This is a genomic window from Alginatibacterium sediminis (genome assembly GCF_003610775.1).
Lineage (GTDB): Bacteria > Pseudomonadota > Gammaproteobacteria > Enterobacterales > Celerinatantimonadaceae > Alginatibacterium > Alginatibacterium sediminis.
Genome location: NZ_RAQO01000007.1, coordinates 115,647 through 173,317 on the forward strand (window position 1 = coordinate 115,647; position 57,671 = coordinate 173,317).

Below are 57,671 nucleotides of genomic sequence, written 5' to 3' on the forward strand. Positions count from 1 at the left end.
CTAGGATTAGCTGTATCAAAGACGTCGCCACAGATAACAAGTACATCAACCAGTTGAGTATCAATTTGCAGCAACAACCAATCCAAAAATTGTTGATGCTCATAATGTCGCGCGTAACCGTGCAACTGATGACCCAAGTGCCAGTCAGCACTATGCAATATTTTCATGTAACGGTCTTTCTCCTAAAACTTAGTCCAAGCATCACAATATGAGCAAACTTGCGATGAATTTCAATGTACACTAGCCACACATTTACCCACCCTAACGACTTTTTGCTATGATGCGCCGTCGTTTTACCAAGAGAACACGGATATGTGGTTTAAAAACTTAATGCTTTTTCGCTTCGTTAAGGATATTTCCTTTGACCAAGAGCAACTTGATGAACAGCTAGAAGGTCTCGCATTTAGCCCTTGTGGTAGCCAAGATCTCAGCAAATTTGGCTGGGTCACTCCTTTAGGTAAAAACGGTAACAGTTTTTTGCATTCAGTGGGCAGTGAAATTCTATTATGCGCCAAAAAGGAAGAAAAAATGCTTCCAGCCGCTGTGATTAAGGACCAACTGCAAGAAAAGATAGACATGCTTGAAGAGCAACAGCAACGCCCGTTAAAAAAAGCTGAAAAGGATGCACTGAAAGAAGAAATCGTGCACACCTTGTTGCCACGTGCATTCAGCCGAAGCAGTCAAACCTTTGCTTGGGTTAGTCCAGAGCATGGTTTTATTGCTGTTGATGCAGGAAGTGCTAAAAAGGCCGAAGAGATAGTTTCCTTATTACGTAAGACTATCGGTAGTTTGCCAGTAGCACCATTTAAGCTAAAAGAACCCGCTGATGTCACCATGACTGAGTGGCTCAATGAGCAAAAAGTTCCGGCGGGATTTGAGCTTGGCGAAGAAGCAGAACTACGTTCGGCACTCGAAGGCGGCGGTATTATCCGTTGTAAAGAACAAGATTTATTTAGCGATGAAATCAAAGCCCACCTTGATGCAGATAAATTTGTCACCAAATTAGAATTGATATGGGCAGAAAGCTTACGTTTTGTTGTCGCCGAAGATTTAAGTATTAAAGGGCTTAAGTTTATGGATACCATTACCGAGCAAAATGACGATATCAATGAAGACCCTGCGGCACGTTTTGACGCAGATTTTGCCTTAATGAGCGGAGAATTAGCGCGCTTTGTACCCGAGCTATTTGAAGCTTTAGGCGGAGAAGACCAAGCCGTTTAATACCGGCTAATGATACTCGGCGTTTACATCCAAGCGCCGAGAATTTAATAAAGAGAGAAACAATGAGTAAATCTAAAACCAAAGCGCAAGTGCATGATTTGCAGCGCGGTGAAATCAAACACAATGCTTTTGCAGCCATGGTCACCTCACCATTATTTAAAGCTAAAGCGTTTAAAAATCATAAAGGCAAAGGTAGTTATCAACGAAATGGGAAGCATAAAGGCCAAGAGCCTTATTCAATTGCAGCGTAAATACGCTTAATTGAATAAGGCTTTTGACTCTAAAGCACACATAATATCTAGACCTAGTTCTCGATCACGTTGAGTTCTGCGCGTCGAACAAAAATATTGTTCTCCTTTCCAGACCCACGACACCTTCTTTTCTTCCAGCGCTCACTATTCTCGTTTGTCTACTCAAAAGACATCAGCTTTAAGTTGTGTTCACCCAAAACGGAACGCTTCTGGGTCGCAGAAACGAATACTTGCTCGTAGTTTTCCTAGCAATAACTAGTAGATTTTCGGGTACTTCCGCACTTATCTCCCCCATATACTAGATTCATCTGGTGACGAGATGTAAAACCGGTAACGAATAAAACACATGGCCTTACCAAAAACCAAAATGCCATTGATAACAAGTACCCAACCTTCTGAGGAATGAACATGAACAAGATGATAGTCGCAGTATTCAAAAACGAAACCAACGTCTTTAACGCCTTAAATGCACTTAAGCAATTACATAAAAATGGCGATATTAGTATCTATTCATCAGCCGTAATCGAAAAGAACCAAGCCAGTGACGTCTCTCTCAAAACGGTAGAGGATGATTCAGCTGAAAACAGCGTTGTGGGTCTGGTCAGTGGCGCACTTGTAGGCATGCTTGCCGGCCCCGCTGGTATGTTAGTTGGAGCAAGTCTTGGTGGATTGACCGGCGCATTTTTTGACCTAGACGATGCTGGTATTAGTGCGGGATTTGCGTCTGAAGTTAGTGAAGCTCTTTTACCAAATCATTTTGCAATCGTTATGGAAGTTGAAGAAAACTGGACAACACCTGTGAATACTGTCATTGCTCAGCATGACGGCATTGTATTTCGTAAACTGCGCGATGAAGTCGCTGAAGCTCAACTCAAGCGTGAAGTCGAAGCCACCGAAGCTGAATTACAAGAATTAGATGAAGAATTCGAACGCGCTAACGAAGAAACGAAAGCCAGTATTAAGAAACAAATTGAATCAAATAAGCAAAAATTATCCGCAACTCAAGAACAAATCGCGAAGCGAGTTAAGAAGATTGAACAAAGCAATCAAGAAAAGCTAGCTACCTTAGAAAGCCAACTTGAAACAGCAAGTGAACGAACCAAACAGAAAATTAATAAAAGAATCGAGAAGGTAAAAGAAAACTATCAAGTTCAGCAAGACATGTTGGACCAAGCCGCTCGAGAAAACTACAAACATTATTATGAGTAAGACGCTCGAATAACCAGAATAATTTGTAACAATAACGCCTCGTATACGAGGCGTTATTGTTACAACTGGCTTAACACGACTAGTTGTGCCCAAGCTTTGACAAGACTTACACCTTAATCGTCTCTTAAAAAGTTCACTAATGCAAATTTAATGACGTTATGAACAATGATTTCAAACTCTGGATAATAATAATTCCTTGTTGGTCGCGCAGGTAGCAGCGCCTAAGTTTTGACAAACTGATACTGAATTTAGTAAATGAGCTCAAGCGTCATAAGCCAGCAATTACGGGGTAAAAAAGATGGGCACAATACCAGAACAACATTTCAATAACGATTTAGATAAAAAAACATACAAGGTGATTACCTTGCTGTTACTTAATAAAAAGTATCACTAATTAATATAAGGACTATTTCAACTCCAAATCTGCAAGAAGCAACGTAGGTTATTGAAATTACTATGAAAGCAATAGATAAGCCGCATTGGTTAAAAACTCAACAAAACTTGCGCCAAATCCCCTACACACGTACAATCGCGCGTCCTTTTAGCCCACATCAATTCGACTAGACCCGGAGCCCTGATGTTTACACCTGAATTATTGTCCCCCGCTGGCACGCTAAAGAATATGCGCTATGCATTCGCCTATGGCGCAGACGCTGTTTATGCAGGCCAGCCTCGTTACTCTCTGCGCGTGCGCAATAACGAGTTCAATCATGAAAACCTTGAACTTGCGATAAACGAGGCCCATAGCTTAGCTAAGAAGCTATACGTGGTAAGCAATATTTCGCCGCACAATGCCAAGCTAAAAACTTACTTAAGAGACATTGAGCCGATTGTCGCCATGAAGCCCGATGCTATGATCATGTCCGACCCTGGGCTGATAATGATGGTACGTGAAGCTTTTCCAGATCAAGTGATCCACCTATCGGTTCAGGCAAACGCTATTAACTGGGCAACGGTTAAGTTTTGGCAACAACAGGGAATTAAACGCGTCATTCTATCGCGTGAGCTATCCCTCGATGAAATCGAAGAGATCCGTTTCCAAGTGCCCGAAATGGAACTAGAAGTTTTTGTTCACGGTGCTTTATGTATGGCCTACTCAGGCCGCTGCTTGTTGTCTGGTTACATTAACAAACGAGATCCAAACCAAGGTACCTGTACCAACTCATGCCGCTGGAAATACAACGCTCATGAAGCCAAAGAAAATGACATTGGCGATATCGTTCCTGTTCAGCAATATCAGCCCGAGCCAACCCTTGGTGCTGGCAAGCCGACCGATGAAGTATTCTTATTACAAGAACAAGGTCGTCCCAACGAGTTTATGCCTGCCTTTGAAGATGAGCACGGCACTTATATTATGAACTCAAAAGATTTGCGCGCTGTTCAGCATGTGGACCGCCTCACCCGCATGGGCATTCATTCGCTTAAAATTGAAGGGCGTACCAAGTCGTTTTACTACTGTGCACGGACCGCGCAAGTTTATCGCCAAGCAATTGCTGATGCCGTTGCAGGTAAAGAATTTGATCCAAATTTAATGCATACCCTCGAGAATTTAGCCCACCGCGGTTATACCGAAGGTTTTCTGCGCCGTCATACCCATGACGAGTATCAAAACTATGATTACGGCTACTCCGTTAGCGATCAACAACAATTTGTTGGGGAAGTTGTTGGGCGCGACGCCAACGGTTTGGCTGAAGTCGAAGTCAAAAACAAATTCCTTGTAGGTGACACGCTCGAACTGATGACGCCCAAAGGCAATCTAAATTTCAGCTTAGAGCATCTGCAAAACCGCAAAGGCGAGCAAATGGAATATGCCCCTGGCAGCGGACACACAGTATTTTTGCCGGTACCAAAAGAAATCGATCTCGACCATGCACTGTTGATGCGAAACCTGAAAAACGAAGAAGACACTCGCAATCCGCACCAAAAAGAAACGTTGGCGTAGTTTTGGCTTTAGTCATCAATAAAAAATGCATCAACTGCGATATGTGCGAACCTGAGTGCCCCAATGAGGCCATCAGTTATGGCAAAGAGATCTATGTCATAGACCCTGCCCGATGTACTGAGTGCAAAGGGCACTATGACAATCCAACCTGCATCGCGGTTTGTCCCATCGACTGCATCACAGTTGATCCAGAGCACCAGGAAACTGACGAGCAGCTCTTTGACAAATTTGTTAAGCTTCATCATCCTGAAGTGCAATAGAACTAAGCGCTTAAAAAAGCAGCTGTTGTAAATGAGAGAATAATAAACAATGATCAATGCCGAAATAACCGGTTGGGGCAAATGCGTTCCACCAGCCGTCCTAAGTAATCACGATTTAGCGACGTTTATTGAAACCAACGATGATTGGATAACCTCTCGTACCGGAATCAAAGAACGCCGAATTTCTCATGTCGACTTAGCCCAACTAGCTTATGTTGCAGCGCAGCATGCTTTGGCGTGCGCCGGACTTGAAGCTAAAGATTTAGATTGCATTATACTAGCCACTTGCAGCCCGGGCACAAGCGTACCAAGCACTTCGAGTCGCGTACAACAGTTGTTAAAAGCTGACAACGCAGCGGTCTTTGATATGAATGCAGCGTGTAGTGGATTCGTATATGGCTTGCAAACCGCAGCTTCGTTAATCCAAAGCGGTGCGATGAAACGGGTACTCGTCATTGGTGGTGAGCGCTTAAGCCAGATATTAAACTGGGCGCAGCGAGAAACCGCTGTGTTGTTTGGCGACGGCGCAGGCGCAGTCATTATTGAAGCAAGTGAAAACGATTGTGGCTTCCAAGGCGCAAAACTTGGTTGTGATAGCGAACGTCGTGAAATTCTATTTATCGATGACTTTGGCACCGACCGTAAACGCTTTGCTGGCGTTGATGGAATGTATACCTTCCATTTTGACGGCCAAGAGATATTCAAACGTGCTGTTAAAGGCATGGGGGGTGCTACTACTACTGTGTTAGAGCAAACCAATATCGACCCGCAAGATATCGATTTTATTATTCCTCACCAAGCAAACTTGCGCATCATTGATGCTTTAGCCAAACGCATTAATGCGCCAAGCGAAAAAATCATGATCAACATCGAAAAATACGGTAATACGAGTTCAGCAACAGTACCTATTGCGTTATGTGAAGCCTTGGAACAAGGCCGAATCAAACCCGGCGATCAGCTTTTACTCGCAGCTTTTGGCGCTGGATTAACGTGGGGGGCTGCGACCTTAAAATGGGGGCAACGGGTAACACCGATCAATCAAAGCACGATTACTCTACCCGCGTTTGAAGGCACCGCACTTACCTTGCTTGAGCCTTTGATAAAAGCTTGCCAAGAAATTGAGGCTGCTAAAGCTTAAAGTCGATATTATGCTGAACGTAATGACTACGTTCAGCTCGTTGCATTTATGTCTTACTGGTAGTTGTTTAGCTGTGATAGCCATTGTTGACTAACTTCAATCTTACAACTTAATTGCTCGGTCCCCGCCCCACTGCCCGAAGCAAACATTGCCGCTTGCCATTCACACCTAAATTGTCGATAAACTTGAAATGACATTTGTGCTCTGACATAACTCTCAAACGTATGGTTATCGCTGTCTGTCTTCTGGTCTAGTTCTTGGGCTTGTATTTTTAACTCTTGATCCGCAGCAGCTATTCGTTGTTCTAATACCATCAACTGTGACGACAGGCATTCATTGACAACTTGCTTGTTAGCAGATTGATCCCAGCATTGTTCTACTATCCCAGCGTGAAGGCTTAAACTGATAAACATAAACACAATACCGATCCAAGACAAAAAACGAATCATTAACTCTCCTAAGATTTTGGGCGAAGGTCTCTGGCTAGCATCATTGCAAGGCCAACGATTTGCAAGAACAACGCTAAATTCTTGGTTTGTGAAATAGCCTTAACTTTGCGCTGAGCTTGCTCCATGAGTTGCAAGTTTTCGATAAACAAATCATTGATGGAATTTCGACTTAGATTTTGCCCACCCTCAATGGCTGACTCAATCACTATTTGATTTAACCCCCCATCATTTGAGATAAAATCGTAGTCAGCCAACCCGAGCTGTTTTGCTAATTGCTTCGCAAACGCTGTGCTTACTGTTTGGGGTGTTTGCGAAGCTTGAGCAAGCAACAGATATAAGGTGTCGCGCTTACGTTCTAATCCTTGAACTTGCTGCCAATTTAAATCAATGGTGCGCAAATTTCGCGACTGCTGCATGGTTAAAGTATCGAGCTCGGCGGTATGTTCACTTTCAATAAAATGCGCGCTCATTGCAGCAATAACATTTAAAGTTAAGCCGGTTGCCACAATCGTCCAAGTCGGTAACACAGCACTCTCCACTCATTAGTCTCTTATATGAGTATGCGAGCTAAAACTAAGCTTCGCCATTAGTTTTGTTTTTTTAGCGAGGACAAGCTTTCAAGTGAAAGGTATGTTCCCGGCTATAGCGCTATTTCTACGCTTAGAGAGATTGGTATTGGTCGACTAAATTGTTACAATCCGCCGCTGTCCTAAACGAATAAACCATAATGCAAAGCCAAACTTGCCCCTGCGGCTCTAAAGAATATTCAAGCTGTTGCCAAGCCCTACATCTAGGTCATGCGCGTGCTGATACTGCAGAACAACTAATGCGTTCACGCTTTAGTGCTTTTACCATGGGTTTAGGACAATACCTTTTCGATACTCACCATCCTGATTTTAGAGCCGATCTAAGTGTTGAATTACTCAGCGACAATAACGGGATCCAGTGGCAATCGCTTCAAATCATTACAGCAAACCGCAATCCGGCCTTAAGTGTCACCAAAGCCTGCGTTGAGTTTAAGGCCACTTACCTAGAAGATGAGAGCTTGCATGTTATGCATGAGCGCTCATTGTTTCTGCGCTATCAAGGCCAGTGGGTATATACCCACGGCGAACAACAGCCATCAAGCATCGGCCGAAACCAAAGCTGCCCGTGCCAAAGTGGAAAAAAATATAAACAATGCTGCGGACGATAATCGTTTAGCGCTATAGAGAACACAACATGCAACGAAAAATTTTATTAACCGATTGTCCTGACGCCAAAGGCCTCATAGCAACAATCACCAATATTTGTGCCAAACACCAACTCAATATTATTAAAAACAATGAGTTTGTTGATAATAATCATGGTCGTTTTTTCATGCGGACAGAGCTTGAAGGCATTTTCAATGACGAAACATTGCTGGCAGACTTGGATAGCGCTTTACCCACGGGCTCTCATCGTCGCTTAGTCGCTGCTGGCCGCAAACGTATAGTGGTAATGGTTACCAAAGAAGCCCATTGTCTCGGCGATTTGCTGATGAAAAGCACATATGGCGATATGAATATCGAGATTTGCGCAGTCATCGGTAACTACGATGTGCTACAAAAACTAACTGAGAAATTTGATATTCCATTCCATTTGGTCAGCCACGAATCGCTTAGCCGTCCAGAGCATGAAGCAAAAATTATCGATACCATTAATCAATACCAGCCAGACTATGTGGTTTTAGCCAAATACATGCGGATTTTGACTCCCGATTTTGTCGCTGAATTCCAGGAACGAATTATCAATATCCATCATTCGTTTCTACCGGCATTTATTGGCGCCCAGCCTTACCGACAAGCATATGAGCGTGGCGTTAAGATCATCGGTGCAACTGCGCATTTTGTCACCAATGATTTAGATGAAGGGCCTATTGTGGAGCAGCACGTGATCAACGTTGACCACACTTATGGTGCTGATGATATGGCGCGAGCTGGCCGAGATGTTGAGAAAACCGTACTCACTCGAGCCTTGCAGCAAGTGATCGACGAAAAAGTATTTGTTTATGGTAATCGAACCGTGGTCTTTCGATAGTTAATAGCCACAACGAAATTTTAGCGAGCCTTTAAGGGCTCGCGCTGCATTCCAGTTACTGCAATGTTGCTTTAGCTGGCAACGAAACAGCGTACGGTCAAATGTGCCACCCAATAAAGTTAGGAACCACCATATGTTCGATGACCTCCCACCACTGAGCCATGCTCAACAACAAGTGGCCGTAGAAAAAATTCAAGAGTTAATGGCACAAGGCATGGGTTCAGCGCAAGCTATCAAAGTTGTAGCCGACCAGATACGAGAGCAAGCGGCAAACAAACCTCAATAAGCCATCTAACTCACAGTTGGCTGCTTCCTTGGCAAGGTAGTGCAAACAACTGTCGACTTGAAGCAGTCATTTGAAAACCTTATGTCAGCTAATAGCATTCGCTATTGAGCTAATTTCAAGCCATAACACCATCGGCATACAATAGCCTTAGGTCTGAATCGATAGCGTGCTGACAGCTAAAGAGCGCCTGTCTTTAATCAATCTTGCTAATCTATATAGCAGGTAGCACAGACCTAAAGCATGAACTCGAAAGTGTTAGCTTCGGATAAGTTGTGTTTGTGGAAATCGATGTAGACGACTCTGTTTCTTTTGAAATACTATTTGATGATTGATGGAAGCCTGCTTGGCAGCGGCACAACTTAGGGAACTAAAGCACTTATGGATTATAAGACCTTTCAACCACACCCAGATCTTGAGTCGCTAATAAGTTGCTACTGGACTTTAGAAATCCCTAAAACGCAGGATACTCAAAGACAACGAATAATTCCAGATGTCACCATCGAAATGGCATTCATTCTTGGAGACGATATAAAAAGATTTACCTCTGAAGATAGCTTCATTATTCAGCCCAGAGCCATGGTGCTGGGTCATACCATCGCCCCTTTCTATATTGAGCCAACCGGTTACGTCTGCACATTCGCCATCCGTTTTTACCCTTATGGCTTTGCCAACTTTGTAACTGTACCTATCAAGACATTGGAAAATACCGAGACCCCCTTAGCGGTGTTGTTCGAGGAAAAAACGGCTAAAAAACTAGAACAAGACATCATTCATGCGGCAAATACCAAACAAAGAATAAAGATAATCGAGTCTTTTCTTCTCAATAAGCTCAATGAACAGGCGACGGTTAATAATATCGTCAAAACAACAATAGATACGCTATTGGCAACAAAGGGAAGCACATCGATTAGCCAGATCCTCAAAGAAGATTTATCCAAAAGAAGGCAACTTGAGAGGATGTTCATTAAACAAATTGGCGTCAGTCCGAAACAGTTAGGTAAATTGATTCGGCTTCAAAGTGCCTTAAAAGCGATGCTTAACGAAGACGAAAGCCTTACCAACATCGCTTATCAGAATGATTACTACGATCAATCGCACTTTATCAAAGATTTCAAAGAATTTACCGGAGTCAGCCCAAAAGAATTTCTAGGGAATGAAAACATGACTCTTTCTTCTCTTTTCTATAAATGAATTTAACCTGTCGCATTTTTACAATTCCTTTTTCCATTGACTATATAACCTTTCCTTAGCATTTCAATCCGTAGAAGTGAGGTTATATGAGTAAAGCCATATTGGGTATTACCGTTGCAATGTTAGCTTTTAGCTACAGTGTTTGTTACAGCGCAGACCCGGTTGAACCAGTACAACAAAAAGGCGATACAACTATGAGTCAAAGTGGAGAAGGTATGAACAGTTATATTTCTATTTTTGAAATTCCAGCATTGGATATTTCAAGAGCAATCAATTTCTATCAGGCCATTTTGGGCATCAATATAGAAAAAATGGAAATTCCGGGTATGGAAATGGGCATACTCCCTTATGAAAATCAGGCAGTTACCGGCGTTATTTTAAAACAAGAAGGTTTCCAGCCTTCGTCAAATGGCGTAACGATATACCTAAACGGGGGAGACAACCTTCAGGTCATTCTTGATGAAGTGGTGAAAAACCACGGCGAAATCATTATTCCTAAAACAGCCCATGCTGACGAAAGTGGATTTTTTGCCATTTTCCTTGATTCAGAAGGAAACCGATTAGGCTTACATTCCCCAAATTGATGCATAGCCACTCTGGAAAACATTTCAGAGAGGCTCGGATAAGGTTGAACGATTCACCGCTCACGTTTCAGAAGCTGGAAGAAGTTTTCACTACAGAATTCTCATCACGCTTTCCTCTACAACTCATACTTGGTTTGAGCAGGGTTACTAGCGTTTTTGCATTGTAGAGCTGCGCAACATTTCCATTCTCAATGCGACAACGCTGCTCTTTGCTCTTTAGAGCTGCGTGCATTTATCACAGACACAATTAACTTCTAATTGTCGGCTTGCAAGCGTAAACCCAGCATCGGTAACATTATGGCTAATGGCTTCGACAACCGCTTTATCAATACTGACTTCGCGCACTTTTGAACACTTAATACAGATTAAAAACTGAGACGTCTCATGACTGTGATCGCAGGCGATATGTTTACAAGCAATATACTTATTAGCCAATTGCAGTTTGTGAACCAATTGCTGCTCTTCAAGAAATTCGAGTATACGATAGGCCGACATTGCTGAGATATTTTCATCATTTTGTTGCTTAAATAGATCGATAATCTCGTAAGCTGACAGCGCATGGTTTGACTTTAAAAGGCAGGCTAATAGCTTTGAACGCTTAGGTGTTAAGCGCGCTCCGTTTTCTGCGCATTTGTTCGCCACTTTATCCATGAGGGGATCGGTTAACGAATGGGTATTTGTGTGAGTGTGTGGCATAGCAATGACTTACAATTCTCAATTTAGCTTGAACTTAGTTTACCAGAAAGACAAGCAATTGAGGGCGCATTAAAAGGCTCATACTATTAAAAGCCTTTGTCTCAAAGGGTTCGCCTAACGGCTCAATACAATCGCAGCCCTATGAGCAAAAAACAGATCCGGTAAACACGCTAGATGCATACACACATGTGGTGTCGATTAGCTCGTTTCGGCTGCAAAACAATCACAGTGTTATGCTCTTCCTCTGGTTTAGCCCCCTACAAAGGGGCAAGCTCACTGGCTAAGGCGCTGTTGTGACCAAGCTTAACTATTAGGCAGCCTCTAATATTTGACAGGTGATTTTCAACCATCTAATCGAGCTCCCTATTCTTTATGGCTACATTTACAAGCACGATAGTTTTGATAATGCCCAAATGCCACCAACACACCTCCAAGCAAGGTCAAACCTTTCTCACCAAGTTCACCAAAGTAGTGTTCTCCAATAGTGACGGCTGCAATCATGAAAAGAACCCCCGTTCCACCGAGCAACAATAGCGAATTCCTTTTATGCTTCTTACAACCAAGTGTCAGGGCATAGGCGCTGATGGGAATCACCGCGACCAGCATCCACAAATGAAAGCTCTCATTGTCTAAATAGAGGGCTAAAGAGTTAGGTACTACGACAATAAATACGGGCAGTGCGAGACAATGAACAACACACAAAATGCTTAAGCCAATAGCCGCTTTATCTGGTAGTGCGCTTGTATAGGTCATGTTGGGTCCTTAACTAAAATTGAATTATTTCCATAATGTTATATTGTAACATAACATACCTTGAAGTTGTCAATGGACAATTACTTTAGGAAATATATGGTAGTAACCTTTTCAATCATCATGGGGTAGCAAGCCTTGTTTGCTGACGATTAGGCCGCGATGTTGTTGAGCTTGATGATAGTGGATGGTGGCGGTCGAATTCTTAACTATTCCAGTTTTGGTGTGTTGTATCACTGCGATAAAGCAAAGATAGCAAGACAGCCATAATAAGTACTAAGTCAAAAACTGGTAGCATGTTTGATGCTCGTAAACATCGCCGTATTTCAAAATCATGTTAGTGCCCCACTCAACATGATTAGGACCATCAGGAAGAAATTGTGGTTCCAGAGCAATCCCATCATAGTTTTGGTATTCTTTTGACGCACCAGGTGTGCCAGCTAGAACATTACCTGAGTAAAACTGAATCGAAGGCATGCTTGTTACAATATGCATTTGTACATCATCTTCAGGTGAGCTCAATGTCGCAGCCACCGCCGGATTAATCTCCGGCTGTCCTGATAAAACAAAAGCATGGTCATAGCCTCCTGCAGTTTTCTGATCATCATCATTAAGGAAATCGGCCGCTATTAATTTTTTAGTATTAAAGTCAAAACTAGTACCGAGGGTAGAGCGTACTTCACCCGTAGGAATGAGGTCATCCCTAGTTGGCAGATAGTGTGAGGCATTTATTTTTAACCTGTGGTTAAGGCTTTTTGCAGTCGAATTTTCACCCGCCAAATTAAAATAAGCATGGTTTGTTAGGCTCAATGGGGTGGATTCATCCGATGTTGCTCTATACTCAATTTTTATCTCATTGCTCTCGGTTAGAGTGTAACAAACCTGTACATTAAGATTACCTGGATATCCCTCGTCACCGGCAACGGAAAGCAAACTAAATAGAATGCTTGAAGCACTATGCGAGTCGATTTCCCACCTCCGTTTGTCGAATCCAATAAATCCTCCATGTAGGGAATTTGCGGATTCGTTCGTACCAACATGATGCATACTCCCATTAAGATAAAACTGGCCTTTATCAATTCGATTGGCGTATCGGCCAATGATAGAACCAAAATATGCGCTTTGTTTTTTATGCTCTTCCATATTCGGAGAGCGTAACAATATTTCTCTAGGAATATTCTCAATCAATAATCGACAGCTCAGCCACGTTGCCCCAATATCCATGAACGAAGCAGTCATACCGTTGCTATTACTGAGGTGGACAATCTTAGCTATTTTCCCATCAATCGCGGGCGTTTTTGTCATTGCCTCTTCTAATATTGAAAGACTATCTAGCATATATATCCTATTTGACCCTCATGGAGTCTTATTGTCTTACTACAAATAGTTGCAGGGCTTCATTGCAAACACACAAAACTATCACTATAGAGTTAATATAAAAAAGTAAGGCCAAGCGTTTCCAATTCATATATCAGTCACATGAATAAATACACTTTTCAAAAGACTACTCGCTTTCTTCGAAATCGTTTTTGGCACTTTTATATTCTGTTGGAGTAAGACTGAACTCTTTCTTGAACAAACTATAGAAATAGTGGGCTGATGGATACCCTGCTTTCCTAGCAATCTCATCAATACTCATTTCATCTTTTTCTAGTAAAAGCTGCACTGCAAAATCTAATTTCAAACGATATATTTCTGTGTGAATCGAGTGCCCTACACTTTCTTTAAACTTTGACTCTAACCGCGTTCTAGAGTATTTTTGAGATTCTACTACTTGTTGAACTTTAATTCCCTTATTGAAGTTTTTACGAATAAAATATAATGCTCGAAGAACCATAGGTTCGACAACTAAATGCAAATCCGTACTAGAGCCTTCAACAATTAACTCTGGACTAGCAAACATCATTTTTTCGGGTTTTTCCCCAGCTACATAGGTTTTTAGTTGACGGCCTACTAGCTGACCTAACTGATAGAAATTAGGATCAACAACTGAAAGCGTAGTTGAATTGAAGTAGTCCGTAGGTCTCATGTCACCGATGCTTACTATGGAGATCTCATCCGGAACAGCTATTTGCTGTTCTTCACATACACTAACAAGTGTTCGAGCTCGAGCATCACTGGTTACAATTATACCGCAAGGCTTAACTAAGCCATGAATCCAATGCGCAAGGTTATGGTACTCCTTTATCCAAGAAGAAAAACTGGCCTGATTACCTTGATATAGAATAGGTAATCTATTCTTTTTAGATTGTAAATCCAAATAAGTTTGGGTTCTTGTTTTTTGCCATGGATTGCTATCATCATCAAATAGGCTATAAAATCCAATTTGTTCTAGTCCCTTTGCATTTAAAAAGTCATGCGCTAAGGTAATCATTTTCTCGTTATCTAAACAAACTATTGGATGCTTATATTCGGCCATTTTTTGATCAGTCCCGCTAAGTATTCCCACTACCGGGATATTCAACGGTTCTAATAGTTTTTTTGTATGCTCATGGCTATAGTCTGCGATAATACCGTCAAACCAGAGTTCGATATCATCTGTTTTTTTATGGCGCAGTTCCTGACTAAGTACTATCGACCAATTTATACCATTGCTTTCAACAAAGTCACTGATACCTCGCATCACTTCTGAATGGGCCGCCAATTTAGGATTTAATAGTATTGCGATTCTCAGCGGTCGGTCTAAAAGCCGCTGAGTATCAATTTCAAAATATCTCGATTTGGGATTCACTAATACCTCGTTGTATCAGCTTTAGTATCGCCTATAACTCTTCCCTTCATATTTTTAAAATAGACCAATATATGACCTGAAGAAATCAACCGTTGCATTGCAATAAAGACAAATAGAAGTAGTCCGATAAATATCTTGGTCCACCAGCTATTCAAGGTCCCATCAAAACTGATAATCGTTTGTATAACTCCCTGTATCAAAACACCAAATACCGTTCCAACAACAAAACCAACACCACCAGTTAGCAACGTTCCTCCGATAACTACAGATGCAATTGCGTCCAGCTCAAGCCCCATCGCAGCCAATGAGTATCCACTAAATGTGTAAAAGGAAAATACAATTCCACTTAGAGCCGCCAAAAAGCTATTAAAAGCATAGGTATTTATGATCGTTCGTGAAACCGGTACACCAAGCAAACGAGCCGAGCTTTCATTACCGCCAACGGCATATACATTCCGGCCAAATCTCGTGTAATGAGCTAAGAAAACAGCAATAATTAGCACAATTAACATGATTACAGTACTAGCGGTTAGATTGCCACCACCAATAACCGGTATAGAGAAGTCGGCTATTTCGTCATAGAACGGGTGTGTTATTGGAATTGACTCAATACTGATAACAAACGATAAGCCTCGTAGGAAAAACATTCCAGCTAATGTAACAATAAATGGAGGTAGCTTGTAACGTTCAATCAATATCCCCATGAATGTGCCAAACATCCAAGCTGAAATCAGAACAATAGTGAAAGCAAGAATCGGATGAAATTGATAATGCTCAATCAGAACAGCAACAGAGACCCCTACACAAGCGATCATCGATCCTACAGATAAATCAATTCCACCGGAAAGTATTACAAATGTCATTCCGATAGCTGTAATAACAAGGAACGCATTATCAGTAAATAGATTTGTAAAAACTCGCATACTGAAGAAGTTGTCAAATTGCAGTGCCCCCCAAAGATAAAGAGAAACAAATACGATAATTGTTGCAATCAACGGTAGATATCTAGTTTTCATTAAATAATCTCCTTCGTCTTATTTGTTCTCAGGCGATTTAACTCACCTCGAAATTGTGGGGACATTATTAGCATCACCAAAATAACCACAGCAGCTTTAACAATGTGTGTAAATTGCACAGGAAGCCCATTTGTTAAAATAGTGGTCGTCATAGTCTGCAGGATAAGTACGCCAATCAAAGTTGGTCCGATGTAGTATCGACCACCAGTTAACGCTGTACCTCCCACGACCACTGCTAAGATTGCATCTAGTTCAGACCATAGCCCTGCATTGTTCGCATCAGCACCTTGAATGTCACTGGTTAGAATCATTCCTGCAAGACCAGCACATAATCCGCTGAACATATAAACCAAAATTTTAATCTGGGGCTCTCGAATGCCAGCAAAATAGCTGGCTGTTGGATTGGCGCCAATAGACGCAATAAATAATCCAAGAGCTGTTTTTCTCAGCACCAAAAACGTTACGCCATAGGTCAGTACTACTAAGACAATAGAAAACGGGATACCAAATAGAGTTCCTCCACCGATAAACTCGAAACCAACATGGTCAAAAGTTAGGATTTGTCCCCCTGTTATTAGTTGAGCAATGCCGCGACCTGCAACCATCAAAATCAAGGTTGCAATAATGGGTTGAATACCCAATATACTAACCAGAATTCCATTCCATAAACCCGCAATTAGGGCAACACCAATACCAGCTAGAATAATTAGTGGTGTAGATGTAACAATTTCATTTTGTATTAGGTATGCGCAGACAGCACCCGAAATCGCTATCACAGCTCCAACAGAAAGATCGATACCTCCTGTAGCGATAACTAGCGTCATACCAAGAGCGAGTAAAGCGATTGGTGCGGCACGATTCAATATGTCAATCACACTCCCGAATAATCGACCTTGTTTAATTTCTATTGCGAAAAACGAAGGATCATTAATCAGATTGAAAGCTAGTAAAAGTAGCAATACAAAGATTGGCCAGAACAAACGGCTTTGCATGATTTCCTTCAACACAATTGTTTTTTCCTTCCTATCACTTATTGTCAGCATTTTAGTCTCGTCCCTCGTGAGCAATAGTCTCCATTAGCTTTTGGGTTGAAATGTCTTTCCCTGTAAGCTCGGCGATCATATTGTGGTCCTTTAGAACAGAAACTCGGTCGCTAAACTCTACAATTTCGTCTAGTTCGGATGATATAACCATTAGCGCCATTCCTTGTTTACACAATCCATCAATGATTTGTAGTATTTCGGATTTTGCTCCGACGTCGATACCACGCGTTGGCTCATCAAGGATTAGCAAAGATGGTCCAGAAGCCAACCATCTCGCAAGAATTACTTTTTGTTGATTACCACCGCTAAGTTCTTTAACGGGTTTATTAATATCTGAAGTTACAATGTTTAGTGAACGTACAAACTTTTTACCAATCTCCTTTTGTTCTTTTGGCCCAATCATTCGAAACCAACCTTGCTTTGCTTGTAGCGCAAGTACCATGTTTTCGAGTACAGATAGCTCTCCGATTATGCCTTCAACTTTCCGGTCTTCTGGACAAAATGCTAAGCCTTCTTGAATCGCATCATGAGGGCTACCAAAGGCTTTGACTTCGCCTTCAATTTGAATCGTCCCTTGCTCTGGCTTAACTATTCCAAAGAGTAATTTTGCCAACTCGGTTCTCCCTGAACCTAACAATCCACCCAACCCAAGTGTCTGACCGCTATATATATTTACATCACAAGGATTGATCATCCCTTTACGACCAATATTGCTAGCGGATAGAAAAGGTTTTGAATTAGAATCAGTGGTATGCCTACTTTTTCCGGAACTGTTCTTATTCGATATTTGTTTCCCAAGCATCAAATTGATAAGTTCAATTTGTGGAAGTTCATCCACACTTGAACTGGCCACAAACTGTCCGTTTCTCAACACAGTTATTTGGTCGCAAACATCGTAAACCTGATCAAGAAAATGAGTCACAAAGACGATTCCAATACCTCGACTTTTTAGCTCCCGCATTAAAGTAAACAATTGTTCAACTTCTTTGTTATCAAGACTTGCTGTAGGCTCGTCAAGTATGAGAACCTTTGCAGACATATCTACGCCTCGAGCAATAGCAATCATTTGTTGAACCGCAATCGAATAGTCATTTAGTGTTGCTGTGACATCAATAAATACCTTCATACTAGAAAGCAGCTCTTCGGCGTTTGTGTTCATTTTCGCCCAGTCAATAAGCCCAAACCTATAAGGTTGACGCCCGAGGTAAATATTCTCAGCAACCGACAACGTGGGAATAAGATTAACTTCTTGGTGTACCGTACTGATCCCCTTTAGGATAATTTCTTCAGCGGATAAACCCCGTATACTTTGACCAGAGAGACTAATTGAGCCTCCGTCTGACGTATATACTCCGGTGATGCATTTTATGAGCGTTGACTTGCCGGCCCCATTCCCCCCCAATAAGGCCATTATCTCGCCTTCTCTAAGTTCTAACTGAACTTGGCTAAGCGCTTTAACCCCAGGAAAAGATTTGTTTAGCTGGCTAACTTTGAGTATCGATTTAGGTTCCATCTAATGACCTGTTAGTATTTTCGAAGAAGTGCCATTTACATGATGAAGTCCCTTCTACACGCTATGTGCAAGAAGGGAATTTATATAAAAGATTTGGTTTAGAACATTCTGCTATCAATCATCTCAGCAGCGTCTTGTTGCACATTAATTTTGTCTTTTTGCACTATCCATTTGTCAACGTCTTTCCCATTAAACGCCATTTCAAGCGCATCGAAAGCAAGTGGGCCTAGTAAAGGGTTGCAATCAACTGTGGCATTTAGCTCTCCATCCACCATCGCTTGAAAGGCGGCTTTTACCCCATCGATAGATACAACCAAAATATCTTTACCGGGCATAAGTCCAAATTCTTTAATTGCCTGAATTGCACCTAGAGCCATATCGTCATTGTGAGCATATACAGCATCAATTTCTTCGCCCTGAGCTTTCAAAAAGGCTTCCATAACTTCTTTACCTTTTGTACGCGTCCATTCTCCTGTCTGGGAAGCAGTTATTTCCATTCCAGGGAATTGCTCAACCATTTGTCCAAAACCAGCTTTTCGATCAATGGCTGGAGCTGCACCAGGGCCACCTTGAAGCTCAACAATATTCGCGTAACCGTTAGTTTCTTGCGCAAGCCAGGCTCCAGCTAGTTTTCCTTCAAATACAAAATCTGAAGCAATCTTTGATAAGTACAGATCGTTATCTTTAACTTTAATTCCTCGGTCAACAAGCACGACAGGTATATCGGCAGCTTTAGCTTCTTTCAAAACGCGGTCCCATCCGGTCTCTACTACTGGAGCTAAGATGATCCCATCTACACCTTGTGCAATAAACGACCGAATCGCTTTAATTTGATTCTCTTGTTTTTGTTGTGCATCAGAGAACTTTAAGGTGTAGCCGCGCTTTTCAGCTTCTGACTTTATAGATTCAGTTTCTGCGCTGCGCCAAGCACTCTCAGCTCCAATTTGTGAAAAACCAATGGTTAGTTCTGCAAACGCTTGTGCGGAAAGTAGCGTGGCACTTAAAGCTAAAGATGTCGCAAGGTTTCTAAATTTCATGTCAAATCCTTTTTTATAGTTTATGGCTTCTTTATTGAGCAATTACAATACTAAGAAAGCATCAGTACCTTTCATACTGCACAATTTTTCAAACTGGGTCCGATATTTTGCAGCTTTTTTTTTCTATGACAGAGCTCACAAATTTAACGAGGATTTAACGATATTTATTAGCAAATCTAATTCTGGTTACATTTAACTCCGATAAAGGACGAAGTAATAATGAAAGTAAATGACCACGCTCCATTTGAGAACTATAAGGCAAAATCTACGCGCTACAATGAGATGCCATACCGTAGATGCGGAAACAGCGGAGTGCAACTTCCTGCATTTTCTTTAGGTCTATGGCATAACTTTGGCGAGTTCGATAGTTTTGGCAATGCCCGAGGTTTGCTCAGGACCGCATTTGATTTAGGTATAAACCACTTTGATCTTGCCAACAACTATGGCCCACCCTATGGCTCAGCAGAAGAAACGCTAGGGCGAGTTATGAATACGGATCTAGCCTTATATCGGGATGAGCTTTTTATCTCAACTAAAGCAGGATACGATATGTGGCCAGGCCCATATGGTAACGGCGGTTCAAGGAAATATATTATATCAAGTTTAGACCGGTCCTTGACTCGATTGGGCTTAGACTATGTTGATCTGTTTTATCACCACAGACCCGACCCTTCAACACCTATCGAAGAAACCGCATACGCATTAGACCAGTTGGTTAAACAAGGTAAAGCACTCTACATTGGCCTATCAAACTATAGTGTCGAGCAAACAAGAAAAGCGAAGTCTGTTTTCGACGATTTAGGCACCCCCTTTATCATTAATCAATCAAGATATTCAATGATCGACCGCTCTGTGGAGGAGGGATTGTTAGATCTACTGAGTGAATTAGAACTTGGGATGATCGCATTCTCTCCACTCGCTCAAGGCATGCTTACCGACAAGTATCTCAATGGAATTCCGAAGAACTCCAGGGCAAGCAATGAGAAATCCTACTTAAACGAAGCCTTGGTGTATGAGCATTTACCAAAAATACTTAGGCTCTCAAAAATTGCGATTTCAAGGGGGCAAACGTTAGCCCAAATGTCCTTAGCATGGCTGCTCAATGATGTCCGCGTAAGTTCCATTCTAATCGGAGCAAGCTCACCAACTCAGTTAAAGGAGAACATGAACACCCTGAAAAAATTAGATTTCACCGAAAACGAAGAACTCCAAATTAGGAAAATATTGGAAGAGTGAACGAATAAGCTCAGTTGACTTTGAGTACGTCAAGAACTTAGTTTTTAGCAAACGATTCGATGCCCCAGGATAATCCTGGAAACTGCGATATTGATTTACTTATGAACTCTAGACCGAAATGCTTATCCCTCTCAAGCAATCGAGTACCTGTAACCTTTGATAAAGTGGCACCACAAACTGTGCCACGACAAATGTAATTTGTATTCGTCTAACTCGTAATGGGGCAAAACCGTATTTGGATTATTTAGCCCACAACTAACGTTAAGCCTACATGGAGTTTTTAAATCCGGTGTTTTTAGAGATCTAAAGTTAAGACCACAAGTATCGTGATTATTAGAAATGAGATATGGACGCATAATAATGCGGGTCCAAGTGAGCATTAGACCTTGGAATCAATAACTAGAATCTAGACGACTAGTTAAAATACTGAACTTGCAATGCTTTATCGTAGTCAAAGTCTTTCAACAAGGCGTGCATTTCGCTTCCATTGACTTCAGAATCAAAAAACTCGGTTTCAGGTAAGGGCTGTTTATTTTGCATCGCCTGATGTTTTAAGCGTGTCAGTAAACTTAAATTATTGGCAACATCTTGTGCTAGGCCATCAATACTATCATCGGTTTTCAATGGGCTTTGATATAGCGCCTGTTGCAGATGAATGTCTGCCATGGCTGAACCATTCCAATTTGCTTCACGCTCAATGTCAGCGGCATCGCTTGTCAGACTTCGAGGCTCAGCTAGTTGGAATTGTTCACGTAGCGATTTCTGAGGGGCTTGAACATCTTGCTTCACTAAATCGAACTGAGCTTGGTCGCGTACATCTTGCCCGAGCATACTAAGCAGCAACCCAAATTGGGCTTTATCGCCACGCACAACTGCGTGGTTCAATTGCTGTTGCAATTGAAGCTCGTCGCATAATACTTGTTGGCGTAGTGAATTGATTAGCATTAAGGTGCTCGATAATTATCTATAGTTTGTTATCGACCAAAAGCCTTATCCCTTTAGATATATCGTAATTTTTCATACAACTGCGCACGGATTGTTCAAACGCTCCCCAAAGGCACTTAAATACCGATTATAGGCTTTACAATCCGATGTGAAATGCTAACATGCGCCAGCACTTTGTGGGGGGGTTCCCGAGTGGCCAAAGGGAGCAGACTGTAAATCTGCCGCGCAAGCTTCGATGGTTCGAATCCGTCCCCCCCCACCACTTCTTTTGCGAATTTTAGTACCACCTTTCAGCTCGACCCAACAATGCCCTAGCGTTTTTACTTTCAATAACTTCACTCCCCATCTGAACTCAACTTAGCGTATAGCCCTAGCCTAAATTTCTATTCACACTGTCCCAACATTCGAATTTTAACGAAAGTTTTTGTTATCTTTAGATTACTTTGATTATAAAAAAACAGATAAGGCAGTGGCTTGTTTAAGAACCAAGGTTTATACCAATCCCATTATATTTTTGGTCTTTTACTTGTTGTACTAAAACGCTTAGCTTTAGGAAGAAGTCGCGGTTATTAGCGGTCTAATGACAAGAGTTATGACGACAAGATTGGTGTTTTAGTCAAACAATAGTGATCAATAAATTACTGTGATTGGTATTAGTTGTGGTGGCACTGACTCGGAGCTACGGAAGGCTTGCTTCATAAACGGCAGATACAAAAACGCCAGACTACGAAGGTCTGGCGGTCGATCCAAAGCGGACAGAAAATAAACGGTAAAAAGACTAATCTGTGAGTGAACGCAAATCACTCAATGCAGTTCAGCCATCTCGCTAGGAGACCTGTAACTTTCCGACCTTGAATCACTTCAAGTTTGGCAAATCACGATTTTCTGTGATAGATAGATAATAGAATGATATTCGTCTAAGCGCAATCTGATTTTTTATTAATCTCTAACTCATATCTTAGCTTTTACTTCATGCTCCTCCGAGAGCTGTGCTAGGATGAAATAATGGTTTAACATATAAAACTAAATGACAGCCAAATACGATTATCGCAACAAAAAAATACTGATTGTTGACGATCAGCGCGCCTTTCAAGTCATGCTTAAAGCTATGTTGCAAAACTTCGGCGCAACCGATGTACATTTTGCGCATACAGGCGAAGCTGCGATACGCAAATGTGTGAAAGTCCCCTTTGATATATTACTTGTTGATTTTAACCTCGGTACTGGCCGTAACGGTGGTCAGCTACTTGAAGAGCTGCGCGTAAAAAAAATAATTGACAATAAAACGCTATTTTTCATCATTAGTGGCGACAATACAAAAGGAATGGTTCTTAGTGCAATTGAGCTTGAACCAGATGAGTTCATCACTAAGCCTTTTTCACAATTCCAATTGCATAGCCGCCTTGCTCGCGCCGAACAAAAACGTCAGGAACTATTACCAGTCCATGAAGCGTTTTCTAATCAAGATTATCCAACTATCGAAAGCTGGTGCAAAGAATACATTGATAATAAAGGTCGCCATAGCAACTACTGTCGAATGCTAATGATTGAAGCGCAGATTTGTCAGGGGAAACTCAAACAAGCCCAACAACTACTTGAAGCACTGTTGGCTCATCGACAAACCAGTTGGGTGAAGGCAACACTAGGACGTGTCCATTATTTAAACAATAAGCTCGAAGAGGCCGTTAAGGTACTCACTCAAACCACCATCGAGTATCCACTGTTAATGATTACTTATGATTGGTTAGCCCGCAGTTATCATAAACAAGGTGAAGTTGATAAAGCTTTAGATACGATACAACGAGGTATAAAGCTTTCGGGGATGTCGATTGAGCGCCATCAACTTCTAGCTGAGCTGGCTATCGAATCCAAGGATCACGCCTTAAGCCGAGAAACCTTTGCAACAATTCTAAAACTAGCGAGGCGCTCGGTCCATCGAGGTCCTCAACATCTAAGTAATTATGTCAGCAGCTTGATCGAAGAGGCCCAACACGAAGATGATCTTTTTCGGAAAAATCGCCTATTGCAAGAAGTCAGCAGCGTAATTTTTAATGCTCGGCGAGAAGAAGGTAGAGACGAAAGCTTTGACTTTGAGCGCTTTGAAGGCTTAAGCGAAGCGCGAGTTCATGCCAGTAAAGGTGAAATGAACAAAGCAAAACGGCTCTTATTCAATGCTCAGAAGCAGTTACTCGGGGAACCTCATAAAACTGAAGATAATTTGCTTCCCGATGCATTCTTAGCTTTAAGTGCTGTCGGTGAATTTGAATACGCCATGCCTTTTGCAAACGAAATGGATACTCGAAAAAATATTGACCCGTTCGCTAAAGATAGCGCTAACCGTGTGCTGAAGGATGAAGGTTTCTCAAATAAAGTTGAGCACTTTAGGGAGCAAAACAAGCTTGGAATTCAAGCCTACGAAAAAGGCTTATTTAGGGAGGCGATTAATCATTTCAATCGCGCCTTAAAAGTTGCACCCGGAAATACTGGTGCAGTGCTCAATCGCATTCAAGCTCAGCTCAAACAACTTGGCGAGAATCGCCAAAATCTAGAATTATTTAATGATTGCAAAGGCTCTATTCGTTCGATAGAAGGATTGCAGCTTAATGAGGGACACAAAGATCGCTTTGTTTTACTACACAAAGAATTCGAAAACTTTGCCCGCCCCCCTAAAGCTGGTAAAAAATAGGCTTTATATCAGATCTAAAGCTTGCTCAAAGTCAGCGATAAGATCGGCACTATCTTCAATACCAATTGAACAGCGAAGCATGCCTTCGCTAATACCCGACTTACGCCGAGCCTCCAAGCCCATCTCAAAGTAGATAGTTGGCGCTACAGGTAATGCTAAGGTACGGTTATCACCGAGGTGCGTTGCATTAATCACAATATTGCACGCGTCTAAAAATGCAATGCCATCCTTTCCATCAACTAAATCGAAACTAACGAGTGCGCCAAAATCCTTGAACCAAGACTTAGCCCGCAGGTGGTGAGGATGAGATGACAGCCCAGGGTAGTAAACTTTTGCCACCTTTGGGTGACTATCAAGAAACAAGGCTAGTGCCATTGCATTTCCACATTGTCGATCCATACGCAGCGCTAAAGTATCACTACCCGCGGACAGTAAATGAGCCTGAGTTGAACTTAAACTACCTCCATAATCTCGTAGTGCTTTCTTCTTAACCTGAGTTAGTCCCCAATTGCGGGGATCGCCACTACGGTATCCTTCATAAATATTTGGATACTCACTCCAGTCATACAAACCAGTGTCCGTCACACTGCCACCGAGGGCATTTCCATGTCCACCAAAGTATTTCGACAATGAGTTAACAACCAGCGATGCACCATGGTTTTTGGCTTGGTATAGATAGCCGGTTGTGAGAGTGTTATCAACGATATACATCAATTTGCGTTGGGCACATATTTCACCAATGCCTTCTAAGTCTACAATTTGAGTTGCTGGATTAGCTATCGTCTCAACAAACACCATTTTGGTATTGGGTTGAAGTGCAGACTCGACCTCATTGATATCGCAGGCATCAATCAAGCTAACGTCTACCCCAAAACCAGACAGAGTTGCAAACACACTGCTGGTATTACCAAATAAGTAACGGCTCGCCACAATGTGATCACCAGATTTCAGCAGGGCAATAAACAAAGCGGTTACCGCGGCCATTCCACTGCCAAATACAAGCGAGTTGTGGCCCGATTCTAATTCGGTAATTTTTTTAGCCAGTAAATCGGTAGTTGGGGTTGATTGACGAGCATAAGCTTGTCCAGCTTGCTTCCCTTGAAAGACATCTACTAAATCTTGGCAATTATCATAGCCATAGGGAACCGAGTTATGGACCGGCGCATGAATCGCGCCGTATTCTAAATTGGTACGTCGATCGGCGTGAACTAAGCGCGTGGTGATTCCTTCTTGCGACATGTATACAACTCCTAATAATGATAGCAGCAGTATATCAAAGCATTCGCACCGGGTCTTTGGGTTGCACTAAATTGAGCCGGTTTGGTCATCAAAGCTCAATCAAGGGATTTGGCGTCGTTGGTATCAATGTTGCTCGCCATATAAGCACGGCTTGAACAAAACGCTGTCATTGGCATTTGCGGTTGCAAATTGGCTTCTTCGTCGACTACCGCCTGCTTAACTTTAACCTTCGCTAACATATAAAAAGCGAGCGCATAAGCGCCGATACCAAAGACAACAGTGCCAATTGCTTGAGCAATAAGAATATCGATAGCCCCGCCAATCTGGCTCGCAAAATAAACGAAGGGCACCGTGCCGATAGTCGCTTTCCCAACATTCATGAGTGTTGAAAGCATCGGATATCCAATGTTATTTAACGCGGCATTAGAGACAAACAATGCGCCATTAAATACAAAGCTAAAGCAAATCCATACGCAGAAAAATAGCACTAACTCTCGCCCTTCTCCGGTAATGCCAAACGCATTCACTAAAGGTTCGCGTAGTAAAAATACCACCACCGATATTAGTGCAACATAGCCAAATGCGAAGCCCATAGCCTGATGCAAAGCTTGCCGCACACGTTCAAATTTGAGGGCGCCAAAGTTTTGTCCGATAATCGGTCCTACTGCGCCAGAGAGCGAGAATATCATGCCAAACGCAACAGGAATTACCCGACCTATAACCGCCCAACCTGCGACATAACTGTCGCCAAACCCGGCAATAGCAGCTGTCACATAAGCGTTGCCAAAAGGAGTTGCTACATTGGTCATCATTGCCGGGACCGCAATTGCAAATATCCGTTTTTGGTGAGCTAGCCAACGACTCATTGAGAAAGGTGCAATAAGCTTGTGAACTCGAATCACTCCCCATAAAGCTATTCCCGCCAGCCCAAAACGTGCCATTACCGATGCAAGAGCTGCCCCTTGAAGATCCCAGCCAAAGCCAAAAATAAATAGTGGGTCTAAGGCTGCGTTTATCGCCCCGCCAATAAGCGTTGACCACATTGCTCGGCGAGCGTCGCCAATCGAGCGAAGTGCAGCTCCGGCACTCATACCTAAGCCTAAAATGGGTAACGATGGTAGTAGAATTCGTAGATAGTCATTTGCTAGGTTTAAGGTTTCCCCTTTAGCACCTAACAGTTCTAATAAAGGCTCTGAGTAGTAAAATGTCAATGCCGCAACCACGGCACTTAACATAAAGCCTGTCACTAAGGTATTGGTAACCAGCTGCCCTGCTTCTAGTCGTTTCTTTTGTCCAATGGCCTTTGCAACTAAAGCGGTCATTGTTATCGACAGACCGATAGAGAGAGAGGTGGTAAAAAACGCGATACTACCTGCGTAGCCAACTGCTGCCGCAAGCTCTGCTTGCCCGAGCAAACTGATGAAGTACAAATCAGCCAGATCAACCAAAAACAGAGCTGTCAATCCAAGGGCATTGGTCGTGGTCATCAAAAAGATATGACTGAGAATAGAACCGCTGACAAACTTAGCTTTTGGCATTTTACGCCCAATTCGATTTGGAGTTAGCTGAGTATAGAGGATTATGCAGAACAAGCGATTTCAAAAAATAGTAATCGCTGTTCGAGTTTTACACTGTGTTGTAACTAGGACTGCAGAGGTCGTAGATGCGCATGCCAACGTTTTTCAAGCGTTTTGAAACCAAATACCAAACAGAACGTTAGGCAAAGATAAATTAAAGCTACGAAAGAGAAAGCTTCAAAAGGAGCATAATATTTGGCGTAAACATCACGAGCCGCGCCGGTTAGATCAACAATGGTAACCACGCTTGCAATCGAGCTTGCGTGCAGCATGAATATAACTTCATTGCTATAAGCTGGCAAAGCCCGCCTAAACGCACTAGGTAAGGTTATACGACGCATACATTGCGAATAAGACATGCCATAGGCTTTTGCCGCTTCAATCTCACCACGTGGTGTTGCCGCAATAGCGCCACGGAATATTTCAGTCGTATAAGCCGCGGTATTTAATACAAAAGCGAATAAGCACGGATAGAAAGCTTCACGTACTATTGGCCAGAACATCGACTCTTGAATGCCTTCAATATAAGCAACACCATAGTAAATAATATAAAGTTGCACTAACAATGGTGTGCCACGGAAAATATAGGTAAACAACCACACACTACGGTTAATTAGCAAATTGCGAGAATTTCGCATAATAGCTAGTGGAACAGCCAAAAAGAAGCCGATTATCAAAGATAAAAAAACCAGCTGCACTGTCATGACCAAGCCGTCCCAATACCCTAACAACGTTGGTAAGGTAAAGATGGCATTACTCGACAGGAATTGTTCAATCGTATCGTACATCGCTATTAGCCTCGAACGGTTCCTGCATTGAAGCGGTTCTCAAGCAGCTTGAGACCAATTTCAGATACACTGGTAATTGCGAGATAAACAATCGCAACCGGAATAAAAAACTTAAACGGTTCATGCACCGCACCGGACGCCTCTTTAGCTAAGCGCACCATATCCGACAAACCTATCACCGATACCAATGCTGTGGTTTTTACTAACACCAACCAATTGTTACCAATACCAGGAATCGCATGCCGCATCATTTGTGGGAAGGTAATTCGGCGAAACACTTGATATTTGTTCATGCCATAGGCTTTACCAGCTTCCATCTGACCGCTGTCAACGGCTAAAAATGCACCGCGAAAGGTCTCTGCCATATAGGCACCAAATATAAAGCCAATGGTGGTCACCCCTGCCACAAACTCATTAATATTGATGTAGTACTCGATGTCGTAGGTATCTAGCACCCAATCAGACACGGCGTTCACCATAATCTGAGCACCAAAAAAGATAAGCAACATCAGTACTAAGTCAGGAACACCACGAATGACCGTCGTGTAAGCCGTCGCAATTGCGTTGCCTACTCGACTACCACTAAGGCGTCCTACGGCGGTTAACATGCCGAGAATGAGCGCGACCAGTAAAGATAGCAGTGCAATTTCGATGGTAACAATAGCGCCGGCAAAAATTGACGGCCCATAACCATGTAAATCAAGCATATTGAACTCTCATAAAAACGGACACTTTAAACAAGTGCCCGTATAAATATCATCGACTATTTTTTGATGCTGTACTCAAAATATTTATCGTTGATTTGGTCATAAACGCCATTGGTTTTAACCGTAGCAAGCGCTGCGTTAAACATCTCAATTAAGTCTTTATCACGTTTACGAGCAGCAACACCAACACCTTCACCAAGTTGAACGTTGTCACCAAGAGCCATATATTTATCGCCACCATCTTGCTCTAGAATTGAGCTAACGCCTACTGGGAAGTCGATAACGACCATATCAAGACGACCACCTTGAAGATCAGTTACAAGATCATCACCAGCCGTGTAACGTTTAATGTCGGCAATGTCTTTGTAGTTTTCTGTTGCGTAGGTATCTTGGATTGTACCGCGTTGAACACCAACAATTTTACCTTTAACTGTTGCTGGATCAGCTGGGTTTATACCTGCATCTTTAGGACCAAAGAATCCAGTTGGAGTATTGTAGTAAGGTTCAGAGAACAATACTTTTTCAGCGCGCTCAGGATTGATAGACATTGAAGAGAAAATTGCATCGTACTTACGTGCGAGCAAACCTGGAATAATTCCATCCCATGCTTGAACGACCCATTCACACTCAACTTTCATCTCAGCACAAACAGCATTACCTAGATCGATTTCAAAACCTGTTAGGGTTCCGTCCGGAGCTTTGTATTCAAAAGGTTCGTATGGCACGTCAACGGCTAGACGAACTTTATCCCACTCTTTTGCTTCGGCGATTGATGTTGTTAGTGCGAGTGCACTTAAGACTGCTACAACAGCTTTTTTCATTGTGATACTCCATGTTGTGTTAAAAGCAGCGAAACGCTGCATCCTTAACTGCTTTTTAGCAGTTTTACCTTCACAAATGCCTAATATTTAGGTGCAAGAAATTGCTGCATTCGTTCTGATTCTGGGTTTAAAAAGACTTTCTTGGGGTCGCCTTGTTCTTCGACGACGCCTTGGTGCAAAAAGATAACTTCATTACTCACATCGCGGGCAAACGCCATTTCGTGAGTCACCACCATCATTGTGCGTCCCTCTTCTGCAAGATCCCGCATTACTTTGAGCACTTCACCTACAAGTTCGGGATCTAGTGCTGAAGTTGGTTCGTCAAAAAGCATAACTTCTGGATTCATCGCCAGTGCACGCGCAATAGCAGCTCGTTGCTGTTGACCTCCGGACATGTGTGCCGGGTAGTAGTCTTTTCGCTCGTAAAGCCCAACACGATTAAGCAAAGCTTCTGCGTTTTCGATGGCTTCAGCGCGACTTTGTTTTAATACGTGAATTGGGGCTTCGATGATGTTTTCCATAACCGTCATATGTGACCAAAGGTTAAAACCTTGGAAAACCATCGACAGTTTTGATCGCATGCGTTCAACTTGTTTGATATCGGCTGGCACGCGGTCGCCAGAGCGCGAGCGCTTATCTTTAAACTGGATTTGTTCGCCATGCAGAAATATCTCACCTTGGGTTGGAACTTCCAACAAGTTCATGCAACGTAAAAACGTACTTTTACCGCTACCTGAAGAACCAATGATAGAGATGACATCGCCTTTATGCGCTTTAAGGTCTATACCTTTTAAAACTTCATTGTGCCCGAAGGTCTTATGGATGTTTTTAACTTCTAGCGCTACGGCTTGATTCATTGAAATACTTACCCTGTCGTTACACCATTTTAGCGGCGTAGTGCTCTTCCCGAGCCCAATAATTAAAATATTGTTAATAGTGTGCGTGGTGAAAAAGTACCATCGAGACCGCCAAAACACAACAATCGCGATGTATATCCTCGTTAATTAGTGAATTATTCACAAAGAAAGCGACTGTTGCAGAATATTAATATTCACTAAGAATGAATTTATTCTCAGTACTGGTCGGATTTCTTGGGTTAAAAGTCACTCTTGCAAATTCAAGTCATTATCTCACTAATTGGCCAATTTAAGAGATGAAGCCTCGCCAGCCCTTGTTGCCAGTTTGTAACACCTATGCATTATCAATCAAACCTCCACAAGTAGAAAAATAATCAGAGCACCACGACTCTATAAGCAGGTCTTTGCCAGTTTCTGCAATTCAGTCCTGGAATAAATATATGCAGTTCTTACATTTTCCGAACAAGGTCTACACTAAATGTATGAAAAAGGATGGGCAGCGGTTGAAGCTGAACCTCAATGCTATATAGTACCCACAATTTTTACCTGTATATAAATTACAGTTAATCGATGATTTCATCGATATTGTTCAATTTTTGACTATAATTCTGGTAATTTAATTACACTAACTATGAGAATCATGACCGGGATCAAATTCCGAATTTGCTAGGCTTTGCTAAAATTTGCTTAAGAGACTATTACCTTGCAGTTTGCCAACGGATCCCAATCGTTGCTTATTATTGAAGCGCTGAAAGTAGCGAAAGCTATAAAGCACGACGATCAAAGCCGAGATGGTTTTAGAGTTTCAAAAGTGCATAGCCTTAAACACCAAATACAATCAAAATCGAATTTAATATTTCTGACTACATAGAGGACCTTATGGCAGAGAGAGCTAATCGCGAATCAAACGAAGCCAACGAAAAGAGCTATTCTGAGCTCCATCGACCCGCTTCAGAATTCGCATCACGTTCCGATTATTTGGATCACGAGCTGCAAATAATGAAACCACGTCGTTGGGCATTAAATTTGCCAGGCCGTGATTTCCGTTTTGAATGGGAAGATCTCGTTCCTGCTATTGCAGGCACCATCGGTATTATCGCGATGTACTCTGCCGTTATGATGTCATGGGCTGATGGTCTAACCGAAGCTTGGGATCACGTGAATTTAGGCAAAGAGTTCGCGATTGAAGTTGCTCGGGTCGAAATGTTAATCCCAGCACTACTCTTTTGTGTATTTGCTTCTGGTTTCATGAATCCTCGTGCCAACCTCGCGGGAAATCACGGACCAATGATCCCGATGATTGCTGGTATCGCTTTGGCGGGCGCACACCCGCTTGCACTAGCAATACTCATCGGCTTTTTCGGTTTGCTGTTAAGTTATTTAAAAGGTGGTTCGCGCTTAGTTAACCTCACCTCTCAGGGGGTTGCGGGTGGCTTACTGGTTTATCTGGGCTTCACAGGTTCTATGAGCCAAATTGGAGAAATCCAACGCTGGGCACTTGGACTCGAAGGCGAGATGGGCTATCTAGGTCTTGTAGTACTGGCGGTCACCGTTATTGTCTACGCTGTACTAGCCAAACTAGGTAAACGCTGGTTAGCGATCCCACTTTGTGCCGTTAGTGGTTTATTAATAGCGCTAGTGTTTGGTGCCGGTTTCGATCTTGTCTTTGAAACCGAGATGGGTATACCAAACCTAAATCCGGTTTATTGGTGGGGCTCTACTACCGAAGGTTGGATGCTAGGTTTACCAAATTTACAACAATTTATTGCTTCACTACCGTTTGCAATATTAGCCGTCGCTATGTGGTCACCTGACTTCCTAGGTCATAAAATTTTCCAAGAGCTCAACTATCCGCGTAAAACCGAGAAAGTACTAATGGATGTTGATGATACGATGACCGTTTGTTCAGTTCGTCAAATGGTTGGGACTGCTGTTGGCGGTGGTAACATCACATCTAGCTGGGGCACCTATATGATCCCTGCTGCAATTGCGAAACGCCCAATTCCTGGCGGCGCAATATTATTAGGTTCGCTATGTATCATTATTGCAATCCTTGGTTTCCCTATGGATGTCGCTGTATGGCCACCAGTAATGCGCGTAGCCTTGTTGGTTGGTGTATCTCTTCCGTTACTGGAAGCCGGTATGCAAATGATTAAAGACTCAAAAGATTCACAGTCTGCAGGTATATGTGTATTTGCGGCAATGGTTACCAACCCTGTTCTTGCATGGGCGTTAACTATGGCACTCGATAACAATGGTCTAATTGGCGACAAAGAACGTCCCAAGACTCTAAGCTTTGCTGACCGTATCGTGGTTCCAATTTCCGTTCTACTCATTTGCTTAGCAGCAATGTTGGCTGTAGGAATGTTGGAAGGTCAATATGGAATTCCAGCGTTATTGTAGTACAATAGACTTTAGCTAGTTTATTACAGATTTTAAAATTGACGTGTTGATACACGCCGCTTAGTTAGACGACAAGGGTCGTCTAATGTCCGTTACCATAAGAAGGTAGGTATAAAATGGCAGAACAAAACGTTACAGCTTGGGAAGGCTTTGCTGATGGCGCCTGGAAAACCGAAGTTAATGTACGAGACTTTATCCAGAGCAACTACACTCCATACGAGGGTGATGAAAGCTTCCTAGCTGGATCAACTGAAGCGACGGATGCGCTTTGGGCTAAAGTGATGGAAGGTATCAAAGAAGAAAACCGTACTCACTCTCCTGTTGATTTCGATACAAGCGTTATTTCAACCATCACTTCACACGAAGCTGGTTACATCAACAAAGATCTAGAAACTGTTGTTGGCCTGCAAACTGAAGCCCCACTTAAACGTGCGTTGATCCCTAACGGCGGCATTCGTATGATTGAAGGCTCATGTGCAGCTTACGATCGCGAACTGGACCCAAGCGTTAAGAAAATCTTTACCGAATACCGCAAAACACATAACCAAGGTGTATTTGACGTTTATACCGGTAGTATCATGAAGTGCCGTAAGTCTGGTGTTTTGACAGGTCTTCCTGATGCATACGGCCGTGGACGTATCATTGGTGATTATCGCCGCGTTGCGCTATATGGTATCGATTACCTAATGGCTGACAAATCGAAGCAGCACCGTTCTTTAGAAAAAGACTTGCTTGCTGGCGATACCCTTAACGACACGATCCAATTGCGCGAAGAAATCTTCGACCAATACCGTGCCTTGCAACAAATCAAAGAAATGGCTGCAACTTACGGCTGTGATATTTCTGTTCCAGCTAAAAATGCTAAAGAAGCCGTCCAATGGACATACTTTGGCTACCTAGCCGCAGTTAAATCGCAAAACGGCGCTGCAATGTCATTTGGTCGTACAACGACTTTCCTTGATGTGTTCATCGAGCGTGACATGAAAGCCGGTATCTTGACTGAGTCAGAGGCTCAAGAGCTAGTTGACCACTTGGTAATGAAACTACGTATGGTTCGCTTCCTACGTACACCTGAATATGATGATTTGTTCTCTGGCGATCCAATTTGGGCTACAGAATCAATTGGTGGTATGGGTGTTGACGGTCGTACTTTAGTAAGCCGTACTGCATTTCGTTTCTTAAACACCTTGTACACTATGGGCCCATCTCCTGAGCCAAACATTACTGTACTTTGGTCAGAGCAACTTCCAATCAACTTCAAAAAGTACTGTGCGAAAGTATCTATCGATACATCATCTATCCAGTACGAAAACGATGATTTGATGCGTGAAGACTTTGGTAACGATGATTACGCAATCGCATGTTGTGTATCGCCAATGGTTGTTGGTAAACACATGCAGTTCTTTGGTGCTCGTGCCAACCTTGCTAAAACCTTGTTGTACGCAGTAAACGGCGGTGTTGATGAGAAGCTTAAGATCCAAATTGGACCTAAAGCTGACAAAATCACTGGTGAATACTTAGATTATGATGAAGTAATGACCAGCCTTGATAGTTTGATGGATTGGTTAGCTGAGCAATATGTGACTGCACTTAACTGTATTCACTATATGCATGACAAATACAGCTATGAAGCCGCTCTAATGGCACTTCATGACCGTGACGTACGCCGTACTATGGCTTGTGGTATTGCTGGTCTGTCGGTTGCTGCTGATTCACTATCTGCAATTAAATTTGCGAAAGTAAAACCAGTACGTGACGAAGACGGTTTGGCGCTAGATTTTGAAATTGAAGGTGATTACCCTAAATTTGGTAACAACGATGATCGTGTAGATGATATCGCATGCTACCTTGTTGAAACCTTCATGAACAAAATCCGTAAGCTTAAAACTTACCGCAACGCTATCCCTACGCAATCGGTTCTCACCATTACGTCTAACGTTGTTTATGGTAAGAAAACAGGTAATACACCTGATGGCCGTCGTGCTGGCGCTCCTTTTGCTCCGGGTGCAAACCCAATGCATGGTCGCGATGAGAAAGGCGCAGTTGCTTCACTAACGTCAGTTGCAAAACTCCCGTTTGCAAACGCTCAAGACGGTATCTCATATACCTTCTCTATCGTTCCAAACGCACTTGGTAAAGATGATGACACTCAGAAAACCAACCTTGCTGGTTTGATGGATGGTTATTTCTACCACACTGAAAACACCGAAGGTGGTCAACACCTGAACGTGAACGTGATGAACCGTGAAATGTTGTTGGATGCAATGGAGCATCCTGAAAACTACCCACAATTAACCATACGTGTTTCTGGTTATGCGGTACGTTTTAACTCTTTAACTAAAGAGCAACAACAAGACGTCATTACCCGTACCTTTACTGCTACTTTGTAAGAGTAATGCCGTGGCCTAAAACCACGGCTTCAGGTAAACTAGAACCTCGCCTTTGGTGAGGTTTTTTTTCGCATATTTTTCATCCGCTTCAATTAGGAGTAGTCTCTTGTCAAAGCTTGGTCGCATACACTCAACAGAATCCTGTGGCACTGTCGATGGCCCAGGCATACGCTTTATCGCGTTCATGCAAGGCTGCCTAATGCGTTGCATGTATTGTCACAATCGTGATACCTGGGATGTTCATGGTGGTAAAGAGGTCAGCGTTGACGATCTCATGAAAGATCTCATTCCCTATCGCCATTTCATGAACGCCAGTGGCGGTGGAGTAACCGCCAGCGGTGGTGAAGCGATACTTCAAGCAGAATTCGTACGTGATTTCTTCCGCGCCTGTAAAGCTGAGGGCATCCACACCTGTCTGGATACCAACGGCTATGTGCGCAAGCATACTGAAGTGATTGACCAACTGCTTGAAGTGAGCGATTTGGTCATGCTTGATATCAAACAGATGAAAGATGATGTACATCAGATTTTGGTTGGCGTAAGTAATAAACGTACTCTTGATTTTGCACGTTATTTGGCGAAAGTTGGTCAAAAAACTTGGATACGCTATGTGGTTGTCCCTGGCTACACCGACGATGACGAGTCAGCACATTTATTAGGTGAAATGCTTAAAGAGATGCCTAATGTTGAAAAAATAGAAATGCTGCCCTATCACGAACTTGGTGCTCATAAATGGACGGCCATGGGCGAAGAGTATCAGCTTAAAGACGTACATCCACCAAGCAAAGAGACCATGGAACGAATCAAAGGTATCTTAAGTCAATACCACGACAATGTGATCTACTAGTTTATGAGCAGTTCTATCTTGCGTTGCCCTCTTTGTGAGCAGCGCCTTAAGCAAAGTCCTGGCGGTATGAAATGTGATGCAGGGCATCAATACGACCGCGCCAAAGAAGGCTACTTAAACCTACTCCCAGTCCAGTTTAAAAACACGCTTAACCCTGGCGATAATCAAGACATGATGTTGTCGCGCCAAACGTTTTTGCAAAGTGGTCAGTTCAATTTCCTTATTGATGCACTAGGCTCTTCAATTTCGGACTTGTTAGAAGGTCAAACTCAGCCTATTGAGTTACTTGATATCGGTTGTGGTGAAGGCTTTTATACCCAACAATTAAGTCAGCAATTGGCCGACAACATCAAGTTTAGCGGTATCGATATTTCGAAATCGGCAATCCGCTTAGCCTCAAAGCATGCAAAACGCCATTCACTTGCCATTGATTACTGGGTTGCAAGCAACAACCGCCTTCCTGTTTTAGATAACAGTGTCGATCTAGCCCTAAAAGTTTTTGCGCCGTGCGACGCAAGCGAAATGCAGCGTTGTTTAAAACCCAAGGCGAGCTTTTTGACGGTAACTCCAGGATCAAAACACTTGTGGCAACTCAAATCAAAAATCTATTCCGCTCCAATAGAACACGACGAAAAGCCTGAGCAGTTCGACGGTTTTACGCACATCAGTTGTGACAAAATAAGCAAAGAGTCTGAAATAGATTTTCCAACGATGAAGGCCTTGGCGATGATGACACCATTTGCATGGAAGATTTCACAAGACGAGTTAGATGCTTTATGCCAATCAATAGATAGCATGCAGTATCAGTTCATAATTAACCGTTATCAGAATTGCTAATTGGCTTGGACTTAGTTCTCTTGGTCTAAAACAAAACCTTTGTCAAAGCGCTCGAAGGCTTGACGAAGCACCGAGGCTAAATCGAAATAACGAGGTCGAGTGCTGACTTTAGGCACCGATTCACCAGCTGCACTTAGTTTTTGGTGCATATCTCGATACCAATTAGCTAAGCTTGGCGGCAAATTTTCATTAGCGCGACTTCCTAACCAATACAATCCTTGGAGCGGCATAAAAAATAGCACTGTCGCCATCATCATAGCTTGCGGAAGAAGTTCATCCTGATGGCCTATAAATGGCAAGGTAACAGTAGCTACAGCTATAGCTGGCATTGTTTTTATCGCAAGCGAAGTTGCAAAAATTACCCGTGACTCAGGAAACATAGACGATAGTACCGCTTCTTTTGGCCAAGCTTTCATGTAGCGCTGACCATCTTTTAAGATCGCTGCAAGTTTTGTCATTTCGTCCCCATAAATTGACCTAAACCAATATTAGCTACTATTTCTTAATAAATTCGCTAAACGGCGGCTTTTGCCACTATACCGAAAAATGTGATTCAGGTATCATTTTGCTGCCTTTGACAACGTTTGCATAAGCAGCTTTATTTACAGTTTAGTTCGCTTCGTGATTTGCGCATAGCGTTATTTATACTAACCCGTAACATTCGTTTCAAATTCGCTGAAGAAAATTTGACGTGATCTACTATACTTCGGGATGTAAACACAGTCGGCACCACAATCCATAGTGCTTGATGATACAAGTACTTTTGAACCACGAATGACAGGTAACTTCAATGAGCAACAAATTGGTATTGGTTTTAAACTGCGGCAGCTCTTCCCTAAAATTTGCGATATTAGACGCAATCTCTGGCGACGAAAAGCTCTCTGGTCTTGCTGAATGTTTTAATTTAGAAGACGCTCGCATTAAGTGGAAAGCCAATGGCGAAAAACATAGCGAAAAACTAGGTGGCTATGCTGCTCACCGTGAGGCTATTGAGTTTATCGTTCAAAAAATTCTAGTGAATCACCCTGAAGTTTTAGAGCAACTTATAGCTGTTGGTCATCGCGTCGTTCACGGTGGTGAAAAATTCACTAAATCAGTTGTGATTTCTCAAGATGTTATTAACGGCATCGAAGCGTGTTCGAACCTTGCACCTTTGCATAACCCAGCAGCCTTAATCGGTATTCGCGCATCACAATCATGTTTCCCTGACTTACCAATGGTTGCAGTATTTGATACTGCATTCCACCAAACCATGCCTGAGCAAAGCTATCTATATGCACTACCTTATAAGCTTTACCGCGAAAAAGGTATTCGTCGCTATGGTATGCATGGAACCAGTCACTTATATGTAGCCAATGAAGCTGCAAAAATGCTAGGCAAAGAGCCAGCGCAAACCAATGTCATAACAGCTCACCTAGGTAATGGCGCCTCGCTTTGCGCGGTAAAAGGTGGCGTTAGTGTTGATACTACGATGGGCCTTACTCCACTAGAAGGCCTAGTAATGGGTACTCGCAGTGGTGATATTGACCCGGCTATTATTTTCCATCTGGTTGACCGTGAAGGTTATACTTTGCAAGAAGTTAACAACATGCTGACCAACCAATCTGGTCTTATGGGCTTAACTGAAACAACCAGCGATTGCCGCTTTGTAGAAGATGGCTTCATTGCCGGAGACGAAGTTGCCACTCGAGCCATGAACGTTTTTTGTTACCGTTTAGCTAAAAGCATTGCGGCCTACGCTGCATCTATGGACGGTCAACTCGATGCACTAGTCTTTACCGGTGGTATCGGTGAAAACTCTGCGCCTGTGCGTGCAGAAACTGTACGTCGTTTGTCATTACTTGGATTCGAGATCGATAACGATGCGAATACAAAAACTTGTTTTGGTGCTGAAGGTGAAATCGGTAGCGCAACAAGTCGTAAAATTTTGGTCATTCCAACCAACGAAGAGCTTGTCATCGCAAGCGATGCAGCTGCTCTTCTCGCGTAACCAACTTGAGCCGGCATAGTCCGGCTCTACTTTGCTCCCCTATTTAATAAAGAGGTAGTTTGTGGCTCGTACAATTATGTTAATCCCAGTAGGTGCTGGTGTCGGTGTAACTTCGGTTAGCCTAGGTATGGTTCGCGCAATGGAACGCAACGGTGTTAGTGTCAATTTCTTTAAACCAATTGCACAACCCAAAGGACGCAACGAAGGTCCTGAGCGTTCAACAGCAATTATTCGCAACGCAACGGATATTATTCCACCAGAACCCTTTAGCCAAAGCCATGCTGAATCTTTGATCGGTTCCAACCGCGAAGATGATTTGCTGGAGGCTATTGTAGAGCGCTTCAACAACGGTACAACTGGTAGCGAAATTGTTGTGGTTGAAGGCTTGGTTCCGACTAGTGAAAGTCCATATGCTAACTCACTAAACTACGGCATTGCTAAAGCTTTAGATGCGGATATGGTGTTTGTAACTAATCCTGCAAACGATACCTCGCAGCAGCTAAAAGAGCGTATGGAGATTGCCTGCAATAACTTTGGTGGTCTTAAGAACAAACGCATTATTGGTTGTATTATTAATAAAGTTGGTGCGCCGATTGACGAAAGTGAAATCACTCGCCCTGACTTAACCGAAATGTTTGATAGCAAAAACGCGAACTACGCTAATCTTGAAGTGCTACAAATGTTCGGCAAAAGCCCGCTACGCATTTTGGGTTGTATCCCATGGAATGCCCCTCTAATTGCGCCTCGTGCTCGTGACCTTGCTACCCACTTAAATGCCACCATCATTAATGAAGGCGACATGAATACCCGTTTGGGCCGTGTCACCTTCTGTGCTCGTAGTATTCCAAACATGATTGAACACTTTGGAGCTGGTAGCCTTTTGGTAACTTCTGGCGATCGTTCCGACGTTATAGTTTCAGCCTGTTTGGCGGCAATGAACGGCGTTAAAGTTGGCGCCTTATTACTAACAGGTGGTTATCAGCCTGAAGAAACAGTTTTAAAATTGTGCGAGCGCGCATTCGAAACTGGTTTGCCGGTGATGCTAATCAAGACTAATACTTGGCAAACATCACTCGCCATGCAGAGCTTCAATACCGAGATCCCTGCAGACGATACCTACCGTATTAACTTGGTACAAGATTACGTAGCTGGTCACATTGATAAACATTGGATTGAGTCACTGACATCAACATCAGCGCGACCACGTCGTTTATCGCCTCCAGCATTCCGCTATAAGCTAACTGAAATGGCTCGCACCGCAAATCGCCGTATTGTACTTCCTGAGGGTGAAGAACCTCGCACCATTGCTGCAGCAGCGGTATGCGCCGAACGTGGTATTGCCCGTCCTGTTTTGTTAGGTGATCCTGAGCAAATTCACCGTATCGCAAAACAACAAGGTGTTGTACTTGGCGATAACGTCGAGATCTTAGATCCACTGCAAACTCGCGATAAATTCGTTGCACCAATGGTAGAATTACGTAAAAACAAAGGTCTAACTGAAGTCGTTGCGCGTGAGCAACTTGAAGACAATGTTGTACTTGGCACCATGATGCTCGCTTGCGACTCGGTTGATGGCTTGGTATCAGGTGCGATAAACACCACTGCCAATACTATTCGCCCTGCCTTACAACTGATTAAAACCGCACCCGGCTATAACCTAGTGAGTTCGATCTTCTTTATGTTATTGCCAGATCAAGTCTTAGTTTATGGTGACTGTGCAATTAACCCAGACCCAACAGCAGACCAGCTAGCGGATATTGCGATTCAGTCTGCTGACAGCGCTACAGCGTTTGGTATTGAGCCTCGTGTTGCGATGATCTCATATTCAACTGGTAGTTCAGGTAAGGGATCTGATGTAGACAAAGTTCGTGAAGCCACCAAACTAGCTCAGGAGCGTCGTCCAGACCTCGTTATTGATGGACCATTGCAATACGATGCAGCCATCATGGAAAATGTTGCCAAGAGCAAAGCTCCAAATAGTCCGGTTGCTGGTAAAGCAACAGTGTTTGTATTCCCAGATCTCAACACTGGTAATACAACCTATAAAGCTGTTCAACGAAGTGCAGACCTTATAAGTATCGGTCCAATGCTACAAGGTATGAACAAACCAGTGAATGACTTAAGCCGAGGCGCTTTGGTTGATGACATTGTTTACACCATTGCATTGACTGCTATTCAATCAGCACAACGTATTGAATAGAGCAAAAGCACCAGTCATTTGAATTAGGCCCCGAAGATCGGGGCTTTTTTATGCGTTTTTTATTTACCAATAAAAACAATGACTTAATACAGTTATCCACAGTTAAAGTGCTTTTAACCCACAGGATTTGTGAGTTAAAACAGACTAATCTTAATATTGCGCACAATTCAAGTGTATTTTATAGAATTTAACCTAAAGTTATCCACAATAGTATCCTAGTGGGGCAAACTATCCGATTAAAAACATGCGTGAACTCACAAACTAACGTTCACGTTGGTCTGTAATCGCTTGGATCTGATGTGCAACGCCGACGGCTTGCTCAACATCTATAAGCACCGCAATTCCCTGACCTTGCTCTTGATCAAATCCTGCAGTCGTTTGAATAGCCGACAATATGTTTTGCGCTCGATGGCTTTCAACGACAAATAACAGCACGTCGCACTGACTTTCCAAAGACAAGCCAAAAAATGTTTTGTGTTTACGCACTCCCTCACCACGCGCATGGTCGATAACTGTAGCACCTGTGGCTCCAGCGGCTCTTGCTGCATCTAATACCAAAGCCGTTTTCTTGTCATCAATAAAGGCCACTATTAGTTTAAACTCCATCTTTTTTCCCCTTATCTATCCATGCACTTACCTGTGCATAAGCAAGTACCGTCATCATTGGAAAAACACTTGCGAAGGCTATCAAGCCAAAACCATCAATCATTATATTTCTACCAGGAACATTTTGTGCCAGCCCAAGCCCTAGAGCGGCCACTAGCGGAACCGTTACTGTAGAAGTCGTAACACCACCGGTGTCATACGCAAGAGGGATCATCGATTTTGGAGCAAACATGGTTTGCACCAACACAATCACGTAAATAGTGATGATGTAGTATGGCAAAGGATCACCGACTACGATTCGATAACTGCCCAGAGCTAGGCCGAGTGCAACTCCCACAGCAACTGCAACCCGTAATCCTCCAACCCGAATCGCCCCACCACTCGCAGCATTAGCTTTAATAGCAATGGCCAACAAAGCTGGCTCCGCTAAGGTGGTGCTAAAACCGATAGCAGCGCTAAAAATATAAACCCAGAAATATTCTTGCCAATGGCCGGTAGCAAGTTGCTCGCCTAGCTGAGATTGAATGAATTGCGCTGAGGTTAATTGTCGCGCCATGGTTTCACCTAAAGGAAATAAGGCTAACTCAAGACCCAGTAGAAACAAACTAATGCCTAGCAGCACGCATACCAGGCCCACAACTAGACGCAAAGGGTTTTGTACACGCTTGCGTAGCAATACCCCCTGAAAGAAGCCAATCACAAGCACAATGGGCAACACATCTCGGAAAGTTGCAACTAGACCTTCAAGCAGTGAAGTTAGTATTGCCATTAGTTAATCATCCCGAATGCGAGTACAAATATCATTGGCGATAAAGATGCAAGAGCGATCAAACCAAAACCATCGACTAAAGGACTTCGGCCATGGATAGAAGCAGCTAAGCCTACCCCCAACGCCGTGACCAGTGGAACGGTAATGGTTGAGGTAGTGACACCGCCAGCGTCATAAGCAATCCCAATATGCTCAGGTGCCGAAAAGTAACTCAAAATGACCACCACCAAATAGCCGCTAAGGATAATCCAATGCAGTGGCCAGCCACGCAAAATGCGAATAACCCCGATAACTAATGCGCAACCAACAGAAACCGCAACCACCAATCGCAATTGAAGTGCATAGTTAGTTTTAGCAACAACGTTCGAATCAATGAAATTTTCGATGGCGGCAATTTCAGCTGCTTGACGGCTAATGGCGATCAGGGAAGGCTCGGCAACCGTGGTCGCAAAACCAAGGCAGAACGCAAAAGACAACAACCAGCTTAAGCGTCCTCGCCGTGCAAAGTCATAGGCCAATTTCTCGCCCAAAGGGAATAGTGCCATATCCAAGCCAACAATAAATAAGCTCAAACCTAAGACGACGAGAAACATACCCAGTGCAATTGTAGATGAATCAGGAAGCGGTTGGCGCAAAACCAGAGTTTGGAAAAACAATACGACCACAGCAATAGGCAAAAGATCGCGTAGACTTTTGAGTACCGAGTGCAAAAACACAATTAAAGCATTTACCATCAATCACTCCTGTTGTTCACGAGCTATAGTCGACAACGAGTAAATCTAGTAATTCTTTGTTACCTTTAGACTAGTCGATTACGTCTAGAAGCGTCCCAGAATCAGCTCACAGTTTTTACAAACACCTACAAAATCTTCTGGAAACAGACAAGCCCACAGTTCGAATGCTCAAGAAATCTGCAAATTTCGCCGAGTAAGCATTATTAGTTCAAATAATGGGACTTTTCCTCGGTTTTTATGACGTATAAAGCAAACTAGTCAGTGAAATACTCTGTTAAAAATGCTAGTTTTCCCGGCTGTAAATTGATAAGCACGGAAAGTGCACGTCTAACTCACAACAACTTGGAGTAAATGTGAACAGCACCAACACAACACCCACCAAAAAACGCGACCATTGGGGGTCGAAACTCGGTTTTATTATGGCGGCAGCTGGCTCAGCTGTTGGCCTTGGTAACATTTGGAAATTTCCATACACGGCAGGCCAAAGCGGCGGCGGTGCATTTGTTGCAATCTACCTGTTCTTTGTAATTTTTATCGGCTTTAGCGTTATGCTTACCGAGTTTACCATCGGTCGTCGGACTGAACGCTCAGCGGTGGGTGCGTTTAAATCAACGGATCGTCGTTGGAGCTTTGTTGGGGTATTAGGTGTTGTTACCGGTTTATTGATTATGGGTTTTTACCCTGTTGTCGGTGGTTGGTCGCTAGCATATGTATTTAAAATCGGTGGTGGCTTACTCAGCGAGCCAGCTGCTATCTCCGATTCTTTTGGCAGCTTTATTACCAATCCTATCCAACCCCTAATGTGGATGGGTGCTTATCTACTGCTTAATATCGTGATTGTAATGCGCGGTATTTCAGGCGGTATTGAAAAAGCAGGTAAAATCCTCATGCCTATCTTGTTTATCATGTTAATTGTGGTTTCGATTAAGGGCTTAAGCCTACCGGGCGCATCTGCCGGTCTAGAGTTCTTGTTCAAGCCTGATTTCTCTGAAGTTGACAGCGGCGTAATCTTAGCTGCACTAGGGCAAGCATTTTTCTCTCTAAGCCTAGGTATGGGTTGTATGATTACCTATGGAAGCTATCTTAAGAAGAAAGAAAACTTAGTCCAAACAACCGGTATGGTTGTGGCTATGGATACCGGCGTTGCGATCCTTGCTGGTGTTGCAATGTTCCCAGCAATGTTTGCATTTGGTATTGAACCTGCAGCAGGTCCTGGTTTAGTGTTTGTGGTTGTTCCGCAATTGTTCGCCGAAATGGGCGGTGCTGGAACGATGTTCGCACTACTGTTCTTTGTTGGATTGTCAGTCGCAGCACTTACTTCATCAATCTCTCTACTCGAAGTAGTCGTGTCCTACTTGATTGATGAGAAGAAAATGAGCCGCATTGGCGCGGTATTGTCAGCAAGTGTGGTAATGGCCTTCTTGTGTATCTTTGCTTCGCTTTCACTTGGCGGCGTGGGACCAACAATATTTGATACCGGCGCATTTGATGTATTTGATTTGCTCACCGATAAAGTATTCTTGGCTGTTGGCGGTATGTTGATTTGTATCTTTGCTGGTTGGAGACTCAACAAGCAAGACCTAAAAGATGAAATCACCAACCAGGGTGACAAACCATTCGCGTTGTTTGAACTTTGGTACGCATTAGTAAAATATGTAATTCCAGTTGCTATTGCAATTGTTGCGATTGCAGGGATCTATGGCGGCTTCACCGATGGCAAAGGCCCTATCATGCTGATAGCAATAGCCATTATTGCCGGCCTAGGTTTTGCTTCTAAGAAACTGTAACCCCAGTGACAATCGCGATTAAGTCTTAAGACTTTCAACATAAAGGGCGCTCATATGAGCGCCCTTTTTCGTTTAGATGAAAAGCTGTATTAAGCGGGCGAGTTAGGTTCAACTTTTGCTGCTAAATGAGAGTCTGAGTCGGCATCCGTAATACTTGCAACTTCTTCATTGGCTCCAATAATATCTGAGCTTTGCATATCCTCGACAAACTCTCTCTCCTTAAGTTCATCAGGGTGACTGAGCAACAGTGCTAACCAATGGCCATCGGTACTCGACTCCAATCCAATTTTGACGATCATGGTTAATGGCACCGAAAGTAGCATTCCAACACTCCCGAATAACCAACCCCAAAAGATTAAGCTTAAAATAACCACTAGTGATGACAACCCTAAGCCCTTACCCATAACCCGTGGTTCTACAATGTTGCCCATCACCAAATTAACGCCAAGATAAAGACCTGCGACTCCCAAAGCTTGACTAGGCCCAAATTGCAGCGCGGCTAATAATACCGGAGGGATCGCGGCCAACAAGGAGCCTACGTTTGGAATATAATTTAGCAAAAAAGCGAGTATTCCCCACATTGGCGCATATTCAATGCCAATCCACATCAATATCAAGGTAATCGGGATTGCTGTGATTAAACTAATGGCGGTTTTAACTGCCATATAACTATTAACAGAACTCAAGAAACGGTCAATTTGAGAGATTCGGACCGAGGGGTCATGAATCGCAACATGGACTCGCTTAGGCATGGTATCCGCTTCTAAGAGCATAAAAATACTTACCATAAGAATCATAAACGCATTGGTTGCAATACTGCCAAAGCCGCTTAAGGTATTTGCAAACAGTCCAAAAACTAAACTCGGGTCGAAGTACTGGGTAACCATATGCATCGAGATATCAATATCGAAACGTTTGGCAAAAATGACTAATGAGCCAAGCTGCTCAATGATCTGGTCTCGATACTCTGGAATTGAAGTTCTAAACTCATTTAGCGAATGTCCTACTACGCCTGCGAGTCCCAATAAAGTTCCTACAATCAGAATGATGACCAACATCACGGCGATCACACTTGGGATCCCAACCTTTTTCATCATCCTAACGATAGGCGCACATACTATTGCTATAAACATCGACAGCAGAAACGGTAGCAAAATGGGTGTTGCCGCTTTGAGACCGGCGAGTACAACCATTAATGCAGCCGCGGTAACGATATGATTTTTTGGAGCTTGTAACGCCATTAACGAGTCCTTACATAAGCATTTAGCTAAATTAATAGCTTGAATCTTAACTATAACTCAAACTCAGGCATATGTTTTAACAACTAATTTAATTCCAAGATGATCGTTCCACCCCACTTTAAGCGTTTATAGCTATATGGGGCTAGGATATAGTCATCATTCACAGCTTACCAAAACTAAAGGTCATGCTTATGCGAATTCTCATCACCGGTGCCAGCGGGTTTATCGGCCAATCCTTATGCAAATATTGGCATCAGCATGAACTAACTCTTTTATCCCGAAACGTAACACGTGCCCAGAACTTACTTGGTGAGCAACATCAGTACATTGAGTCTTTGAGCCAACTAGATAATCTCAATGATTTTGACGCCATCGTAAATTTAGCTGGCGAGGCAATTGCGGATAAACCTTGGTCCCCAAAGCAACGCCAAAAAATAGAAGGCAGTCGATGGGCTTTAACTGAGCAACTGTTTGAATTAATAAAACACAGCGAAACCCCACCCCATACCTTTTTAAGTGGCAGCGCCATTGGCATTTACGACTATTCTGATGAACCACAAGACGAGAACAGTCATTTTACCCAAGGGCATTATCCCCATCTAGTTTGTAGCAAGTGGGAGGACATAGCTCTACAAGCTCAGAGCCCATCAACTCGAGTTTGTTTGTTAAGAACAGCTGTGGTTTTAGGTGTAAATGGCGGGCTGTTAAAGCGCTTAGCCCCGGTTTTTAAACTAGGCCTAGGCGGTCCAATGGGTAGCGGTAAACAACTGATGTCCTGGATCCATTTAGAAGATCAAATCAGAGCAATGGACTTTTTACTGACTCAGGAGCAACTAGCAGGTGCATTTAACGTTTGCGCACCAGAGGTGGTGAATAATCAGCATCTATCCAAACAACTCGCTAGTTATTACCATCGCCCTTGTTGGTTTAAAGTGCCGAGCTTTGCGCTAAAACTTGGTTTAGGCGAGATGTCTGAAATGATACTAGCAAGTCAAAATATCGTGCCAAAAAATCTCCTGGATGCTGGATTTAGCTTTAATCATCCTAGTTTTGACCTTGCACTAATTGATAGCTTAAAAACTGCGCAATGAGTTGAATGACAGAGTATGAAGAATTAGGAATAAAGATTTTGGATAAAAATGTGGGTAGAAATTTGGTGGAGCTACGCGGGATCGAACCGCGGACCTCTTGCATGCCATGCAAGCGCTCTCCCAGCTGAGCTATAGCCCCACAGATTTGGGATATCGAAAATTGGTGGAGCTACGCGGGATCGAACCGCGGACCTCTTGCATGCCATGCAAGCGCTCTCCCAGCTGAGCTATAGCCCCAATTTCGATGCAGATATTATCTGTGAAATCGAGGCGAATTCTATGCAGCCAAATCACCACTGTCAACCGTTTTCAAAGCCTAGCGCTAGCAACTGCGCATTAATAGAACAAAAGCAAACGCTAGAGTGACCTTGTAAGCTCACTTTCGCTCTATAAACGACGTAAAACACCAATCATTAAATCGACTTCGGCATAAGTGTTGTAGTGCATCAAACCAATTCGGATTAGGCCGCCTTGATCCGCTAATCCTAACTGCTCAACTAAGCCCTTGGCGTAAAAATGCCCATGCCAAATACAAACCTTGTGCTGCGCTAATGTTTTGGCGACTGACTCGGGACTGTGGCCTTCAATGCGCAGCGCATACGTTGGGGTACTCAATGCTCCTAATTGATGTCCATAAACTTGTACACCGGGGATGCTAGCTAGTTGCTCTAAACAGTATTGACCAAGGCTTGTTTCGTACTCTATCACCTTGCCCATGCTCTGCGTCCAAGCAAGACGCAAATCAGTTTCACTATCGCCCCACTGCGACAAGTAATCAACGGCTGCAATAAATCCCGACATAGCCTCAAAGCTTTGTGTGCCAGTTTCAAAACGAGCAGGTCCAAGCGCAGGGGCAGGCTCAACTTTATAAGCCTGAAGTGAGTCTATAAATGTAGGAGCAATGTAGGAAATACCTAAATGGGGTCCGCAAAACTTATAGGCAGAACAACAAAGAAAGTCGCAGCCGAGGGCTTGGACATCGATAATACCATGCGGAGCTAGGTGTACAGCATCTACGAATACCAAGGCTCCGACGCTTTTCGCTTTATCAATGACTCGTTTTAAATCAACAATAGTACCCGTGGTATTCGATGCATAAGTTAAGGCAATTAACTTAGTGTTAGGGTTTAACAACGACTCTAGATGTACGTAATCCAAATCACAGCGATCAACATCAACTTGAACCTGGTGAACTTTCGCGCCTTTATCCTGTGCGGCTAACTGCCAGCTCGACACATTCGAATAATGGTCTAATGAAGTGACGATAACTTCATCTTGCTCATGCCAGTCCTTGGATATCGCGCGACTAAGTTTAAACGCGAGCGAGGTCATATTCTGATCAAATACGATTGAATCCTTACTTGCGGCATTTAAAATGGTTGCCGCATAAACGCGCGCTTTATCTAATACAGCGTTGGTACGCTTGCTACTCTCAAAAAAACCGCCTAGATTCGCGTTGGAATGCAGTAAATACGCAGCGACGGCCTCGGCGACTTGCTGAGGAACTTGCGCACCTCCAGGCCCATCGAAATAAACATGCCCTTCAAAACCAGATAGTGCTGGGAATTGTTTACGGGCTAGCTCTACATCAAATTTCATGCGCTTCCTTTTGCAGTTAGAACGAATACATCCATATAGCCAATATCATTTGTATCAATTATTTTGATTGGCTTTGCATAATGCCAAAGCTTGTCGTCAGCTAACATTGCTACTTCGCCATCGCGTAATTTTTCATTGAACATAGCTTTTTCACCTTTACCACGAAAGACCATGAAGTCGCCACCTTGGATATTATGGCGAGCTATGCCCACTATGGCTATATGAGCAAAGCCATCTTGATGTATTCCCTCTGGTGCAACCAGACTGGGTGAGCCTTGTGTGATGATTCTTATCTGGTGAATCTCAATCTCATGACCATCATCTAATTGGTTTGCTTCCTGAAAACCCTGACACAATTGCAACATGCCCTTACTTGAAATCAGTGTTGACTCTAGGGGCTCAAATTGACGTAGCACATCACCTTGAAATCCATTCACATCAGATGACTGACAAAACGTTTGCCGCTGTTCATCGCAAACTACACCATCTCGCATTGATACAACCGAATATCGACGCAATCGAAATGCTGTATCTGCATGACCAGTTTGCGGCAAATTATTAAAATACGCCCCCATGTCTCGCACGTAATCGAGATCAATTTGATGCAGTTGGAGTAAATAGTCCGCATGAGCCAGCATGATTGCACTTCCTTTTAAGTTAACATAAGTGCTACATATAGATGATTAGGCCATACAAATAAAGATGTTCGGTATTCAAAACCTATTTTCCAATAGCATTCGATATATAACACCATTTCCAAGCAAGTTGCTAAACATATACCTAGCATTCCATCTATAAACCAGAACCGATTTAGTTAAAACAGAAGGACTTATTCTAAATCTATGAATATAAACAAAAAAATAACGACATATTATTCTGTTAGCCAATATTTCTATTTAACACACTCTGTTTTCCATTTTAAGACACTCAATTAATTTAGGCCGATGGCAAAACACCAAGTACAACAATTAAGCGATTCACTTGACCACCACCCCAAACAACTGTATTTTTAACCAGTAACTGTATATTTCAACAGGATTGTTTATGTTAGCTCAGCTAAGCGTTCAAAATTTCGCGATTGTCAATTTTCTGGAACTTGATTTGCAATCAGGGATGACCACCGTAACCGGTGAAACCGGCGCTGGTAAATCGATTGCAATTGATGCATTAGGGCTTTGCTTAGGGGAACGCGCTGATGCAGGAATGATACGACAAGGGGCTAACCGCGCCGAGATTAGCGCTCAGTTCGAAATCGCGAACAATCCAAAAGCGGCCGCATGGCTTCAAGAAAACGACTTAGATAACGATGGACAATGTATCTTAAGACGGGTGATTAGCGACAACGGTCGATCCAAAGCTTATATAAACGCAAGCCCTGTTCCGGTGAGTCACTTACGCAGCTTAGGGCAATTGTTAGTTAATATTCACGGGCAGAATGCCCATCAGCGCTTACTCAAACCAAGCTATCAATTACAGATTTTGGATCAATATGGACAGCATCAATCGCAATTAGAGCTGGTTGCCGCGACCTATCAAAACTGGAAAACACTAAGCAATGAGCTAAACCAAGCCCAGTTGGATTTCAGCCAACTACAGGCCCAGCAACAACTACTAAATTATCAAGTCGAAGAACTAAACGAGTTTGCCCCTGGATTAAACGAGTATCCTGAGCTCGAACAACAGCATCAACAGCTCGCTAATAGCACCGAGTTACAAGAAAAGAGCCAGCAACTTCTGCATCTATTATGTGAAGACGAACAAACAGCAATCACAGACTTATTACGTCAAGCATTTCGTCTTGGTGAACAAATCCAACAAATAGATCCGCAAATTGAAGAAGTGCTTAACTTACTCCAAGAAAGCCAAATTCAACTTGAAGAAGCTAGCCAGAACCTTAACCACTATCAACAAGGCTTAGATTTCGACCCTGAGAGTTTTCAACGCTTAGACCTGCGTATTTCAAACTGGCTTGACCTAGCTCGTAAGCATCAAGTTACGCCAGAACAACTTGGAGAGCTACATTTACAATTGTTGGAACAACAGCAAGGATTTTCCGCACAAGGTGAACGCATTACTGAGCTCGACGTACTCATCGTAAAAGCGTGGGAAGACTATCAACAGCAAAGCGCTAAATTAAGTCGTGCGAGAGGGCGAGCAGCTAAAAATCTTCAATCGCAACTACAAGCTGAAATTCGCAAGCTCAGCATGCCCCACGCGAAATGCCAACTGCAGTTAAGTCAATTTGATCCAAGTGCACCAAATCCAAACGGCATGGATAAACTTGAACTTCTCATTAGCACCAATCCAGGCATGCCATTGCAAAGCATGGAGAAAGTAGCCTCCGGTGGAGAACTATCACGCATAGGTTTAGCGCTACAGGTGATTTGTTCAGCCAATATCGTGACCCCTACCCTTATTTTTGACGAGGTAGATGTCGGAATTTCGGGGCCCACCGCTGCAGTCGTTGGTAATATGCTTCGTCAACTTGGGGAACATACCCAAGTTTTGTGTGTAACTCATTTACCTCAAGTAGCCGGACATGGTCATCAGCAAATGTTAGTCAGTAAATCACAAGACAAAAAATCTACACAAACCATGATGACACAACTAAGTAGCGAGCAGCGTATCCAGGAACTAGCGCGTCTTTTAGCCGGTGATAGTGTGACCGACAAAGCAATTGAAAATGCTAAAGAATTGCTCCACAGCTGTTCTCAGCCTTAATTAAAATTGTCATCTCAAATACTTGAAACATGACAATGCTTGATGCAAGTTCATGACGCGGTTATCATAGCCAGCGAATTCAAGGAGTTTAAGTTTGCCAATGCGTAATTTTACTAAACTAGTCATTCTAGTTTCAGCTTTAAGCCTAAGTGGCTGTTCTGCTTTTGACTGGCTTGTCTATAAGATTGATATCCCACAAGGGAACTACGTAGATGATGCAAAGGTTGAGCAACTAAGGGTACAAATGAGTGCAGAGCAAGTCCAATTTGTATTGGGTACGCCTATGCTGATTGATACCTTCGATAAAAGCCGATGGTATTACCTCTACCGCTATCAAAACGGTAATGGGCCCTTAGAAGAACGCGAATTAGTACTGCAATTTTCTGATGATGGCCGTCTTGTCAGCCTAAGTGGTGATTACACCCCGAGTCCAAATTTCAACCAAGCTTTAGATTTATAATTGATTGTCGCCGAATACTATTCGGCGATTTTAGCTTGCACTTTCACTTGTGGTCTACCGCCCGTTACCTTATCCGCATTACCTAAGGCCTTAGCCCTTTCAGCTCTGATTTTTCTAAGCTCTTTTGGATCCGCAATTAATGGACGATAAATTTCTATTCGATCTCCAGACTTTAAAACTTGATCAAGCTTTGCCGCACGGCTAAATATCCCAACACTGGCAGTCGCAGGGTCAATTTGTTCAAAATGCTCTTGAATATTCGACAGCACAATTGCTTCTTGTATGCTGCAGCCCTTTTCAACTTCAAGCTCTAATAAAACTTGCCGTTGGTCATCACCATAGACAACTTCAATGGGTATTAAATCGCTCATTAGGTATATACCTCTTTGGCACGCTGTGTAAACGCTTTAACCATGTTATTGGCCAGTTCAGAAAACACTTTCCCAAAAGCAGCAGCCACCAACTTATTACTGAATTCAAACTTTAGATCCAAGATCACTTTGCAGGCTTGCTCATCTAAGGCTTCAAAGCGCCATTCGCCAAGTAAGCTCTTAAATGGTCCCTTATCGAGATGCATGACAATCGACTCATCGGGACTGAGTTGATTTCGCGTAACAAAAGCATTGCGGATCCCCGCTTTAGCAATACTTACTTCGGCAAGCATTGAGCGCTGATCATGTTCGATAACTTTACTATCCACGCATCCGGGAAGAAACTTTGGATAGTCTTCGACCTTATTAACTAAGTTGTACATTTGTTGGGCACTAAAACCTACCAACGCACTACGTTGAACCTGCTGCATGACGACTCCCACGGACAAAACAGCAGAATTTTACCACTTTGATTCTGAAAACCTATAGATAACATTTTTTTTATAGCCATAGACTGCGTATAATGTCCGTCTATGGCAAAAAATAAATCAAAATCAGGTAGTTCATCTACCATCGCGCAGAACAAAAAGGCGCGTCACGAATATTCCATCTCAGATCGCTTTGAAGCGGGCATTGAATTGCAAGGATGGGAAGTAAAAGCACTGCGTAATGGCAAAGCCAATATCGCGGAGGGCTATGTGTTTCTGAAAAATGGCGAAGTGTTTGTGAGTGGGGCCACCATTATCCCGCTTACTCAAGCATCAAGCCATGTCATCAGCGATCCAACCCGTATTCGCAAGTTACTTCTCAAGCGAAAAGAGATAGATAAACTTATTGGCGGTGTTGAACGTCAAGGTAGTACCTTGATCCCGCTCGCATTGTATTGGAAAGGACCTTGGGCAAAACTAGAAATAGGTTTAGCCAAAGGTAAAAAGGCTCACGACAAACGTGCAGACCTTAAAGACCAACAGTGGAACCGCGACAAAGCGCGGGTGATGAAAAGCGGATTACGCTGATTAAAATCACAGCAAACAGAATTTGAAGTATAGGGGCACGACATTTGTTGTGTTACTATTCGCAAATCGCTGGGGCAGATTTTGGATTCGACAGGATCACAGAGTTCTGCGGAGCATGCCGAGGGGCGGTTGGCCTCGTAAAAAGCCGCAAAAAAATAGTCGCAAACGACTCAAACTACGCACTAGCAGCTTAATAACCTGCTCAGAGCCCTACTTCTCTAGCATGCCTATAAGCCTGAGAGTCCAGTAGGTCAAACCCCTATAGGATCGAGTGGATGCCGTGCCCGACGGTTGAAGCTCTAAAACTAATTCGGGATAGTTCTTACGTGGCATGTCAGCCGGCAGCGTAAAGGCGAATGTAAAGGCAGACTAAGCATGTAGCGCCGTTGGATAAAATGGTTTTGGACGGGGGTTCGAGTCCCCCCTGCTCCACCACATTAAAGAAGCTTGAACCGTAAAGGTTCAGGCTTTTTTTTTACCTGCGGGAAATCAGTATCAATCGTAATTGGCGTTATCACAATTAGCGTCATGCTATACGATTCTTGATGATTGAGAATACTAACGATAGAGAACTAGCATTAGAATGTCACATAAATCAAAGGTGCTCGATTCATTTGAGCACCTTGGTATTAGCGTTGGGGATTTTCTTTATAGATTAGTACTTAAACTGGCTAAGCAACTGATTAAGCTGCGTTACATTTGCCTTAAGGGTGGTTCCGGTGGAGTGTACTAATTCAACATTAAGCGCGTTAGACTTCGAAATATCAGAAATATTAATAATGCTTTGTTCTACTTCCGAAACCACTTGGTTCTGTTCATCAGCAGCCGTCGCAATCTGAGAGTTCATTTGGTTGATATTGCCAATATTCTCTGAAATTATCGCTAACGATTCCATTAGCTCTTCAACATGACCATGTGATTGCTTGGCATTATCTCGGCTAACATCAAATACGTTAACCACTTCTTTAACGTTTTCACGAAGTCGATTGACTACATTTTGAATATCTTGCGATGATTCTTGCGAGCGCACAGCTAAAGTGCGTACTTCATCAGCAACCACTGCAAAACCTCGTCCTTGTTCACCCGCTCTAGCGGCTTCGATTGCGGCGTTAAGTGCTAGCAAATTTGTTTGCTCAGATATGCTTACGATAACGTCTAACATCGAACCAATGTTTTCACTGTCATCACCCAATCGTTGAACAACTTCTTGGGCCGATCCCATTTTCTCAGACAGATTAGCCATTTGAGTTGTTGTGCTGGAACAAATGCTTATCCCTTTATCAATGTTTTCATTTACTACAGCGGTCTCGTTTGAAGCACTAACGGTGTATTGTGCAACTTCTTTGGAGGAGACGGTCATTTCACTCATTGCACTTGCGGTTTGTTCTGTTTCTTTGAGTTGCTGTGACATATTCTCATGAGTCGTCTCAGCGGTATTCTGGAGCAAGTCTGATGTTTGAGCCAATTCAATGGTTGTTTCACTTACAGCCTTAATTGCGGTACGTGTTTTCTCTATGAAACTATTGATATGTTTAGAGGTTTGACCTAATTCATCGTTTCTAGCTTCGTTCAATCGTAGTGTCAAATCTCCTTCGCCGTGTGCCAAACCGTCAGCCATATCTGACATTACATCTAGGGGCTTCAAAATACCCTTTGCTGTCATAATATATAACGCACTTAGCACCAATAATAGTAATGTGGAGAAGAAATAGACCGAGAGTTTTATAGTCTCTGCGTCTTTAGTCTGCTGCGCCAAATTTTCGAGGGAGCGTTGCGATGCAAGCACCATAACTTCTTCAACTTTGGATGTAATAGCTGCTGCTGCTGTGTCAAACTTCGCCATGAGTTTATTGCCCCCCTCAGGGCCTTGCTCAATATAGGCATTAGCCATCTGCTTACCGGTATAAAAGTACTGCTCTAGGGTTGGCAGCATGTTTTGATAAGCCCTAGCATTCTCATCATCAAGAACCGCTAACTCGGCAAGCAGGTCTTTGGCAATTTGGTAGTTTTCTTCGGCAACTTCAATGCCGTCATTAAGCCCATCTAGAGCCCTAGTTGCACTGATATCAGTTAACCACTGCTGAACTTGAATGACCGAAATCTTTAGTTCATAGTTTTTGAAGAGAATAGGCTCAATGGTTGCACCGATCGATGTTGAGGCTGAATGAATTTTACTACTTTGATAAATTAGGAATCCGGATTGAATTATTAAAATTGTCATTAAAAAAGACAAAGCGATGTATAGCTTACTTCTTATTGTCATTACTACTCTCGGTCAAAACGGCTTATTAGTCATACTATACTTTTTTGAGAATATTAGTCTTTAGGTTTTCGAAAAAAACATGAGCCCAATCAAGGACTACCATTCTAAAGTCGTAGGGTTAAACGCGGAGGCTTGAACTCAGTCCAGTTTGAGTCTTGTTATGATTGGTTTTTTTAGACCTTATCGATGTAGAAAACTTTTCTTAGCTACGGCTAAGCTAGATGAACCCTCGTAATAAATACCCTTTATGAAGCCGACTACCAGACCGTTTGTGCAATTGCGGCCGCTACAATTGATACATCATAACGGCCCATTTCAACTATTTTTTGACGAGGGCTTTACTGCGCAGTAAGTAGTTCATCGCAGTGACGGCAACTGACGTCACCAATTTTACAGAACAAGAATTAACTGAGCAGAAAATTGAGAACTTAAGTCCTCTCTAAGCACCTATTATCACTAGCAAGTCAGCAATTCCAGCAGACAAAGGCCCTAACCATTTCAATAGGCTAGCGTAAGCAATTAGTGTTTCTTGTTATTCCAACTACCTTTGAATTTTGGTTGTTTCAACTTCTACCTCATCAGTTTCGACCGGAATGGGGAAGCTTTCAAATAACAAAACTAATTGTTTTTCAAAGTATAATTCACGCTTTGGGGTTTTGCTTTTCTCATACAGACGCGCCACATTTGTGGCGCTCCAAATACTTTGATTTAAGCTGGTATCTACAAAAGAGATGCTAATATATTGGTAATTTTGCTGCACATAATGCGTTGGTGGCTCGTAGACTAATTCCAAATCGTCATAATACGGGTTATAGCGGTAACGTGACCCGCCACCTCTTCCTTGCATTATAAAGTCTTGAATAAGTTTGGCATCTACAAGCAACTGAGCGTCGGCTTGATCTTGTAGTTGCAAACCCCTAAGTTGCAGTAACTTGGTCACTTGCCGTTGTAGACGTTGAAAATCTAAGCTCTCTAAGTCTGGTTGCTCAACAAATGCGAAGCTTTGGTATTGCGTAAAATCATGATCTGGCAGTTGGTCAATTTGCGGACTAGCGCACGCCACCAGTAAGTTAATCAACGCTAGGAGAAAAATTTTACGCATATGCTTCCTTCTTCTTGGTCGCTAATACCAACGTTCTCAATACTGCTAGTAAGCGTTGCCAAGATACAACATTCGCAAAACAAAAACACGCTCAACTAAATCTAGCGATACATTTGGCACCAAGGCCGCTTAACTTAGGAATTTGCTTCGTTATTGGCTTCGCGTAATCGCTTTTTGAGCGCTTTGTTTTTCTTTAGCTGCGTATCAGCCTCGCTACCGATGTGCTCTTGGCCGCGTTGTTCAGCAAGCTCAATTTGCTTTTGACGTTCGCTAAAGCGCTGCTTTTGCAGCGGGGTTAGTTGTTCATGGCAATGGTGGCAACTCACACCTTTTTGATAGAGCTCGTGCTGTTTATCTTGTTCGGTTATCGGCAGTCGGCAAGCATGACATTGGTCATAAATGCTTTTTTCAAGCTTGTGATTTACTGCAACCCGGTCGTCAAATACAAAACAATCACCCTCCCATAAGGATTCTTGCTCTGGCACTTCTTCAATATACTTAAGAATGCCACCTTGCAGATGATAGACCTCATCGAAGCCTTGCTCTTTTAGGTAGGCTGTAGATTTTTCACAGCGGATCCCACCAGTACAAAACATCGCAACTTTTTTGATTTTACTGCTATCGAGGTTTTGGTCGACGTATTCGGGAAACTCGCGAAATGTTTTGGTCTCAGGATTTAGCGCGTGCTTAAAACTACCAATCTGAATTTCGTAGTCGTTGCGGGTATCGATAACTGTAACTTCAGGATCGCTAATCAGGGCATTCCAATCACCGGGTTTAACATAAGTGCCCACCACATGCCGTGGGTCTATACCTTCGACTCCCATGGTCACAATTTCTTTTTTAAGTTTAACTTTACAGCGTTTAAACGGCAGTTCGTCGCTAAAAGATTCTTTATGGCTTAAATCATTCAATCTGGGGTCGCTTTTTAACCAAGTTAACAAAGCTTCGATTTCGTGAGGTAGTCCTGCAACCGTGCCATTAATACCTTCTTTGGCAAGTAACAAGGTGCC

General features: G+C 42.9%; 54 protein-coding genes, 3 tRNA genes, 1 other RNA gene and 1 riboswitch (2 of these 59 cut by a window edge). Of the genes, 26 read left to right on the plus strand and 32 right to left on the minus strand.

The window, feature by feature from the left end:
- Positions 1 to 167, minus strand: partial view of an exonuclease SbcCD subunit D gene (locus tag DBZ36_RS13520; RefSeq protein WP_120355487.1) — the beginning only. It extends 1,075 nt beyond the left edge of the window; only the first 167 of its 1,242 coding nucleotides appear in the window; it begins with the start codon at positions 165 to 167; its stop codon lies off the left edge, out of view.
- A 145-nt stretch (positions 168 to 312) separates the two neighbouring features.
- Between DBZ36_RS13520 and rdgC the strand changes: the two genes are divergently transcribed.
- The 6 genes from rdgC (at position 313) to DBZ36_RS13550 (ending at position 6,021) form a co-directional block, all read left to right on the plus strand.
- Entirely contained in the window at positions 313 to 1,221 is a 909-nt protein-coding gene (rdgC, locus tag DBZ36_RS13525; RefSeq protein WP_120355488.1) for a recombination-associated protein RdgC, read from the plus strand.
- A gap of 62 nt (positions 1,222 to 1,283) precedes the next feature.
- On the plus strand, positions 1,284 to 1,472 hold the full coding sequence (arfA, locus tag DBZ36_RS13530) for an alternative ribosome rescue factor ArfA (RefSeq protein ID WP_120355489.1): 189 nt from the start codon (positions 1,284 to 1,286) through the stop codon (positions 1,470 to 1,472).
- A gap of 408 nt (positions 1,473 to 1,880) precedes the next feature.
- Positions 1,881 to 2,681 (plus strand): DUF1269 domain-containing protein, encoded by an 801-nt coding sequence (locus tag DBZ36_RS13535; RefSeq protein ID WP_158589104.1) that lies wholly within the window; start codon positions 1,881 to 1,883, stop codon positions 2,679 to 2,681.
- A gap of 577 nt (positions 2,682 to 3,258) precedes the next feature.
- A complete protein-coding gene (gene trhP / locus DBZ36_RS13540; RefSeq protein ID WP_120355491.1) occupies positions 3,259 to 4,623 on the plus strand; it encodes a prephenate-dependent tRNA uridine(34) hydroxylase TrhP in 1,365 nt (454 codons plus the stop codon).
- Between the two features lie 2 nt (positions 4,624 to 4,625).
- Positions 4,626 to 4,883, plus strand: coding sequence for a YfhL family 4Fe-4S dicluster ferredoxin (locus DBZ36_RS13545; protein ID WP_120355492.1), 258 nt, complete (start codon positions 4,626 to 4,628; stop codon positions 4,881 to 4,883).
- A gap of 49 nt (positions 4,884 to 4,932) precedes the next feature.
- Entirely contained in the window at positions 4,933 to 6,021 is a 1,089-nt protein-coding gene (locus DBZ36_RS13550) for a ketoacyl-ACP synthase III (protein ID WP_120355493.1), read from the plus strand.
- A gap of 53 nt (positions 6,022 to 6,074) precedes the next feature.
- On the opposite strand, the gene DBZ36_RS13555 is transcribed toward DBZ36_RS13550, so the two are convergent.
- Together DBZ36_RS13555 and DBZ36_RS13560 are read right to left on the minus strand one after the other, a co-directional pair.
- Positions 6,075 to 6,470 (minus strand): lysozyme inhibitor LprI family protein, encoded by a 396-nt coding sequence (locus DBZ36_RS13555; RefSeq protein ID WP_120355494.1) that lies wholly within the window; start codon positions 6,468 to 6,470, stop codon positions 6,075 to 6,077.
- 8 nt (positions 6,471 to 6,478) lie between these two features.
- Entirely contained in the window at positions 6,479 to 6,997 is a 519-nt protein-coding gene (locus tag DBZ36_RS13560; protein WP_120355495.1) for a hypothetical protein, read from the minus strand.
- Positions 6,998 to 7,197: 200 nt separating this feature from the next.
- Between DBZ36_RS13560 and DBZ36_RS13565 the strand changes: the two genes are divergently transcribed.
- The 5 genes from DBZ36_RS13565 to DBZ36_RS13585 all read left to right on the plus strand — a co-directional run bounded on the left by DBZ36_RS13565 (position 7,198) and on the right by DBZ36_RS13585 (position 10,589).
- Positions 7,198 to 7,665, plus strand: coding sequence for a YchJ family protein (locus tag DBZ36_RS13565; protein WP_199711875.1), 468 nt, complete (start codon positions 7,198 to 7,200; stop codon positions 7,663 to 7,665).
- 26 nt (positions 7,666 to 7,691) lie between these two features.
- Positions 7,692 to 8,528: a formyltetrahydrofolate deformylase gene (gene purU / locus DBZ36_RS13570; protein ID WP_120355496.1), complete on the plus strand. Its 837-nt coding sequence runs from the start codon at positions 7,692 to 7,694 to the stop codon at positions 8,526 to 8,528.
- 133 nt (positions 8,529 to 8,661) lie between these two features.
- The gene (locus DBZ36_RS13575; RefSeq protein ID WP_120355497.1) at positions 8,662 to 8,814 is read left to right on the plus strand and encodes a YoaH family protein; all 153 of its coding nucleotides are present in this window, start codon (positions 8,662 to 8,664) and stop codon (positions 8,812 to 8,814) included.
- A 378-nt stretch (positions 8,815 to 9,192) separates the two neighbouring features.
- Positions 9,193 to 10,005, plus strand: coding sequence for a helix-turn-helix domain-containing protein (locus DBZ36_RS13580; RefSeq protein WP_120355498.1), 813 nt, complete (start codon positions 9,193 to 9,195; stop codon positions 10,003 to 10,005).
- A gap of 86 nt (positions 10,006 to 10,091) precedes the next feature.
- Positions 10,092 to 10,589 (plus strand): VOC family protein, encoded by a 498-nt coding sequence (locus DBZ36_RS13585; RefSeq protein ID WP_233558141.1) that lies wholly within the window; start codon positions 10,092 to 10,094, stop codon positions 10,587 to 10,589.
- Between the two features lie 216 nt (positions 10,590 to 10,805).
- On the opposite strand, the gene DBZ36_RS13590 is transcribed toward DBZ36_RS13585, so the two are convergent.
- The 8 genes from DBZ36_RS13590 to DBZ36_RS13625 form a co-directional block, all read right to left on the minus strand.
- Positions 10,806 to 11,285 carry a Fur family transcriptional regulator gene (locus DBZ36_RS13590; RefSeq protein WP_120355499.1) on the minus strand — a complete coding sequence of 160 codons (480 nt, stop codon included), beginning with the start codon at positions 11,283 to 11,285 and terminating at the stop codon, positions 10,806 to 10,808.
- Positions 11,286 to 11,648: 363 nt separating this feature from the next.
- Positions 11,649 to 12,038, minus strand: a complete 390-nt coding sequence (locus DBZ36_RS13595) for a MerC domain-containing protein (RefSeq protein WP_120355500.1) — start codon at positions 12,036 to 12,038, stop codon at positions 11,649 to 11,651.
- A 273-nt stretch (positions 12,039 to 12,311) separates the two neighbouring features.
- A complete protein-coding gene (gene galM / locus DBZ36_RS13600) occupies positions 12,312 to 13,373 on the minus strand; it encodes a galactose-1-epimerase (protein ID WP_199711876.1) in 1,062 nt (353 codons plus the stop codon).
- A 166-nt stretch (positions 13,374 to 13,539) separates the two neighbouring features.
- Complete coding sequence (locus DBZ36_RS13605) at positions 13,540 to 14,766, minus strand: substrate-binding domain-containing protein (RefSeq protein ID WP_120355501.1); 1,227 nt, start codon at positions 14,764 to 14,766, stop codon at positions 13,540 to 13,542.
- A complete protein-coding gene (yjfF, locus tag DBZ36_RS13610) occupies positions 14,766 to 15,782 on the minus strand; it encodes a galactofuranose ABC transporter, permease protein YjfF (protein WP_120355502.1) in 1,017 nt (338 codons plus the stop codon). The genes DBZ36_RS13605 and yjfF overlap by 1 nt, the downstream gene beginning before the upstream one ends.
- Entirely contained in the window at positions 15,782 to 16,825 is a 1,044-nt protein-coding gene (locus DBZ36_RS13615; protein ID WP_199711877.1) for an ABC transporter permease, read from the minus strand. Before DBZ36_RS13615 ends, yjfF begins: the two co-directional genes overlap by 1 nt.
- A gap of 1 nt (position 16,826) precedes the next feature.
- The gene (locus DBZ36_RS13620; RefSeq protein ID WP_120355504.1) at positions 16,827 to 18,338 is read right to left on the minus strand and encodes a sugar ABC transporter ATP-binding protein; all 1,512 of its coding nucleotides are present in this window, start codon (positions 18,336 to 18,338) and stop codon (positions 16,827 to 16,829) included.
- A gap of 98 nt (positions 18,339 to 18,436) precedes the next feature.
- Positions 18,437 to 19,375 (minus strand): ABC transporter substrate-binding protein, encoded by a 939-nt coding sequence (locus DBZ36_RS13625; protein ID WP_120355505.1) that lies wholly within the window; start codon positions 19,373 to 19,375, stop codon positions 18,437 to 18,439.
- A gap of 219 nt (positions 19,376 to 19,594) precedes the next feature.
- Between DBZ36_RS13625 and DBZ36_RS13630 the strand changes: the two genes are divergently transcribed.
- Complete coding sequence (locus tag DBZ36_RS13630) at positions 19,595 to 20,611, plus strand: aldo/keto reductase (RefSeq protein WP_120355506.1); 1,017 nt, start codon at positions 19,595 to 19,597, stop codon at positions 20,609 to 20,611.
- 414 nt (positions 20,612 to 21,025) lie between these two features.
- Here the strand turns inward: DBZ36_RS13630 and DBZ36_RS13635 are convergent, their stop codons facing one another.
- On the minus strand, positions 21,026 to 21,556 hold the full coding sequence (locus DBZ36_RS13635; protein ID WP_120355507.1) for a VC2046/SO_2500 family protein: 531 nt from the start codon (positions 21,554 to 21,556) through the stop codon (positions 21,026 to 21,028).
- Positions 21,557 to 21,734: 178 nt separating this feature from the next.
- On the opposite strand from DBZ36_RS13635, the gene DBZ36_RS13640 reads away from it, so the two are divergent.
- Together DBZ36_RS13640 and DBZ36_RS13645 are read left to right on the plus strand one after the other, a co-directional pair.
- A tRNA-Tyr gene (locus tag DBZ36_RS13640) sits at positions 21,735 to 21,818 on the plus strand.
- 543 nt (positions 21,819 to 22,361) lie between these two features.
- A riboswitch (cyclic di-GMP riboswitch) is annotated at positions 22,362 to 22,438 on the minus strand.
- Positions 22,439 to 22,583: 145 nt separating this feature from the next.
- Positions 22,584 to 24,242: a response regulator gene (locus DBZ36_RS13645; protein ID WP_120355508.1), complete on the plus strand. Its 1,659-nt coding sequence runs from the start codon at positions 22,584 to 22,586 to the stop codon at positions 24,240 to 24,242.
- Between the two features lie 3 nt (positions 24,243 to 24,245).
- Here the strand turns inward: DBZ36_RS13645 and DBZ36_RS13650 are convergent, their stop codons facing one another.
- The 6 genes from DBZ36_RS13650 to DBZ36_RS13675 all read right to left on the minus strand — a co-directional run bounded on the left by DBZ36_RS13650 (position 24,246) and on the right by DBZ36_RS13675 (position 30,231).
- Entirely contained in the window at positions 24,246 to 25,481 is a 1,236-nt protein-coding gene (locus tag DBZ36_RS13650) for a cystathionine gamma-synthase family protein (RefSeq protein WP_120355509.1), read from the minus strand.
- A 95-nt stretch (positions 25,482 to 25,576) separates the two neighbouring features.
- Complete coding sequence (locus tag DBZ36_RS13655) at positions 25,577 to 27,019, minus strand: MATE family efflux transporter (RefSeq protein ID WP_120355510.1); 1,443 nt, start codon at positions 27,017 to 27,019, stop codon at positions 25,577 to 25,579.
- A 104-nt stretch (positions 27,020 to 27,123) separates the two neighbouring features.
- Entirely contained in the window at positions 27,124 to 27,846 is a 723-nt protein-coding gene (locus DBZ36_RS13660) for an ABC transporter permease (protein ID WP_120355511.1), read from the minus strand.
- 5 nt (positions 27,847 to 27,851) lie between these two features.
- Positions 27,852 to 28,553, minus strand: a complete 702-nt coding sequence (locus DBZ36_RS13665; RefSeq protein ID WP_120355512.1) for an ABC transporter permease — start codon at positions 28,551 to 28,553, stop codon at positions 27,852 to 27,854.
- A gap of 56 nt (positions 28,554 to 28,609) precedes the next feature.
- Entirely contained in the window at positions 28,610 to 29,374 is a 765-nt protein-coding gene (locus DBZ36_RS13670) for a transporter substrate-binding domain-containing protein (protein ID WP_120355513.1), read from the minus strand.
- 80 nt (positions 29,375 to 29,454) lie between these two features.
- Positions 29,455 to 30,231: an ABC transporter ATP-binding protein gene (locus tag DBZ36_RS13675; protein WP_120355514.1), complete on the minus strand. Its 777-nt coding sequence runs from the start codon at positions 30,229 to 30,231 to the stop codon at positions 29,455 to 29,457.
- Positions 30,232 to 31,110: 879 nt separating this feature from the next.
- Here DBZ36_RS13675 and DBZ36_RS13680 point away from each other — a divergent pair.
- From DBZ36_RS13680 to DBZ36_RS13695, 4 genes are all read left to right on the plus strand, one after another.
- Positions 31,111 to 32,634, plus strand: a complete 1,524-nt coding sequence (locus tag DBZ36_RS13680) for a DUF3360 family protein (RefSeq protein WP_120355515.1) — start codon at positions 31,111 to 31,113, stop codon at positions 32,632 to 32,634.
- A gap of 116 nt (positions 32,635 to 32,750) precedes the next feature.
- A complete protein-coding gene (pflB, locus tag DBZ36_RS13685; RefSeq protein ID WP_120355516.1) occupies positions 32,751 to 35,024 on the plus strand; it encodes a formate C-acetyltransferase in 2,274 nt (757 codons plus the stop codon).
- Between the two features lie 106 nt (positions 35,025 to 35,130).
- Positions 35,131 to 35,871: a pyruvate formate lyase 1-activating protein gene (pflA, locus tag DBZ36_RS13690; protein ID WP_120355517.1), complete on the plus strand. Its 741-nt coding sequence runs from the start codon at positions 35,131 to 35,133 to the stop codon at positions 35,869 to 35,871.
- A gap of 3 nt (positions 35,872 to 35,874) precedes the next feature.
- Entirely contained in the window at positions 35,875 to 36,708 is an 834-nt protein-coding gene (locus tag DBZ36_RS13695) for a putative RNA methyltransferase (RefSeq protein WP_120355518.1), read from the plus strand.
- Between the two features lie 11 nt (positions 36,709 to 36,719).
- Here DBZ36_RS13695 and yfbV read toward each other — a convergent pair whose 3' ends face one another.
- Positions 36,720 to 37,166, minus strand: a complete 447-nt coding sequence (gene yfbV, locus DBZ36_RS13700) for a terminus macrodomain insulation protein YfbV (RefSeq protein WP_120355519.1) — start codon at positions 37,164 to 37,166, stop codon at positions 36,720 to 36,722.
- 332 nt (positions 37,167 to 37,498) lie between these two features.
- Here yfbV and DBZ36_RS13705 point away from each other — a divergent pair, with 332 nt between their 5' ends.
- Together DBZ36_RS13705 and pta are read left to right on the plus strand one after the other, a co-directional pair.
- Positions 37,499 to 38,698 (plus strand): acetate kinase, encoded by a 1,200-nt coding sequence (locus DBZ36_RS13705; RefSeq protein ID WP_120355520.1) that lies wholly within the window; start codon positions 37,499 to 37,501, stop codon positions 38,696 to 38,698.
- Positions 38,699 to 38,759: 61 nt separating this feature from the next.
- Positions 38,760 to 40,898: a phosphate acetyltransferase gene (pta, locus tag DBZ36_RS13710; protein ID WP_120355521.1), complete on the plus strand. Its 2,139-nt coding sequence runs from the start codon at positions 38,760 to 38,762 to the stop codon at positions 40,896 to 40,898.
- Positions 40,899 to 41,159: 261 nt separating this feature from the next.
- Here pta and DBZ36_RS13715 read toward each other — a convergent pair whose 3' ends face one another.
- Genes DBZ36_RS13715 through DBZ36_RS13725 form a run of 3 tightly spaced genes read right to left on the minus strand, consistent with a single transcriptional unit; the run spans position 41,160 to position 43,007 of the window.
- On the minus strand, positions 41,160 to 41,504 hold the full coding sequence (locus tag DBZ36_RS13715) for a P-II family nitrogen regulator (RefSeq protein ID WP_120355522.1): 345 nt from the start codon (positions 41,502 to 41,504) through the stop codon (positions 41,160 to 41,162).
- Positions 41,494 to 42,273, minus strand: a complete 780-nt coding sequence (locus DBZ36_RS13720) for a DUF1538 domain-containing protein (RefSeq protein ID WP_120355523.1) — start codon at positions 42,271 to 42,273, stop codon at positions 41,494 to 41,496. The genes DBZ36_RS13715 and DBZ36_RS13720 overlap by 11 nt, the downstream gene beginning before the upstream one ends.
- The gene (locus DBZ36_RS13725; RefSeq protein ID WP_120355524.1) at positions 42,273 to 43,007 is read right to left on the minus strand and encodes a DUF1538 domain-containing protein; all 735 of its coding nucleotides are present in this window, start codon (positions 43,005 to 43,007) and stop codon (positions 42,273 to 42,275) included. Before DBZ36_RS13725 ends, DBZ36_RS13720 begins: the two co-directional genes overlap by 1 nt.
- Before the next feature lie 353 nt (positions 43,008 to 43,360).
- On the opposite strand from DBZ36_RS13725, the gene DBZ36_RS13730 reads away from it, so the two are divergent.
- On the plus strand, positions 43,361 to 44,794 hold the full coding sequence (locus DBZ36_RS13730) for a sodium-dependent transporter (RefSeq protein ID WP_199711878.1): 1,434 nt from the start codon (positions 43,361 to 43,363) through the stop codon (positions 44,792 to 44,794).
- A gap of 89 nt (positions 44,795 to 44,883) precedes the next feature.
- On the opposite strand, the gene DBZ36_RS13735 is transcribed toward DBZ36_RS13730, so the two are convergent.
- The gene (locus DBZ36_RS13735) at positions 44,884 to 46,035 is read right to left on the minus strand and encodes an AI-2E family transporter (protein ID WP_120355525.1); all 1,152 of its coding nucleotides are present in this window, start codon (positions 46,033 to 46,035) and stop codon (positions 44,884 to 44,886) included.
- A 191-nt stretch (positions 46,036 to 46,226) separates the two neighbouring features.
- Between DBZ36_RS13735 and DBZ36_RS13740 the strand changes: the two genes are divergently transcribed.
- Positions 46,227 to 47,126 carry a TIGR01777 family oxidoreductase gene (locus DBZ36_RS13740; RefSeq protein ID WP_120355526.1) on the plus strand — a complete coding sequence of 300 codons (900 nt, stop codon included), beginning with the start codon at positions 46,227 to 46,229 and terminating at the stop codon, positions 47,124 to 47,126.
- 63 nt (positions 47,127 to 47,189) lie between these two features.
- On the opposite strand, the gene DBZ36_RS13745 is transcribed toward DBZ36_RS13740, so the two are convergent.
- From DBZ36_RS13745 to DBZ36_RS13760, 4 genes are all read right to left on the minus strand, one after another.
- Positions 47,190 to 47,265: transfer RNA gene (locus tag DBZ36_RS13745), tRNA-Ala, on the minus strand.
- Positions 47,266 to 47,287: 22 nt separating this feature from the next.
- Positions 47,288 to 47,363 (minus strand) — tRNA-Ala (locus DBZ36_RS13750).
- Positions 47,364 to 47,513: 150 nt separating this feature from the next.
- A complete protein-coding gene (locus tag DBZ36_RS13755) occupies positions 47,514 to 48,725 on the minus strand; it encodes a cysteine desulfurase-like protein (RefSeq protein ID WP_120355527.1) in 1,212 nt (403 codons plus the stop codon).
- A complete protein-coding gene (locus DBZ36_RS13760; RefSeq protein ID WP_120355528.1) occupies positions 48,722 to 49,363 on the minus strand; it encodes a 2OG-Fe dioxygenase family protein in 642 nt (213 codons plus the stop codon). The genes DBZ36_RS13755 and DBZ36_RS13760 overlap by 4 nt, the downstream gene beginning before the upstream one ends.
- 406 nt (positions 49,364 to 49,769) lie before the next feature.
- Between DBZ36_RS13760 and recN the strand changes: the two genes are divergently transcribed.
- Both recN and DBZ36_RS13770 read left to right on the plus strand, forming a co-directional pair.
- A complete protein-coding gene (recN, locus tag DBZ36_RS13765; protein ID WP_120355529.1) occupies positions 49,770 to 51,446 on the plus strand; it encodes a DNA repair protein RecN in 1,677 nt (558 codons plus the stop codon).
- Between the two features lie 100 nt (positions 51,447 to 51,546).
- Positions 51,547 to 51,906, plus strand: a complete 360-nt coding sequence (locus tag DBZ36_RS13770) for an outer membrane protein assembly factor BamE (protein ID WP_120355571.1) — start codon at positions 51,547 to 51,549, stop codon at positions 51,904 to 51,906.
- A 17-nt stretch (positions 51,907 to 51,923) separates the two neighbouring features.
- Here DBZ36_RS13770 and DBZ36_RS13775 read toward each other — a convergent pair whose 3' ends face one another.
- Both DBZ36_RS13775 and DBZ36_RS13780 read right to left on the minus strand, forming a co-directional pair.
- Positions 51,924 to 52,277, minus strand: coding sequence for an RnfH family protein (locus DBZ36_RS13775; protein ID WP_120355530.1), 354 nt, complete (start codon positions 52,275 to 52,277; stop codon positions 51,924 to 51,926).
- Complete coding sequence (locus tag DBZ36_RS13780; RefSeq protein ID WP_120355531.1) at positions 52,277 to 52,708, minus strand: type II toxin-antitoxin system RatA family toxin; 432 nt, start codon at positions 52,706 to 52,708, stop codon at positions 52,277 to 52,279. Before DBZ36_RS13780 ends, DBZ36_RS13775 begins: the two co-directional genes overlap by 1 nt.
- 102 nt (positions 52,709 to 52,810) lie before the next feature.
- On the opposite strand from DBZ36_RS13780, the gene smpB reads away from it, so the two are divergent.
- Positions 52,811 to 53,293, plus strand: a complete 483-nt coding sequence (smpB, locus tag DBZ36_RS13785) for an SsrA-binding protein SmpB (RefSeq protein WP_120355532.1) — start codon at positions 52,811 to 52,813, stop codon at positions 53,291 to 53,293.
- A 71-nt stretch (positions 53,294 to 53,364) separates the two neighbouring features.
- Positions 53,365 to 53,728: a transfer-messenger RNA gene (gene ssrA / locus DBZ36_RS13790) on the plus strand.
- Between the two features lie 220 nt (positions 53,729 to 53,948).
- On the opposite strand, the gene DBZ36_RS13795 is transcribed toward ssrA, so the two are convergent.
- From DBZ36_RS13795 to trhO, 3 genes are all read right to left on the minus strand, one after another.
- Complete coding sequence (locus DBZ36_RS13795; protein WP_158589105.1) at positions 53,949 to 55,514, minus strand: methyl-accepting chemotaxis protein; 1,566 nt, start codon at positions 55,512 to 55,514, stop codon at positions 53,949 to 53,951.
- A gap of 583 nt (positions 55,515 to 56,097) precedes the next feature.
- Entirely contained in the window at positions 56,098 to 56,658 is a 561-nt protein-coding gene (locus tag DBZ36_RS13800; RefSeq protein WP_120355534.1) for a DUF4136 domain-containing protein, read from the minus strand.
- Positions 56,659 to 56,792: 134 nt separating this feature from the next.
- A protein-coding gene (trhO, locus tag DBZ36_RS13805) for an oxygen-dependent tRNA uridine(34) hydroxylase TrhO (protein ID WP_120355535.1) crosses the window boundary here: on the minus strand, positions 56,793 to 57,671 show its 3' portion. The gene runs 105 nt beyond the window's last position; the window shows 879 of its 984 coding nt (coding positions 106–984); the start codon falls outside the window, past its right edge; its stop codon occupies positions 56,793 to 56,795.

Coding starts and splice junctions, on each gene's coding strand:
- trhP (WP_120355491.1), top strand. CDS start 3,259: ATGTTTACACCTGAATTATTGTCCCCCGCTGGCACGCTAAAGAATATG.
- DBZ36_RS13720 (WP_120355523.1), bottom strand. CDS start 42,273: ATGGCAATACTAACTTCACTGCTTGAAGGTCTAGTTGCAACTTTCCGA.
- DBZ36_RS13585 (WP_233558141.1), top strand. CDS start 10,092: ATGAGTAAAGCCATATTGGGTATTACCGTTGCAATGTTAGCTTTTAGC.
- DBZ36_RS13625 (WP_120355505.1), bottom strand. CDS start 19,375: ATGAAATTTAGAAACCTTGCGACATCTTTAGCTTTAAGTGCCACGCTA.
- DBZ36_RS13620 (WP_120355504.1), bottom strand. CDS start 18,338: ATGGAACCTAAATCGATACTCAAAGTTAGCCAGCTAAACAAATCTTTT.
- DBZ36_RS13630 (WP_120355506.1), top strand. CDS start 19,595: ATGAAAGTAAATGACCACGCTCCATTTGAGAACTATAAGGCAAAATCT.
- DBZ36_RS13800 (WP_120355534.1), bottom strand. CDS start 56,658: ATGCGTAAAATTTTTCTCCTAGCGTTGATTAACTTACTGGTGGCGTGC.
- DBZ36_RS13650 (WP_120355509.1), bottom strand. CDS start 25,481: ATGTCGCAAGAAGGAATCACCACGCGCTTAGTTCACGCCGATCGACGT.
- DBZ36_RS13595 (WP_120355500.1), bottom strand. CDS start 12,038: ATGACCTATACAAGCGCACTACCAGATAAAGCGGCTATTGGCTTAAGC.
- DBZ36_RS13675 (WP_120355514.1), bottom strand. CDS start 30,231: ATGAATCAAGCCGTAGCGCTAGAAGTTAAAAACATCCATAAGACCTTC.
- DBZ36_RS13705 (WP_120355520.1), top strand. CDS start 37,499: ATGAGCAACAAATTGGTATTGGTTTTAAACTGCGGCAGCTCTTCCCTA.
- purU (WP_120355496.1), top strand. CDS start 7,692: ATGCAACGAAAAATTTTATTAACCGATTGTCCTGACGCCAAAGGCCTC.
- DBZ36_RS13580 (WP_120355498.1), top strand. CDS start 9,193: ATGGATTATAAGACCTTTCAACCACACCCAGATCTTGAGTCGCTAATA.
- DBZ36_RS13740 (WP_120355526.1), top strand. CDS start 46,227: ATGCGAATTCTCATCACCGGTGCCAGCGGGTTTATCGGCCAATCCTTA.
- yjfF (WP_120355502.1), bottom strand. CDS start 15,782: ATGAAAACTAGATATCTACCGTTGATTGCAACAATTATCGTATTTGTT.
- DBZ36_RS13660 (WP_120355511.1), bottom strand. CDS start 27,846: ATGTACGATACGATTGAACAATTCCTGTCGAGTAATGCCATCTTTACC.
- DBZ36_RS13645 (WP_120355508.1), top strand. CDS start 22,584: ATGACAGCCAAATACGATTATCGCAACAAAAAAATACTGATTGTTGAC.
- rdgC (WP_120355488.1), top strand. CDS start 313: ATGTGGTTTAAAAACTTAATGCTTTTTCGCTTCGTTAAGGATATTTCC.
- DBZ36_RS13555 (WP_120355494.1), bottom strand. CDS start 6,470: ATGATTCGTTTTTTGTCTTGGATCGGTATTGTGTTTATGTTTATCAGT.
- DBZ36_RS13680 (WP_120355515.1), top strand. CDS start 31,111: ATGGCAGAGAGAGCTAATCGCGAATCAAACGAAGCCAACGAAAAGAGC.
- DBZ36_RS13615 (WP_199711877.1), bottom strand. CDS start 16,825: ATGCTGACAATAAGTGATAGGAAGGAAAAAACAATTGTGTTGAAGGAA.
- DBZ36_RS13755 (WP_120355527.1), bottom strand. CDS start 48,725: ATGAAATTTGATGTAGAGCTAGCCCGTAAACAATTCCCAGCACTATCT.
- recN (WP_120355529.1), top strand. CDS start 49,770: ATGTTAGCTCAGCTAAGCGTTCAAAATTTCGCGATTGTCAATTTTCTG.
- DBZ36_RS13635 (WP_120355507.1), bottom strand. CDS start 21,556: ATGCTAATCAATTCACTACGCCAACAAGTATTATGCGACGAGCTTCAA.
- DBZ36_RS13775 (WP_120355530.1), bottom strand. CDS start 52,277: ATGAGCGATTTAATACCCATTGAAGTTGTCTATGGTGATGACCAACGG.
- DBZ36_RS13670 (WP_120355513.1), bottom strand. CDS start 29,374: ATGAAAAAAGCTGTTGTAGCAGTCTTAAGTGCACTCGCACTAACAACA.
- yfbV (WP_120355519.1), bottom strand. CDS start 37,166: ATGACAAAACTTGCAGCGATCTTAAAAGATGGTCAGCGCTACATGAAA.
- DBZ36_RS13735 (WP_120355525.1), bottom strand. CDS start 46,035: ATGGCGTTACAAGCTCCAAAAAATCATATCGTTACCGCGGCTGCATTA.
- DBZ36_RS13655 (WP_120355510.1), bottom strand. CDS start 27,019: ATGCCAAAAGCTAAGTTTGTCAGCGGTTCTATTCTCAGTCATATCTTT.
- arfA (WP_120355489.1), top strand. CDS start 1,284: ATGAGTAAATCTAAAACCAAAGCGCAAGTGCATGATTTGCAGCGCGGT.
- DBZ36_RS13795 (WP_158589105.1), bottom strand. CDS start 55,514: ATGACAATTTTAATAATTCAATCCGGATTCCTAATTTATCAAAGTAGT.
- DBZ36_RS13715 (WP_120355522.1), bottom strand. CDS start 41,504: ATGGAGTTTAAACTAATAGTGGCCTTTATTGATGACAAGAAAACGGCT.
- DBZ36_RS13695 (WP_120355518.1), top strand. CDS start 35,875: ATGAGCAGTTCTATCTTGCGTTGCCCTCTTTGTGAGCAGCGCCTTAAG.
- DBZ36_RS13565 (WP_199711875.1), top strand. CDS start 7,198: ATGCAAAGCCAAACTTGCCCCTGCGGCTCTAAAGAATATTCAAGCTGT.
- DBZ36_RS13725 (WP_120355524.1), bottom strand. CDS start 43,007: ATGGTAAATGCTTTAATTGTGTTTTTGCACTCGGTACTCAAAAGTCTA.
- DBZ36_RS13760 (WP_120355528.1), bottom strand. CDS start 49,363: ATGCTGGCTCATGCGGACTATTTACTCCAACTGCATCAAATTGATCTC.
- pflB (WP_120355516.1), top strand. CDS start 32,751: ATGGCAGAACAAAACGTTACAGCTTGGGAAGGCTTTGCTGATGGCGCC.
- DBZ36_RS13665 (WP_120355512.1), bottom strand. CDS start 28,553: ATGCTTGATTTACATGGTTATGGGCCGTCAATTTTTGCCGGCGCTATT.
- DBZ36_RS13770 (WP_120355571.1), top strand. CDS start 51,547: ATGCGTAATTTTACTAAACTAGTCATTCTAGTTTCAGCTTTAAGCCTA.
- DBZ36_RS13535 (WP_158589104.1), top strand. CDS start 1,881: ATGAACAAGATGATAGTCGCAGTATTCAAAAACGAAACCAACGTCTTT.
- DBZ36_RS13550 (WP_120355493.1), top strand. CDS start 4,933: ATGATCAATGCCGAAATAACCGGTTGGGGCAAATGCGTTCCACCAGCC.
- smpB (WP_120355532.1), top strand. CDS start 52,811: ATGGCAAAAAATAAATCAAAATCAGGTAGTTCATCTACCATCGCGCAG.
- DBZ36_RS13590 (WP_120355499.1), bottom strand. CDS start 11,285: ATGCCACACACTCACACAAATACCCATTCGTTAACCGATCCCCTCATG.
- DBZ36_RS13780 (WP_120355531.1), bottom strand. CDS start 52,708: ATGCAGCAGGTTCAACGTAGTGCGTTGGTAGGTTTTAGTGCCCAACAA.
- DBZ36_RS13575 (WP_120355497.1), top strand. CDS start 8,662: ATGTTCGATGACCTCCCACCACTGAGCCATGCTCAACAACAAGTGGCC.
- galM (WP_199711876.1), bottom strand. CDS start 13,373: ATGCTAGATAGTCTTTCAATATTAGAAGAGGCAATGACAAAAACGCCC.